Here is a 56,647-nt window from a genome sequence, read left to right as displayed (position 1 = left end):
TATTTCGTAAATCTCCTTGTAGACCAAGCGCTGCGCTTTTAATTCCTGCACAGTCCACGTGAGGTCAAAGGCGCTTAAGGAAACCACGACGGTGGTGCCGTCGAAGCGGTACGGGTGAAATGAGCCCGTGGCGGCTCCCGGGAGTTGAACAAACACTCGGCCATCGGCGGTAAATTCCTGCTGCTCGCTGCCGCTGGGGGCCACATATGTCCGTTCTCTTGTGGGACTGCCGTCTTGGTAATCGGTCAGGTAGTGGATGGATTCCAGATTCCACACGCCGACTAGGGTCGGTGGTGCCGGCGTACGTTTATCGCAGCTTGTCAACAGCAGGATGCCCAACGGGACAAGGACGTTATATTTCATACGCCTAAAGGTAGAATATGCGCAGGAACGAAAATACAGTATCTAAGAAAGGCTGATTTGCCTCAATTACCGTTTTCTTGAACTCATTAGTGCTTACTCAAGGGGGCGCACGGCCGTAATCATCCACCGTCCTTGTTCTACCGCCAAGCTAAAGGCTAGGTTGGGCCCCTCGCTCATCTGCTGCTCGGTGAAGCGGTATACCACTTGGGCCGTGTCGGCGCCAACCGTTACGCGGGTGGGCTGGCTTCGGAGGACGAGTTGGGTTTGGATGTCTCCGGCCTGGGTGTAGAGGATGTGGTCGTAATCCAGCCCAGTAACGAAGCCATCGGTCTGCGGGTGGGCGCGTAACGAATCCGCGCATTGCTGAAAATAACGCCGGTGCGCTTGCAGATAAACGGGCGATACGGTGCCGCTACTCTGCAACAGGCGCACGTAGTCCTCGACCGCGTGAAAGTCAACCGAATACACTTGGGTCGTGTCCTCGTCCATTCGGGCCGGAACCACCGGCAGGGAGTTGAGCGGGGATTGGTGCTGCAGGTACCACTTCAAAAAAGCTCGCACGGTCGCTGCGGGCGACCCACTGGGGCTAACAGCCGGCGGGATGGATGAGGATGGCGCCTGGGTGTCAGTTTTCGCCTCTTGCGGGCCGGAGCAGGCAGTGAGCAGCAAAACAGTTCCTAGAAAGCCCCCTTTCAATTGTTTCATGCGCCTAAAGTACTAGCAGCATCGTCCGACTACTGAATTAAACTTACCCTCGTTTCGCTTTCCGACCGTTTCGCTGAACGAGTGCTCATACTTTTACGAGCGGTACTTACTTCCTCCTTGCCACTGTGGCCGACATGAGCCGATACCCCGTTTCCGACCGCTCTCCGCTCGACTGGTTGCCGTTGACCGACGACGTGCCCGCCGTCTCAGGGTTGCCGCTGGGCTTCGCGGCGTACCTGAAGCTGTTGCCTCCCCTGGGCATTGACCGTTCCATTCCAGTGGCCACCTATTCGTTCCAGGCCCGCACGGTGGAGCAACTTAACACCCGCGTAGCGTTTTGGAACACGCATGGCATCCACCACGGCCAACCAGCTCCGGACCGCTTAACTCCGATAACCTACCGCCAAGTGGCGGCCGAACTGGACGTGGCCTTTACTCCTGCTTTTGGCAACGAGGCCATCTCCCGCGCCTATGGTGGCTGGCCCCCGCACTTGGGCAGCAGCTTGGCCCTGGAAGTGGCGTTCGCGCAGCAGTTGGTCGAGGTATTGGACCCGCAGACGGACACGTACTTTTTTGGGTCGGTGGCCGAAGGCGCGTACCACTGGGACGTGCAGGGTCTGCCTACCGATTGGCTGGAGCAAGGGCAAGCCGGGAACGTAGTTGACTTGTACCAGCAGGAGCGCCGTTGGCCCACTTACACGTTTGCTGCGAACCGAACGTGGTGCCTCTACCAGGGGGAGGACCAAGAGCTGGCGCTGGGCTGTTCGCTGGCAATCGCGCAGCAGCTGCACGTCCACCCCACCTTGGAAACCTGGCCCCTCATGTAAGCACTGCCAAAGTCATTATGACCCTCGTTTCGCCGAATTACCGTTTTCTTGAACGCATCACAATTACTCGTGTTCGCGGAATTACCTTGCCACGTCCGTAATCCATGAAAAGTCTTTACCACCGGAGCCAATCAAATGACTACCAAGCGTGTCTTATTACTCTTACCAGTCTGGTTGCTCGCGTGTAACCCGGATCCTGGCTCAGAAGTGGTACACCATTTGACCGGCGGCAACGAAAAATACTGGACGTTGGTCACCGACTACCCCATCCTAAAATACGTGGGCATTTGCTACCGGGCCAACGGCACTTACCATGGCTTTACCATTGACCGCAAGGGAATCCGCACCAGCGCGGGCGAGTTAGAGCGCCACACCTGGAGGCTCTTGCCCAACGGAGATTTAGAAAACGGAAAAGGGCGCTACACCGTGGAATACAGTTCCGAGGAGGTGCTGGTGTTAAACGACCAGCTCCAGCGGCGCGTCCGGACCTATTTGAAGGCCAAAGACCAGCAAACCCCAATACTACCCGACACCACGGATCACTCGTTGGATATGTAAGGCTCCTTCAACTGAACGGAGCGCGTTTACCTTGCCACCGTTTCGTTGTACTAGTGCTCTCCAGTGCGCCTGGGGCTCGTGGGCGCCGTTCCGCACGCGTTGTAGGCGCGCACGATGCGCTCCAAGTCACGCGGCTGGTAGCGCCCGGCCTGCAGGTCGGCCTGGAGGGCGGGGCAGCCGCGGAAGAACGCCGCGGCATCTGTTTCGAACTTCCACCAATACGTGTTGACCGGCGGCTGGTCGCCACGGCGCACGAGCCATTCGCGGCGGGTGATGGCCGTCCCCCGCTGCGCGGTATTGGCCGCGTAGCGTTCGTAGAGCTGCACGGGGCCGTCCACGACTTGTTTGAGAAACAGGCCATCGGTTCCTACGGGGCCTGAGGACAGGAAAAAGGCCACGTAGCGGACCGTGTCCGGGTCTAGCACGTAGCCATAGGCCCGGACGTGGGTCGGCCCCAGGTGCCGGCGGCTGGTGCCGGCCAAGGGTACGAACCGCACCAGCCGCTGCCGGTCCAGGGGCTGCCCACCCACATGGATTGCCCCGCGCAGGCTGTCGCCTGCCGTCGTGACGACGTACCCGGCCCGCAGTTGCTGGCCTGCGGCCGGGTCTCCCGCAGCGAGGAGCCAACAAAGGGCGAAAAAAGAGCGCAGGGTAACAGCCCTAAGACTTATGCTTAGCAAACCAGGGATTTTTTTCATGGGGCTAAAGTATCCGCGCGGGCAGGTAGATTAGGTGAACATTGTCTTATTTTTTGGCTCCTTCAACTAAACAGAGCACGTTCACAACAGTACCGTTTTTGTGAACAAAGTCAAAGCACCCCACGCCATATAAGGCTGGCCTTACTCGGGCCGGACCGTCGGCCACAGCGTTTCCTTCGCCCGTTGCAACGTCTCTTGTAGGGCTTCCAAAGGCAACGATAGGTCCTGCTTTTGCATGAAATATAGTTCGACCCGCTTGTCCCCCTGCGCGTCCTCGTAAACCTCGGCAATGTGGATGTTATTCAGCCACACCTCGGCGACAAAGCCTTCCCGGTAGTCAGCATAGGTCACCAGCAACTCGAATGGATTGTGCATGGGCCAAGATACCTTACACTGGAAGACGAGCGCTCCTTTGCCTTTCCGACCCTTTAGCTGGACAGCTTTTCAGACAACCAGAACAATGCAACGTTTGACCGATTCCTTTCTGATGCAGTGCCGGGAGAATTTTTTCCAAGGTATTACGCCCTCTGGCCCCGGCGCAGAAACCGCGAAACAAGCCCTTGTTGCCCTATTTCGCGGCCTCACTGCGGCCAACCAAATGGAAGCATTTGTCGGCTTTTTACAAGAAGGCCACTATAGCATCAATCTATGGGCTGCTCATCTACTTGTTGAGCACCATTGCCCTGATGGGCCAACCCGGCAGCTGTGCATGAAAATAATTGAGAGCCATGCTATGAGCACGATACATCCAAAGGTCGCACAAGAGGAGCTAGAGTGGTTGAAGGGTCAGGCCCAATCTTAAACGCTCCTTTGAGCGATTTGGACCATTTAGATGAACACAAGTCGTCCGCTACCTTGCTCGATGCTTGAACTGATTCTCCGGGGGCGGGTTGCGCCAAACGTTCTAAGGGCATTTCCCAATTTGACGCGGCCATTTCGAGAGGACCCGCACGTGGTCTTCGCCTTCGTGATGCGCCAGGAACACGACATTCCCCTCGGAACCACGTTCCGGACCATGGGCCTGGGGGCGAACGGGCAGGAAGTGACGGAACACTACCGCTTGGTGGCCATCAGCCAGCAGTACGACCACCCCATGGACGAAATCCCGCACGGCTGGAAGACCATCTGTGCTTTTCGGGGGCTGGAACCGGGTCCGCGTTTAATGATGGGTTTGCCCCCAGTCGGCGAGTGGTACGAGCAAAGCGTAACGGAACTCGTGCTCCGAGCAGAACCGTAACCGCACAAACGCTCGTTTCGCCGAATCACCGTTTTCTCAAACTAGCACGGCGCATGCGCGGCCCGTAGTTCCTTTGTTGCCTTTCCCTGCTCCCTGCCCGTGCCATGAACGACCCCGACACGAAAGAGCTGGTGTTTGCGTACACCTGGCTCTTGCCAGAAGTTACACTTCGCCCCGGGCTCCGCACGTCGGTGTGGGCCGAGGGGGACGTCCCCGCCTGCTGCATGCCGTGCGAGTTTCAACACGTCACGTACGGGCAAGCCCGTGTCGAGGTGCGCGTACTGGCCCTCGACCCGGCGGGGCGGGTGTCGAAAGACCTGGTGGGCCGCGCCTTTTCCTTTGGGCACCCCGGGCGCATCGTCGGGCACGGGCTGCTACTTGCCGTGCTGCCTAAGGCAGAATAATGCTCGTTTTGCTACTCGGACCGTTTGAATGAACTCCGTTCGTAGCTACCTGCGGCCGTAAATGTGGGTGGATTCCTCACCACCTTTGGGTATGACCACACCGGAACGATTAGCAGGCTGTGTCTTGGCCGGCGCCATTGGGGACGCTTGGGGCAGTGGTTTCGAAAACCTGCCCAAAGGGCCGGATCCGACGACCTTTTATCTGCAGCCCCCGCCTACCCGGCGACCCGTGTGGCAGTTGACGGACGATACCCAGTTGACTCTGGTTACGTTGGAAGCCCTGTGCCAGGGGCCGCGTCTGGCGCCGGCAACGCTCGCCAACCACTTGGTGGCGGCCTATGCCCAAGGCAGGCTAACCGGGTTGGGAGCAAGCACCTTAAAAGCCCTGCGGGAGTTGCAGGCCGGCGGGCACTGGAGCCGCGTGGGGCGCGAAGGCGAATACGGGGCGGGCAACGGCGCGGCGATGCGTATCGCCCCGTTTGCCTTCTGGCCGGAGTACGACCGCGCCGAGCTCCACGACTTCTGCCACATTACCCACCGCCACGTTGACGCGTACGTGGGCGCCTTGGCCGTAGTGTTAGCCCTGCGGGCGGTGCTTTCCAAACAGTGGACGGGCCCGGAATCGCTGCTTGACCTACTGGTGCCGCAACTCCCGGACACGCGGTTGCGGGACCGGCTCCTGGAAATACAAGCCTTGCCGGGCTCTCCTGCCATTGCCGACGTGGCTCAGCTGGGTACGAGTGGGTACGTGGTGGATTCAGTGCCATTTGCCTTGTTCTGCGCGGCGCAGGTGCCGCGTTTGGGGCTCAACCAGACGTTCGCAGCCATCATCGCAGCGGGGGGCGATACCGACACTAATGCTTCACTGGCGGGCCAAATCGCCGGCGCCTTGCTTGGCCCGCACCATCTCCCCCCGGAACTGCTCCAAAAGCTTGCTCGGGTAGACGGCTACGCATGGGTAAACAACGTGCTCCAGATTGCCCAGCAGCACGTTGTTTAATACCCTCCTTTGTCAGAATGGTCGGGATTTAGACCGTTTGCGTAAACACAGAAGCTAGCAGAAAGTCTTTCTTTAATTCCCTGTCTAGTGCTCCGCTGTAGGTTTCTGCAGCAACCGGTGGAGGACCATCCAGTTGGCTAGCGTACCCTACTTGCTTCCCAACACGTAGCCAGCATACAGTTGAAACGCGTTGTTCCACATGTTTTCCGTGGCCCTTATTTGGCCACCCGAAATAATTGGTTGATTGAGGCGAGTAAGGCCGCCATTGAAGCGAAAGCCGAGGAGTGGGCCACTGGCCAACTGATAGCCTAGGCCGGCGGCGTACCCCACATCAACTTTTTCGTAGCTGTCACGCACCTTATAGGAGTTATCCATAAAGGTGGAGGTAGCCCGGAACAAATAGCCAAACTGAGGACCGCCTTCGAGGAAAACCCCGGTTTCGCCCAGCCGCGCTTTGACCATAATAGGCAAATCCAGGTAGGAGAATACAGTATATATCTCGTTCACCAACTTATTCTTGGCCCCTTTCTGCGAATACAACAATTCCGGCTGCACGGAGAACTTATCGGTCACTTTCACCTCGGCCAGCACGCCGGCATGGAAACCCAAGCGGTAAGCATTGCTCGCGGAGCTAAGCTGTTCGGGGTCCACTCCCCTGAATTTGGTGTAGGAAGGGCCCGCTTTAACGCCAAAACGTACCGTTTGGGCTGCGGCTACGGAAGCAGTCGTTGTGAGGAGGATGGAGAGGGAAATACGGTGCATAAAAAACTGATTGGTGTTGGTTTGCGCGGCCTGAACGTCCGGTTCTGCGCTTCTATTGCCTGCTGTACTTCTGCACCTAAATACCAGTACCGCGTATCCGATAAGCCTCGTCTTGCCTTTCCGACCGTTTTCTTGAACTGAGGTGCGAGGGATTTCTCCCGGACTGCCCGCGACCTACCTTTGGCTGCGCGCGGCGTTGTTTGCCCGACGCGCTCGCCTTATTCTCTGCATATGACTCCTGCGTATTTGCAAGCGGTATACGCCGTCACCAACCGAGCCAAATCCTTTGGGCACCGCGTTTTGTCCAACGGCACGGAACTGGTGGGCCACGTGCCGCACGTCGCGCCCGAAGCATGGCTGCACCAGCTGTTTGCCCCGCTTAAGGATGCCGAACTAACCGCCTGGGAGCAGGCGCTGGGCGGGGCTTTGCCACCGGTACTGCGCACGTTTTACACCCACCACAACGGCCTGAACCTCTTCTCCACCAGCCTAGCCATTCACGGCCTACGCCACAGTTATGAGCGCACCGGCGACGCCGCGTGGCAACCGTTTCACGTGGATGACCTCAACCGTTACCGCCGTGGCGGGCCCACGCCTGGGCGCTTGTACCTGGCTGGGTATAACACGGGGCCCTGGTTGTCCATCGATTTGCACACCCACGCCGTGCAGCGCACGACGGCCGAGGGCACTGTGGTCCATGAGTGGGCGGGGTTCGACGTGATGCTCGTCGCCGAGGCCCACCGCTTGGCGGAGTGCTTCGACGAACAGGGCCGGCGCGTGGAAGTGTAATCCCTCATTTCACCATTCGGACCGTGGCTGTTGCAGAACTCGTTTCGTTACCCTCTTTTTCCTGCCAGCTGCTGTCCGAGGTCTCATCTGTGCGTCAAGGTCGGCCAGTTGGGCCCTGCGAGCGCCTAATAAGGGCTAATATCGGCTGTGGCAGGGCCATGGCCAGGCTCACTTGCCGGTTGACACGGTGCTTGAGCAGCTTTTTCAGGTTGTAGGCCACGGCTGTGAGCAGCATGGTTTTGTGGGCCCCGGCCTGGCCACGCACGTTCATCCGGCGCAGGCCGTAGTGCTGGATCAGATTGCCGAAGACGGGCTCGACGGTGCCTTGGCGCACCCGGCGCATGCGCTGTCCCTGTCGGCTTTGCTGGCGCTGCCAAGCCCGGCGGTAGGGTGCGTCGTAGAGCGTGCGGGTGAGCTGCTTGCGCTTGGCCCCGGGTATGCAGGTAGACTTGAGCGGGCACTGCTGGCAGTCCGAGCAGGTGGCCCAGTAGATTTTTAGCCCGGTGCCGTCGGCCGTCATATCGCACTTGCGAAACGGCAGCGCCTTGCCCGCCCGGCAGTGGTAAACGTCCTGCTCAGCATCGTAGGTAAAGCCTTCGATAGTGGCCTTGTATTGGCCAAAGACCGGAATCCAGGCCGTGACCTGCTGGGCTTCGAGCAGGGCGTAATTCAAGCCGTTGGCGTAGCCCGCGTCGGCCAGCAGCTCATGCATGCGCAGCTGCTGCGCTCGTAACCGCTGCTGCAGCCCAGTGAGCAGGCGGGGTAAGTGCAGGCTATCGCGGCTATCGGCGAAATCAGCCTGCACGTGGCTGATCACGCCGTGGGCCGTGTCCACGGCTAGGCTGCAGAGGTAATTGAGCGCCCGGGCTTTGCCGGGCTTAATGGAAATGCGCGCATCCGGGTCGGTGGGGCTATAATGGGTCTTGTTGCTCAGCAATCGGGCTTTGTCATGCTGTGCGCCCAAGGCGCCCGATTGCGTGCCCTGTCGCCGAGCCTGGGCCGTGGCCAGATTCCGCAGCTGGTGCGCCGGGGCCGTTACCAGGTGAGCCGCAGGCGCCGTGGCCACCAGCTCACCTGTGACCAGCAACGGGCCGCGGGCGCTCACCTGCCCCTTTTCCAGCACCGCTTCCAGCGAGGCATTGGCCTTGACCGGGGCGGAGTCGACGGCTTGCGTGTCGCCGGCCACTAGCCCCTGGGCTACGCACTGGGCAAAGACGTGGTCAAACAGGCGCTCAAATACGGCGGCTGGAAATAGCTGGCGGGTGCGGCTCACGGTCGAGTGCCAAGGCAACTCCTCATCCACTTCGTAGCCCAGGAAAAAGAGGATATCGAGCCGCAGGGCACAGTGCTCGACCAAGCGCCGGTCACTGATCAGGTTTTCCAGCCGGCCCACGAGCACGAGCTTGAAAAACACCACCGGGTCGAGCGAGGGCTGGCCCGTGTGACTGTAGAGCGCTTTGGTCTCTTCGTAAAGAAAACGCCAGTCGACCAGCTCGGCCAGCCGCCGGTACAGGTTATGAGTCGGAACCCGTTCGGAGAGCCGAAAACGAGTCACGACCTTGTCGGTGAAATCTTTCCTGCCTTGCATCCTCTTGCTACGAATTCAGCAACTTGCCGGCTAGCACTTCTGCAACAGCCACGACCGTTTTTGTAGACGATTAGGCTATAGTACAGTCAAGTCTATTAACGGCTCGTTCCCACCTTGGGCACGCAGCTGCTCGACCGCGGCGGCCGTTAGCGGGCGCTCTGTCGCCAAGGCCTGTGCTAAGGCGAGCTGCCGCGCGACTTCGCGTTGCATTTCTGGCGTGGCGTCAACGAAGGCATTCAATGCTTCCAAGGGCAGTTCCACGCCCGTTACGTCCTGCACGTACATATCCACTGTGTCCCGGGCCGCTGTGGCGCACTGCAAGGCATGTTCTGCCTCTCCATCCTGCACCAGCGCTAAGGCTTCGCCCAAGGCCACGCAGGCGTCAAAGGCATAGGAGGCAAACGGGTTGGTGCTCTCGTCCAAATCTGGCCAAAACACCTCCAACTGCGCCTGCAAGTGCGCCCATTGGTCCGGCGCAATGGCTTCCTGCACCCCAAACGCACACAGGGCCGCGATGACCGAGCGAAAGATGGGCGCTCCTTTCTCCGTTTCCGCTTGGTCAAACCGCTCTACCGACGGGAGCAAGCGCTCACAGGTCAAGGCAGCGAACACCGCCTGGTGCGTAAGGGGTAACGGCAAGAGTAAGGGGCGCAGGTCGTCCATTCAAATCATGTAAGGGGCCACAAAATAGGCTTGTTTCGCCGAATCACCGTTTCGTTAGACTTAAGCGATGCACCTCTAACTACAAGCCCAGTCGATGGAAAGTCGTCTCTCTCATTTCACTTGCTAAGAACCGGCCGACAATCGTACGAGGCGGATGCTGTAAACCGTCAAAGAAGCCCCATGCGCTCACTTCGTATGCTTCTCCGCCGTCCAGCACATTTACCACCTCGCAGACAAACCCTGCGGGAAGGCGGTGCGCTGGCCAAGCCACCATGAGCGTAACGGAAGTTCCAGGTTTAAACATGAAGATTCTGCGCTGCTGGAGCAATTTGCAATGAATGGTAGGTAGTCATGGAATAATGCTTCTTATTTCGAACAGCGCGCGTTCAAGCTAGGACCCTTTTCTTGAACTAGCCTTTACCCATCAATTAGGATATGGACCGCGTGCTCATCCTGGAAGGAAATAGTGATGTCATGATCTAGGTCATGGATGGTGCTGAAGGACAAATTCCATTCTACCGGAGCGGTATCAAGCTGTGGAATCGTGACGCACAACAGGGTGAACTCTTGCCCAAAATCCTGGATGGCAAAGTCCGGTCGTCAGTTGCGAAACTCGTCGATGATCAGGGGCTTGATCTGCGTAACATAAGTGTTGAACTCCATCTGAAGGTGGCGGTAGAATTCGCGTTGCGCCTCAGAGGGGCCATTCTCATCCGAGTCGATAAAATACTCAATGGTCTGGCCCGTGGGGGCAAACACTCCCGATCCCTCATAGTAGTAGTTGGCCGTGGTGCCTTTCATAAACCGCAGCGGGCCAAAGAAAGGGTCTTCCAAGAGCGGAGGGGATTTAAAGAAATCGAAAAAGCTCATTATTGATGTCAAATGGCCAGCATGATGGTCTACTTACTAGCCTCTTGTTCACGGCAGCACCGTTTCAGTGAACGGCATTGCGCTGTTTAAAGGAACAGAAAGCCACACGGGACCTAGTTAGATTTCCGGAGTCAACGCTACTTTTCCTACCAGCTCGGCAATGCGCTTCTTCGATACTGCGCGGCCTACGGCAGCACTTCTTCCCACAAGTCGAGCCACGCGCACCGCGGATCGTAGACGTACTTCGTTTTTGAGCCCGGCACGAGCGCTTCAGTATGCCGAGCCGGCGCCCGCACGTTGAAGCCTTCCGTGTGTATGCCCTTGGCGTCGCGTACGATCAGGTCCACGTTGTAAGCCGGCCCCTGCAGGGCCCCGTCCTTTGCCGGGGGCACTTGGTCCGAGAGCTGGGAAAGCCGGTGCTGCTGGTAGATCGCGAACAACGTGTCCAGCGGCAACCGCGGGGTAGGCTCGGCCCCCGCCTCCCCGGGGCGGAACACGCGGGCGTAGCACCGGCCCGCGGCTTTCCACACGACCGTGCCCACCTGGGCGTTTTCGTTGTAGTACCCGGTGTCGTGGTAGCGCACGACGTAAAACACGCTCGTGGCTTGCCGGCTTACCTGCCAGGCAAACCGGTTGACGGAGTCGCGCACCAGGTCGCGGGGGGTATTGGCCGGTTTCAGCAGCGCCCGTTGGGCCCAGGACCCGAAGGAAGGCCCGCCGAGCAAGCATAGCAGGCAGAAGAACCGACGCATACAAAACAGACCAAACATAGCTCCAGCTAAGGTGTCAACAAATTACGCTCGTTATAATAGAACCCCAGATCGACACCTCAAAAGATAAGTCGATTCGATCACGTGAGCCAATCGTGAGCCAATTCACCTATCGGAAAACACGCCTTTACAGCGTCCATTCAGCCAATTGCCGTTGAGCGCCATCTGGTGGTGAGCCAATCATGAGCCAATCAACCGGTACTCTGTTCCGGCTCCGCGGGTCCCGGTTTTCTGCAGGTAGCCGCTCTTTTCCAACTCGCCCAAGTAGCGCGTGGCCGTGGGCTTGCTCACGCCCAGTTGCTGCTGTACCAACGTATTGGTAATACTACCGTGTTGCCCCGTGTAGAGCAGTACCGGAATCAGTTCCGCGCGCACGCCTTGTTGCTGCCAGTAGGCCGAGGAGTACTCGGCGAAGGCCACCACGAAACCCGAGGCCTCGAAGTAGAAGCGCGGGGCCGGCAGGTGGACGGCGCGGCACTCGCTGAGGATCTTCAGGGTGCCGCGGCCCCATGATTCAATGTAGCCGGCGCGGAAGAGGGTGTTGGCCACGTCCGGATTGAAGGGTTTTGAGGGGTGCTTGCGCAACAGGTTCTCCACCGTCCAGCTGTCGGGCAGGTCGCCTTCGTTCCAGAACTGCAATCGGTGCTCGTAGACACTAATCTGCACGGGCGTGCCGCCGCTGTAGTCTTTGTGGGCCAACGCATTGAGCAGGGCCTCGCGCAGGGCAGCAGCGGGAAACGGAGGTTCTTCCAGGCGGCTGGCGCCTTCGTATCGCACTTGGGCCTTGGTGTACTTGGTCTGCAGCAAATCCAGCGTGCGCTCGACCTGCTGCAGCAGCGGCCCGTGCACTTCGTCTTGGTAGCGCAAATCGTCGTCGGTGGCAAAGAAGCCGATCTTGACGTAGGCCCCGGTGATGAACTTCTCAGGCCTCGGGTGAAACAGCAGCACCGCGGCCCGCTTCAGGTAGTTGCCTTCCACTAGGTTGAGATTGTCGAGCAGCGCCTCGTTGTGGTCGTGCAGGACCTGCTCGTCCACGCGCCCGCTTTTGGCCGCGCGTTGGCGGAAGAGGTCAAAGGCCTTCGCCGACAAATCGGCCGCCGTGACCCCCGGCACCGGCACGCCGTCCCAGCGTTTGCCTTGCTTTTGCAGCAGAAATGCGCTCAAGGCCGGGCCTTTGAGCTCCTGCTTCGTGCTGCCACTGCGGTAGTGGTACTGTCCCCGGTAGCTGATGGGGTAAGGATAGGGCTCGACGACGATTTCCAGGTACTCCAATCCGTCTTCCTCGTGCCGGTTGACCTACACGAGGATGCCCATCAAATCGCGCACCTGGTTGGGTAAATCTTCCAGCACCTTGCGGATGTTGGGCAAGCCCACCACTTGGCCGTCGTCGTTTTTGCCGACGTAAATCCGCCCGCCTTGGGCGTTGGCAAAACCACAAATCCACTTGAGGTATTCGTCCCGCCACGACTCTTTCCACTCCACGTTCTGCTGTTCCCGGGCGGTGCTCATGGCTGCGGGGAAGGGGCCGGCGCGGTCTGCGCGTACAACGCTTCCAAGCGTGCCAAGGGCACGGCCTGGTTCTCCAGCGCCATGGAGGCGTACACGGCGCGTAGCACGATGGCTTTGACCACGGCCGGGGCCTGCAGCTGGGGGTAACGGTCGCGGAGCTTCATGACAGCAAGGGAAACACGGGAGAACGCAAAGATACCTGGAAACTTCACCCGATGGATGCGTTGACCGGTAAGGTGCGGTGGCTGCCCAGGAACGCCTGGAGCTACTCTCCGCACGGTGCATCCCACTGGGTACGCCCTGCCCGGGCGTCAACCGGTAGGTGGTTGCTCACGAGACAGCCCCGGCAACCGGACTGGGCAGGGGCCGGGCGTGCAGGGACACGCCGCGGTGGTGTAGGTACTTGTAGAAGGTGGCCTTGCAGATGCGCAGGCTGCGGGCCATGTCGTCGACACTCAGTTCCTGGGCCTTGTAGAGCAACTCGGCCACGCGAGCCGTTCGCTGGGCCTCCTCAGACAATCCCGGCTTGCGCCCGCCGACGCGGCCCCGGGCGCGGGCGGCCGCCAGTCCAGCCAGGGTGCGCTCGCGGATGAGCTCGCGTTCAAACTCGGCCAGCGAGGCAAACAAGTTGAGCACGAGCCGGCCCTGGGCCGAGTGGGTGTTGATGGCATCGGTCAGGGAAATCAGGCCGATGTCCCGGCGCTGCAGCTCGGCCACCAGGTCGAGCAGATGCTTGAGCGAGCGGCCCAGCCGGTCGAGCTTGTAGATGTAGACCGTGTCGCCCGGGCGCACCTGCAGCAAGAGCTTGTCGAGTTCAACCCGGGCGGCGAGGGCGCCGGAGACTTTTTCCTGGTAGATGAGTTCGCAGCCGGCCTGGGTCAGAGCGTCGAGCTGCAGTTCTAAATTCTGGTCGCGGGTCGAGACGCGGGCGTAGCCAATTTTCATAATTCGGAGTTTACGAAACTCATTCGCTAACGCAGTTTCGTGAACTTTGATCGGTAGACGAGTTTCTTAAACTCGGTAAAGGCGAGGGATGGCCGTTCCAAGCGCTGGCGCAACCTGCAAGGCGATTAATTTAGCAGTTTAAGAAAGGGAGCAGTTTAAAAAACCAAGCACAAACTACTTTGCTTAAGCGAATTGGGTTACTTTTTAAACCGCATTTGATTAACAGTTGGGCAGCACCGTAGCCCGATGTCTACGCAATGTTCCTCAAATGGCCGGGCTCCTTTTCCCCTTCACGTGCTTGTTCTTTTTACTGGGTGCGGCCGGCTGTTACCGTCTTTTTAAACTCGGGCGTACTGGAACCAACACCCAGCGTGTGGTGAGTTGGGTGCTCATCATCCCGTGTATCTTATTTACGCTGTTCATGCTGATGACGACGATAGCCATTATGAATCCACCAGCTAACGTGCAGCCGGATTGAGTAACTGACTATTCAAAGTTGACCAGCAACCGCTGTGCTTGGTCGGAGAGGCCATTCAGCGCAATCAATGGAACCAACAAAACGACGAAACCGAGTAATTGGTCCTCACCAAGACCAGCCGATAGCATAGTTAGTTCATTCGCTGCTTTCGCTACGCTAGCCGACCGTCTTTCTCCTTCTGCATCACGTCACGCCTGCCAAGTCGTCGTGGAATTGTCCCGAATCCCGGGGTCTAGGCCCTACAAAGCATCTATTTCGCTCGCGACACGCGTTCAAGAAAAGGGTCGAGAAAGCAGAAGGAAGAGACTTTCGTTTTCCCAGTTACTCGCTCAGAATGCGATTCAACTCCAGATTCAGGTAGTAGTGATGACCGGAAATCACCTTCTTGCCGAGCACCCCCATGTCCACCAGCTGATTGAGGTACTTGCGGGCGGTGTTTTCCACGTACAGATGAGCGTCGGTCAGGTGCTTGACTTTGGTAAACGGTTGGGTAAAGAGGCTGTTGACCAGCTGCTCGGGGCGCTCGATCGCCGTGTCCGCGACGATGGCCTGCAGAATGGCCTCCTTGGCCGCCATCAGGTCGTTGATTTTATCGTAGGTCAGATTGGCGGTGCTTTCCACGGCCCGCAGCATGTACAGCAGCCACGACTTCCAGTCGCCCCGTTGCGACACCCCCGCCAGCAAGGCGTAGTAGTCGGCCTTGTGGTCCATGATGTAGCGACTCAGGAAGAGAATGGGGTAATCCAGCAGCCCCTTCTGGGTCAGGTAGTGGATGTTGAACACCCGGCCCGTGCGCCCGTTGCCGTCGCGAAACGGGTGAATGGCTTCGAATTGAAAATGGCCAATAGCCATCTTCAGCACCGGGTCCAGGGGATAGCGCGCGTCGTCGTTCATAAAGGCGAGCAGGTTGGCCAGCTTCGCCTCGAGAACGCCGGCCCCGCGGGGAGGCGTATAGATCGCCTTGCCGGCATTGGGACCGGAGCCGCCTTGTTTGATGTAAATCTGCGCAACGGGCGGGCGAATCCCGTCGGTTGCCTGCGTGATTTGCCGGTACATTTGCGGAAAGTACTCCAGGTCAAAGGCCGGACGGTCCTGCAGGTATTCGTGTCCGTGCCACAGGGCTTCGCGGTAGCGCAGCACTTCCTTGGGGGCACCCTCGCCCGACGCCGGGGCTTGCTCGCTGTAGGCTTTGTAGAGCTCGTCGTCGGTGGTGAAAATGTTCTCGATGGCGCTGGAGGCCTTGGCTTCCTGCAGGCTGATGCTGTTGATGAGCAAGCCTTGATTGGGAATCACCGCGCTCCGGCCTTGCAGGCGCCCCAATGCGGCCCGGGACTTTACCAACTGGCTCAGAATTTCGATGGTTTCCACTAGCTCCTGTGCCAAGGGCATCTCCGGCAGAGCATTCCAAGGCGTGTTGCGGTCGGGGTTTAGGGGGTAGCTCATCTACGGGTATGCGGGAATCAAGGGGCCTGGAGCGAGCGCAAATATAAGGCTTCCTGAGCAGACATCACGTAGCACCAGTATTTAATGTCTGCTTGTATTTAGACCTCATTAGTTGCCCATCCCAGCACACCAGACATTAAAACAACCTGCTATTTAATGTATATGCTTAGTTAGGCCTTATTTCGTTTACCAAAACGAGAGTGATGGTCAACCTATTTTAGGACAAGACATTTATCACCATAATCCAAGCTGGGGTCGCTACTCCACCAACAGGCGCTGGGCCGGGCCGGCGCCGCGCACCCAGTAGAGCCCGGCGGGCAGGCCCCGCAGGTCGAGCGTGGCCTCGGATCCAGCCGGGGCGGGGCAGTGGCGCACGGTCCGTCCCCGGGCATCGGTGAGGGTAAGGGGCGCGGGCGCGGCCCCGGCGGGCAAGCGCAGGGTGGCCGTGCGCCGAGCGGGGTTGGGAAAGAGTTGGGCGGGGGGCCGGTGGGGGCGGGCCGCGGTGGCCGTGAGGATGGCGTCGGTGAGGGCGGCCAGGTAGCCGAGGGGAGCGGGGGGATTGGGATTGGCGAGGGGGATAGTCCCGAAGCCCGCTGTGGGACTCTGCACATCCCCCGCCACGTACACGGCGAGGCCGTTCACGGCCAGCGCGGTGGCGTAATCGTTGCCGCTGCCGCCGGCGCCTTGCGCCCAGGCAAAGCCGCCCGAACTCCCCGCGTCCGCGAGCTTGGCCACGAACGCGTCGTAAGTGCCTGTCGTCGCGTCCGCATTGGTCAGCGTGGTAGAACCGAAGCCCGCCGTGGGGCTGCCAAAATGGCCCGCTACGTACATGGCGGGGCCACCTATGGCCAGCGCGCGGGCAATATCGTTGCCGCTGCCGCCGGCGCCTTGCGCCCAGGCAAAGCCGCCCGAGTTCCCCGCGTCCGCGAGCTTACCCACGAACGCGTCGGCGGTGCCGGTACCGGCGCCCGCATTGGTCAGGAAGGTGGCGCCAAAGCTGGCCGTGGGGCTGCCAAACTCCCCCGCCACGTACACGGCGGGGCCGCCTATGGCCAGCGCGCGGGCAATATCGTTGCCGCTGCCGCCGGCGCCTTGCGCCCAGGCAAAGCCGCCCGAGCTCCCCGCGTCCGCGAGCTTGGCCACGAACGCGTCGTACCCCCCCGCATTGGCCAAAGTAGTGGAACCGAAGCTCGCCGTGGGGCCGGCGAAGGCCCCGGCCACGTACACGCCGGAACCGTTCACGGCCAGCGCGCTGGCAAAATCATAGCCAGGCCCGCCGGCCCGCTGCGCCCAGGCAAAGTCGCCCGTAGGGCCCGCGTCCGTGAGCTTGGCCACGAACGCGTCGTAAGAAATGCTTGCGTTGGACAGGAGGGCAGACCCGAAGCCCGCCGTGGGACTGCCAAAGGCCCCGGCCACGTACACGGCGGGGCCGTTCACGGCCAGCGCGGTGGCAAAATCGGTGTCGGTGCCGCCGGCGCGTTGCGCCCAGGCAAAGCCGCCCGAGCTCCCTGCGTCCGCGAGCTTGGCCACGAACGCGTCGTAAGTGCCCGTCGTCGCGTCCGCATTGGTCAGCGTGGTAGAACCGAAGCCCACCGTGGGGCTGCCAAAATGGCCCGCTACGTACACGGCGGGGCCGTTCACGGCCAGCGCGGTGGCAATGTCATAGCCTGGCCCGCCGGCCCGCTGCGCCCACGCGAACTGGTTGGTGGCGGGGGTGAATTTGGCCACGAACACGTCGTAGCTGCCGAGGCTGGTAAGCGAGGTGCTGCCCAGCACCACCGTGTTCGCGAAATTCCCAGCCAGGTACACGTCTCCCGCCGCGTCGACGGCCGTGGCCGCCACGGTCGAGTTGCTGCCCGCCGCCGCGGTAGCCATGGCGACGCCCCGCGCCGACTGCCAGGCTGGGGCCTGGGCCACCGACGGCAGCCGCGTGGCCAGCACCAAGGCCAGCAGCAACACGGCCTGCAAGGTGCGGGTCACTACCGCGGGAAAGGACAAGAAGTAAAAGTTAAACATCCGAAAATAGTAGCATCAGGAGATCAAGGGATAAAGGTAGTCCTGGCATGGGCCCCAAGCAACTCCCCAAAGTTCCACACCACAGGGGCGGTCGCTTCAACATGCGCCGGTTTTTGGAGTGAGGATGCTTGTCGGGCAGCGATTGATTCTTCCCTGGAGAGAATGGGCATCCGCGACGCTGGATGGTAAAACATGCCACGCTCTGTGCCAGCGCTCCAAAGCGCAACGGGTTGTTCAAGTAAACGGTCCGAACAGCAAAAAGAGGGTCTCTGCGCCTGTTAGGCTAAAGCACCACTTCCACGGACGGATTGGCAAATCGGAGCAGCAGGTAGCGGTTGTCAATCGTGTTGACCAACGCCTCGGCCCCCTCGGCGGTCCACGCGAAGTGCAGCAGTAAGCTGACAATGCCCATCCGCTCTTCTAACCGGGCAAAGCGGGGGCTCACGACCTCCTCTTGGCAGCGGGCATCGGTCCACTGGTGTATCAGTAAATGGCAGGGCCCGTCGTGGTAGCGCCTGGTGGCTATTTCCCAGCAGCCGTTGAAATGAATTTCCAGGCGCTTGCCGTCCAGGTCGTAGCAAAACTTTGACGCCACTTCGTCGTCAAACGAATAAGCAAGGTCCGGTGGCATAGGCGTAGCAACAGTGGCAGGCAATTGAGTGGAGCCAAATTAGCGCATTAGCTGCTCGTTCAGTAAAAGGGTCTGAATAGCGAAACGAGGGATTAATCAGGTTGCACTTCTGGGCATGGCATCATTATATTACAAGAACTTCTAAAAGTCGGTACCCCACTTATGACACGAATTTTACTTGCCCTACTTTTCGCTTTGACCCTGTTAGCCTCGGGTTGTAAAAAAGAGAAGGAACCTGAGCCAGAGGGGCTACTACCGGGTCACTGGTACGTCAAAAACATCTATCCCGAGCTATGTGATGCAAATGATAAAGTGCTCTTCAGGTTTGCGCCCACTATATCTGCTCTAAACATTAGGCAGCTGATTTTTACTGATTCGACAGTAACTCAATTGTGGCAGAACGGCACTAGAGTAGAATTCCCCTACGTGCGGTCCGGCAATCAAATCATATGCCCTAAACAAACATTTTCGGAATCTTTTACTATTCTTAAGCTGACTAGCAAGGAATTACACTTGTATCTGCGAGGAGAATTCCCCGAAGATCCGACCGTCGCACGCGAGCGCTATGGCTATAAGATAGAGATGGCCCGCAATTAGGTGCTAGCAGGTCTTCCCCTAAGCAGCCTGTTTGAGTGAGCAGTCGGTCACATCTACCACGCCATTGATTTTGTCGTCGCTGAGAACGGACATGATGATGCTCGAAACGAGTGGCTCATCCTTCCCCTCACCAGGCACCGAGTTATACTTGGTGAGCTGCCAGATCTTCTCGACAAGTTTAGGGACGATGTTGTCGATGAATATCTCAGACTTAACCCGCTGTAGTAGGATGGCAAACTCGTTGTTGCCGTAGAAGCGTTTGAAGGCAGCCGTCATCTCGACAAGCTGTGGTAACTTCTCTTTCAAGAGCTTCTTTTTATCCGAAGGTGATTCAGCTCCTGAAAAGACACAGGCGAAGAAAACAGTCGAAATCATTCCCTAAACAACAACGGGGTGTTCGCTCAAACAGTCCGAACAGGAAAACGAGCTTAGTAGAAAACCTGCTATGTGAGGGGTTTATCGGGATAAGGATACCAGATGCGGTTTCGCCGTAACCGGTAGACCCACTTATTGAGTGGCCCCCAAGCTTGACCGGCCCACGGGGGTAAGCTGGCGGAAAAGGTGCCCCCTAAGCGTTGCAAAGCGACAATGGTCGTTACCAGCAGGTAGTCGGCTTCGACGACAAAGGTGGTGATGCAGTACTTGTTCCCTTCTTCCTCATACAGGGCTACTTCCCGTCGCAGGGCGGGACATACCAAGTGCATGCGTTCGGGCGTGTAGTGCACCGCCAGGCCCGAGAGGGCCTGCACTGCCCGCTCAACTGCCGCGAATGAAGGGCGCTCGTGAGCCGGGAAGGTGACAAGGTGGTGCGTAACCATGTGGGCGAAAGGTAGAGCAGGTATAGGCAAACGGTTATTCAGGTAACCAGTCTTCGGTGTGGCGGTGTTGGCGTAGACCTACCGCCTCAAAGGCGTCCTGGTGCCCCCGTGTGGTTACGGCGCCTAGTTGTGCGAGTAGGGCATTAATGGCGCCCTGGCTTGGCCCCCATACCTGCCGCTGCCCATTCTGCCAGCACAGCGCCGCTTGCTGGCCGTGGCCACCGAAATAGTCGGCTTCGACATAGCCGACGGCCGCGAGACCGATGTGCGAGCGCACCTGCTGCTCCAGCTGTGTAGGCATGAAGGAGAAGGGCGCGATGTGTGCCGAACTCACCCCGTTCACGATGCCATCGTAGAGCTCGCCCGTAAGCGGAATCAGGCAAAGACCCTGGGTGAGCGGCACGCGCACCGCTTCTGGGTAAGCAGCGGCCAACGGGAGTAAGGCATCGGTTGAACCAATGAAGGCGCGCAGACTATAGCCCATAGAATAGTATAAAAAAACGGTGGGTCGGTGAACACGTCCCGTTCAAAAACAGGAGCCAATGAATAGAATCAATTGGTTATGGCCAGGCTATGTAATTCTCAATGGTGAATATGCCTGTCAGCAAGACTGCCCAGATGCTGAAGAGGGAAACGGCAACCGATAGCCAACCACATGCTTTCACCTTTCGCTTGCTGAAACCATTGTTTACAATGCGTTCCGATACGTGGAGCTGGCGGAACTGCCACTTTTTTAACGCTCCCCACCCAATCGCCACCAGCACGACGAGCATTCCAAACAAGGCAACTTCCGGCACCTTGAACGCAGATAAAACATACAACAGCCTCAGAAAGATGAAGTAAAGGCAGGTCAGCAGTGACGTAATGAAAACGCTCACGATTCGATGTGCGCCATTGAGCGGGCGGTATTTATCAACCAGGCGGCCCCCGCAGTAGGCGTAATGAAAGAGCCGTTGAATCATTGGGCTTGCATTCCGTGCCGGCGGTATAAAAGGAAAGTTCAGAGAAACGGTATTTGAGGCAAATCAGAGTATTATTCCCCCGTGGGCATACCGGTGGCCTGTTTCACCGGAGAAACACCCGTCAGCCACCACATGAGCGTGGGAAAATTCGGCTTGGAAGTAGACCTGCAGATGGCAATCACGGTGTTGAAAACATCTGTAACATGCGCATGTCCGCCCGCCGGGGCAAACTTCAAGTGTGGCCGATAGTACGGATTGTAGAGGTCGTACCATTTGCGCACCGTGCAAGACAGGCCCCAGTGGGCCACGCAAAATTGGGCTGCAGCCAAGCCAAAGGCATAGGCCACGGGTTCGCGCGTTTTCCAGGGCACGGACGTCCGGCGGATATAGGGAAGTACCTGCGCAAAAGCGGTTTCGCACGCTGCCAGCGTGCGAAACGGGGCCGCTACCCCCAAGGCAGTTCGCAACGGGTCCGCGTACACGGCCGGGTGGGTTAGGAACCGCCGCACGTTCCGGGCGTGGGCTTCGGGCCACGTCACGTCAGCCGGGGGCACGGGAAAGTGGTCCGCACGGCAGCAGGCGGCAAAGCCCGCCTCGGTAGCGAAAATAAAGGCTGGGGCATCGGCGCGCCACCCGTTCTCCACGACCACTACTTCCCCGGTGGCCAGCGCGAACCCCTGGGCATACTTACTGGGGATGGTCACCCCTTCGGCCTCTTCCAAGCGCACGCCCTGTTGCTTCAGGTACGCGAGGGCCTCTTCTGTCAGCACGACGCGGCAGTCTTCGGAAGTGGCGGGTAGCTTTCTGACGGCGGACATTGGGGACGGAGGCGAAGAGGGGAAGACATCAGGCCGAAGTAAAGGGCTGAGTGATGTACGGTAGGCAAGTCTACAAAAAGGTCCAAAAAGCGAAACGAGGCATTTTACGAACTACCCCTCAAAAATCTGGGGAGATATTCATAACTCTGCCTCTTCTATCATACAGCCAGGGCCCTAGGGCTTGTCGCTGGCCATTCTTATAGCGATGCATCACTCTCGGCGAACCATTCTTTCGGAATTGCAGCACTAGGCGTAGCCCCTGATCGTCGTAACACGCCACTGAATCAACCCGATGTGCAGCCGAATAATGTACCCATATGCCGTCCTTGTTCTTCTCCGTATTCATGGAATTGAAGACCACATCGTTGCGGGTTAAATTTGTATGCAGATACAATTTTCGGGTATCTCTGTTGCCGGGCAGGATGGCAAATGTCTTTTCTTTGATAACGATCTCACACTCAATCCTGCTGCGCCCTAGCACGATTCCCCTTTTATGATTAAATCGGTTGTAGAAGGTCTCGTAGTGAATTGGCTTATTGTTTATAACCGTATCAACGGAGCTAATCTTCACAATACCTACTTTGGATTGACTGTGAGCAGTATGCGAGACTAAAGAAGATACCAAGACAGCAAGGATTTTAGAACTGGACACGTTATCGTATTCTTTGGAGAAGGGATGCTGGTAATTTCGCCATAAGCGGGCGGGTTCTTTCGCAAGAAAATGCTTTCGCCCCGTTTTTGAATAAGAGTTCAGTGAAAGGGTCGGATTCGCCAAAACGAGCCTTTATCGTACACGCGGAATCAATGCTTGCAATACTTGAATCGTGGCCAAAGCCTGCGCTCGGCCCGGGTCCTGCCTCGCATCCTCACAGTCTTGCAACTCTTGCGGGGCGTAAAAGCGGACGACCCGGATGGCGCGTTTGTCAAGCAGGTAAAACACGTGCTCGGGCCCGTCGTCGATGAAGCAGGACGCCGGTGTAGCGGGCCGCTCCCCGTCGCCGCGTACGGACCAGAACCGCGTAGGGTGCAGCTGCTGCCAGGCGCGCCGCAGCTCCGCTGGGTCCCCGGCGCGGGGCACCAGGTAGCGGTTGGTATCGGGCCGCGTCGCCCGAAATCGGGTGTCCTCCTTGCTAAAGTGGCGGACGAGCTGGCCGGGGTAGTAGTGGCCTAGTCCGTCCCGGTAGGGGTTGGCATAGGTGAAGGCGTCCACCCCGCCCCGGTGCTTGGCCAAGATGATATAGTTCGGCGCGTTGTACCACGAGGACCCGACGTGGTAGACGATGGTGCTGTCGTAGTGCTGCTGCAAGAAGGCATGCAAGGGCGTCGGGGCTTCTTGCGCCCAGCCGGGGAACTGGGCCCCCAGCAAGCCCAGCAGGCAGGTTAGCCGAAGCCCGCGAGGCGTTTGAGCAGTGGGCAGGGCAGGTTGGTGAAGCATAACGGGCGGGAAAGCTACCACTTTTCCTAGAGTGGACCCCTCCCCTTTACTGTTCAAGAAAAGGGTACTGCCGTGAACGCGCTCTGTTCAGTTGAAGGAGCGTAAGCCTACCTTTAGGTCAATCTTAGATAAAGCTATTCCCTAAGTAAACGGCATCCATGCAAAACGTTGTACCCGCTCTGGTGGCCCTCCTGCTGGCTTCCTGTAGTTATCTCCGGTTTGCGCAGGGCGTAAACGCAGACACTCAACAGCGCATCACGTCGCACAAGGAATTCTTTGCCGCACTTGCGTTTACGGGGGTGCTGCAGGAAAAGAAATATTGCGCCGCATGCCAGCTTAACAAGTACCAATTCGTGGTGGCGCTGGAAACAACAAAGCCCGATGAAATAGCGCTGGCCAACAGATCCTTCGAACCTTTTTTTGTTTTCAGCCCAGGCATACGCGTAACAAGCCTGGGAAAGCACCTAACGTTTAGCGTGACCCAGCATTTATACAGGGCCAGTACGACGGGCTCCTTGGTGGAAAAGAAGCCCGCAACAGACTACCTACTTGTTGGAAGCCAGCGATACGCGTTGCTCAATAAGGACAAATACACCTGGCTTCCAAAATGAGGAACAGGTTGGAACGAAGTGTCTCGTTCACGCAAACGGTGATTCGGCGAAACGAGCGTTATTGATTCGTGCTATCATTCATGCTTATTTGCAGTCTTTGCCTTGCTATGCGAACTCTATTTTTATTGGTGGGAGCGCTACTCACCCCTTTCCTCTCCTTCAGCCAATCCCTGAACATGGATTTAAACGCCATGGACGTGGTGATCCATGACACGCTAATCAGTAAATCTGATTTTATCGCCAACGTCAACACTTTGCCTGCATCACGTGCGAAGTACCTCGTCTTTGCACCTCCCACTGACGGACTCCGAACGATTTATTATCTCTCAGGAGGCCGTTACGCACAGGGAGTGCTCCAAAGCGGCAAGGAGACGGGCGAGTGGACTTACTGGCATCGTAATGGCCAAAAAGCGCGGGTGGGGCCTTACGTAAACGGGCAGCGCGAAGGCACGCACAGCTATTGGTATGAGAACGGCAACCTGCGGGGGGTAGGCGGCTTCCAGCATGACGAATACGAAGGCACGTGGACCATGTATGCAGAAGATGGAAAGCCGCAGAGTGTCCAGACATTTCGGAACGGGAAATCCATCAAGTAAAGCCTACCCTCGGAGGGATTCAAGAAAAGGGTATTGACGATGAAAAAACAGCCTGCGCAGATCACATCGCAGCAGCTGTACCGCGCCGGTAATTAGCGTTGAGGCAAGGAAACGCGCTTGGCGTAATCATCGCGTTACACCCACTGCTGCTGAAGCTTAGTATAGCTCAGCTCCAACGTTTCGATAGCGATGGTGCTGTCCTGGTTGTTGAAGTCGGACACGCTCCACTTGACTGGCCAAGCGTTCTCGAACGACCAGAAGACTAGCGGCTGACCCTCATTATTTAGCAGCTTGAGGTACACCTGCTTTGGCTTGATGGGCTCCGTTAAGTCCGAGCCCATCGTGTTGCGCACCCAAGCGGCGAGGGCCGAGCCTTCGATGAGCAGGCCGCGCTTCAGCACGAGGTTGCTGTACTTGGCTACGGTGGTTATCGAGGACTTGTACAGGTTCTGGCTGCCTTCGCTAATGGTTTCGGTTTCGCGCTCCGCCGACAGGCCCGAAACTTCCTGAAAGGTGGCATCGGCCATGGTTTTCACCTCGCTGAACCCAAGGGAGAAATAGAATCCGACGGGTGGGTAGCCTTGGTCTGGCATAGGTGGTGGGGTTGGAATTACCTAGGAAGTGAACGAGTGAAAAAGCAAGTCATTCCGAGCATTATCGAAAATTGAGCTTATGGTGGCCAAAAGCTAGGGCTCCATGTAGAACGCGCCGCGGCTGTCAACGACGACGTAGAGCCGCTGCTCAGCCGGTGCCTATACGTAGCGGTAGGCCCCGCCCGCACCGTCCGAGTAGGTGGCGTAGGCGTTGCCCGCGTACGCCAAGTACTTGCGGCGCGCGAACTGGCGGCTGCCGGGCCATCGGTCCAAAGCCGGGGACGTGGCCAAGCTGCGCGCCAGGGCGTGGACCGCCCCGCCGGTCAGCTCCCACCCCAGGCTGTCTTTTCCCAAAACCGACTGGGCTGGCCCGGGGCCGTGGAGGCATAGACCCAGAGCTCGTGGGTTTCCATCGGGTCAAAGCCCAGCACGTTGTGCGACTCGACCAGATGTAGGCGCAGGCCCGGTTGGCAAAAGAACGCCGCCACGGCGCGCTCGTCCAAGGGCCGGTTAAACGCCCAAGCCCCATCGAGCGCCACGACCACACTCCTACCCACGGCAAGGAGAAGCAGAAGGACAATACCTAAACGTCGGAACCAGAACATGAACGCAGAGGTGACAGAAGAAGCGAGGTGCTAAACTTACCTTCAGCCAAACGGTGGTTCAAGCAAGGGAGGATTATGTCAGCCGACTGGTCGCGCTAAGGCTAGCTTCGCGCTGGCCTCTACGGGGAGTCTAACAAGCTTTTTGCTGGTAATAAACGGGCCCTAGCGCCTCATTTTGGGGAGTTTATGAAAATAAATACCCGCCAAAAAGCCGCTACGGCCCGGCAGGTGCAGCGGCTTTTCGAGGGAGGTAATCCCTGGGGCTTATCTGGCGTCGCCGGACTCGGAAACGGTGGGCGCCGGGGCTTGACGGGCCCGGGCCAAAGCCCGCAGCCGGCAAGCGTCGCGGTGCAACGCCGTAGCCGCGCGGGCCACTTGCTCGCTTAGTTCCACGCCCGGCAGGGCCCCACCCAGCACGCTGATGAGCGCGAGGCAGGCCAGGGCGAGCCCCGCCGCGAGCAGCGCGGCCGCCCGGAACAACAGATGAGCATAGAACTGGAGCAGGGGCATAAGGCGGGGCAGCAAAAGCAGAAAGGGAGTCCTTCCGGCGGGCTAATATATAGAAGAAAAATAGGCCAGAACCGAGGTGCGGGTGGCCTTATCCACCTGGCTGGTCGGCGTAGCAGAACTTGCGTTCAGGAAAAGGGTGCCTCTGTGAACGCTCTGTTCATTTGAAGGAGCTTAATTTGACTGTTACTATTACTTCTCTGAAATGAGCGGGTTCCTGACGTTACGCTATGTATTAGGAGCTATGTGCACGTACTCACCTCCTCTGCTATCCCCTCACCAAATGCCTTCCTCAAGCCCTGAGGCAAGTCTTGTCCAGGTACAACCAAAATTGGTGGTGGGCGACACCTGCTACGTTAATGCTTCACTGCTCAACGTGCGCAGCACTCCCACGATCAAGGGTTATTGCCATGCCCAGTTTGAACGTAATAGGAAGCTCGTCTTGAAGGAACTTACCAGCAGTGACTGGGTACGGGTAGAATACTGGAATGGCGACGTGGGCATTAGTGGCTATGTGTTACAGCGGTACTTATCTAGAAAGCCAGTTGAGTAAGCACGCTAGTACTTTAAGGGTCGCGGCTGTTGCAGAACCCGATGAGCCATCTTGTACCGGGCACCCAAACGGCTGCGGGCCCTGGCAAAGGCCCATTGCGTGCTCGCTGTGGTGTGGTCAAGCCGATGGAAGCCCCACGAATTTGGGCGCATCAGGGTTCTGGACCAGCCACGATCCTACCGTAAACGCGTTAACCCGATTATCACGTTTTTTAAAGCTTCCCTTCCACTAACGTGACGGGCTCCGCTAGTCTTTTTAGTCTGAATTACAAGTTAAAAAAGGCCGCTACCCCCTTAGGCTGTCAGCCCTTCGGCAGCCAGATACTCCTGCGTGTTTTGAACCTTAGCGTAGAAACCGGACAGCGCGGCTAAAAATGCTGTCTGCACGTCAGCGGCTTTCACGTGCGCCCCATTTACTGCCAGGTCTCTTGTGGCGCAGGCATCTCCGATGACGGTGCAGGCAAAGCCCATGTCGCGGGCAGCACGGGTGGTGGCATCGATGCACATGTGCGTCATCATGCCCGTAACCACGATTTCCTTGACCGCAAGACCTTGCAGGTGCTCCAGCAGGTCCGTCTCACGAAAGCTGTTCGGGTAGTATTTCACCACCATTTTTTCGCCGGTTAACGGTTTCACATTCGCGTGAATCTCGGCCCCTTCAGTTCCGGGCAGGAAGAACGTCGCGTCGGGAGATACCCCCAGGTGGTGAACGTGGACGATGGGCTGGTTTTCTTCGCGGAATTTTGCCAAGACCAGTTTTACGTTTTCGCTGGCTTGCAAGGCGCCCACGAGTTCCATGGCACCATTGGCAAAATAATCGTTTTGGACGTCGACAATAATCAGGGCTTTGCTCATTTTAGGCAGTTTTGTTCGGGTGAAAGTACGGAATGAAATTAGGGGGAGGCGAAAGCTAGATGAGGTGGTCTAGCTAAGCTGGACACAATTGGGACGTTGTTTGAAGGTGGGTTTCGAAGTAGTTGGGTGAGCAGTAGCCGAGGGCGGAGTGGCGTCGTTCGGCATTGTAATAGGCGATGTGGTGGCTGATTTCGAGCTTGGCCTCGGCCAGCCCGGGGAAGGTGCCACCGTCGAGCAGCTCGGCTTTGAAGCGGCTCCAAAAGGATTCGGCGTGGGCATTGTCGTAGCAGTTGCCGCGCCGGCTCATGCTTTGCTGCGCGCCATGTTGGGCGACCAGATCTTTAAAGCGGGTGGCCGTGTACTGGCTGCCCTGATCGGAATGCACGATGAGCCCCGCCGGCGGCTGGCGCACGGCCAGGGCCCGGCGCAGTGCCTCGCTGACCAAATCCTCCGGTATGGTTTCGCGCACGTCCCAGCCCACGACTTTACGAGAGCAGGCATCCTGCCAACTGGCCAGATAGAGCCAACCGCCACCTTGTTTGGGCAGACAGGTGATGTCACCCACCCACACCTGGTTCGGGGCGGTGGGACTAGGCTGGCCCAGCAGCCGGTTCGGGGCCACGCGCCGGCCGTGTCCCGAGTCGGTCGTGCGCTCACGCAAAGCAGCGTGGCTGCTGGGCGCGCAGCCATGGGCGTTGAGCACGCGGCGGATGCGCCAGCGGCCCACGCGGTGGCCCTGGGCCTGCACCTCGGCCCGCAGGCGGCGCGTGCCGTAGCGTCGCCCGTGGTGGGCGAAGGCCCGCACAAGCGCCTGCTCCCACGCTGGGGTGGGCTGCTGGCGGCGCTGCCGCCAGACGTAGTAGCTGCTGGTGGCCACCTGCAGCACGGCGCACAGCTCCTGCACTGGCCCACGGTCTCGGTACCGGTCGATGCAGCGGTAGCGACTCACGGCGTTTCGCGGCTGAGCCTGCGCTTATAGCAGGCAACTGGCCGAGGCTTTTTTTAAGATGTCCCGCTCCCGCTGCACCCGCTGCAGCTCGGCGCGCAGGGCACGCACTTCCGGGTCGCGGGCCAGCTCGTTACTGCCCAGCTCGGCGGCGGCTTGCTGCTGCTGCCAGCGGTAGAGCAGCTTTTCGCTGATGCCTAATTGCCGCGCCGCAGCGCGGGTCGAGCGGCTTTCCTGGGGCAGGCGCAGCGCCTCGGCTTTGAAGGCATTGTCGTATTTGCGCCGTTTATCCGGCTTACTTACGGGCTCGGGTGTTATCATGACAGTAGGAAAGTACGTCCTAATTCTGTCCGCCTCTACTGGACCACCTCAGACCGACAGCCCCGGCGGGACTCACCCGGTCCCCCGTCACCCCCTCACAAGCTTTTCAGCCGCCCCATCAGGGTCGCTTCGTAGCTTTTGCCGACGGGCACTTCGTAGGCGCCGAGCTGCAGGTGGCTGTCGGCCAGGCTCTCGATTTGGTTTAGGTTGACCATGTAGGAGCGGTGCACGCGCAGGAAGTGGGCGAAGGGCAACCGCTCCTCCAGGGCCTTGAGGGTGCTGAGCACGATGTGCTTGCGGGTGGCCGTGACGACAACCGAGTAGGCCGACATGGCCTCGATATACAAGACGTCGGCGAAGTTGAGGCGCACGAGCTTGTTATTGGTTTTGATGAACAGGTGCTGGTCATCGCCGGGCGCGGGGATCTGCAGCTCGCCGGCGCCTTCGGGCGCGGCCTCCGGTTGGCGGCGGCGCTGCTCCCGCACCCGCGCCACGGCCTGCAGAAAGCGAGCGTAGTCGAGGGGCTTGAGCAGGTAGTCGGCCACGGGCAGGGCAAACGCATCGACGGCAAACTGCGGGTGCGAGGTCACCAACACCACGCTGGGGGCAGGCTGCGGCAGCAGACGCACCAGCTCCAGGCCCGAGAGGCGCGGCATTTCGATGTCGAGCAGCAGCAAATCGGGGCGGGGCTCCTGTTCCAACCGGGGCAGCAACTGCACGGCATCGGGCAGGGAGGCCAGCAGCTCCAGCCCCTCGGTGATGCGCACGAACTGCTCCAGGGTGAGGCGGTTGATGGCGTTGTCGTCAACGATGATGCAGCGCAGCGGAGCAGAAGCAGACATAACGGTAAGGGGAAATAACGTGAGGCAACGAACGGGCCGGCCCCGGCCCCACCCGTCAGGCAAGGTACGCCCCCCGGGGCAGCCCGCCCCACCCTTACGCCAGGCGGCCCCGCCGGAGAGTTCAACGGGCCCAACGGTACGTCCAACGCAGCGGCCGGCTACCACCCAGCAGGACAGTACCAGGCGGCCCTTCCCCGGCCAACCCGGGGGCGGCCGGGCGCCAAAACCGCGGCGGGCGCGGCAGCCCCGCGCAGCCAGGAGCCTGATTCAGTAAAGCAAACGCCCCGTTCGCGCAATTTCCCAGCGGACCGGGGTTGGGGCGGGCTATGTTTGACCCACTGACATGCTAACCCCTAAACGCTCCTTGTCATGGTAACTTCTTCGTCCCGTACCCGCTACTACCTCGCCCTTGCTCTGTTAGTTGACCTGCTGCTGCTCGGCCTGGTGCCCGCGGCCTGGGCACAGCTGCCCGCCTACTGTTCCACGAGCGGTGTATTTCAGGTCACGCAGTCGGGCGGCGGAAACGTGACGAACGGCTCCAGAGCCGTGGACTCCGACTTCAGCAACTTTGCCACCCTCACAACGGCTGTATTGGCGCTGAACAACCCCGTGGGGCTACGTATGCAGCTCACGAATGAGGTACCGGCCGGCTACCGCGCCGGGGTGGTGCTGGCTAACGCCAGCGGCCTGCTCAATATCAACGCGCTGGGCACCGTCACGCTGCGCACTTATTTGAGCACGGCCACGCCCCAGCTGCGCGAAGAAAAAGTGGTGCGTGCCGACTTGGTGCGGGCCGCGTTGCTGGCCATAGACCGCCCCACGCAACTGGAATTTTCGTCGTCCCAATCATTTGATGCCGTGGAGATTGAGATTCAGAGTCTGGTGGGCCTGCTATATACCACCAACATCTATTATGCTTACGGGGTGCGGCCGGGCGTGCAAACCTATGCAACGGGTTACCTATCGAAATTTGCTGCGCCTACCAGCGCTGAGTACAACACCCGTGACTACACGGGCTTGCTGTGCCTGTTCACCGACGTGGACAACCCAGAGCGTGTGGCGGACTTCGACCCTACCAACTTCGCCACCTTCCGTAGCGTGCTTACCGTGGGCTGCCAGCCCTCGCTCCGTACCAAGCTCGCGAACGTGCCGGCCGGTGGCGTACCGGCCGGCTCCCACGCCGGGTTTGTGGTGGGGCAGGCGGGGCTGCTCGATGTGGGCGTACTCAGCGGCTTGCGGCTGACCACCTACCTCAATGGCGTACAACAGCAAACCAAAACTGGCACCGGCCTCTTGGAATTGACTGTGCTGCCGGGCGGCCGGGCCCACGTGTCGTTTCCGACTACCCTGCCCTTCGATGAAGTCGGAATCCAACGGACGGGCCTGATTACCGCCGTTGATAATTTGAATATCTACTACGGCTTTGGCTTGCAGCCGCAATTCTTTGGGGGCTTAAATCCCGTGCTCACTACTTTCGCGGCGCCTACATCGCCCGAGCAGTACTTGGCCAGCCCTACACAAACCCTTACAGTTTTGTTGGATGTAATCACCCTTTCCAAAGTAGACAACCCGGAGCGGGCAGCTGACGTGGATGTTAATAACTTCGCGCTCCTCAATAGCACGGGAACGGCGCTCCTTACCTTCACTCCTAGCCTGCGGCTCAAACTCAACGGCGTTGGACGCGCGGGTAACCGCGTAGGCATGGTCATTCAATTTGGCGCTGGGCTGCTCAACGTTGCCGCGCTCGAGCGCCTTACCCTGCTCACCTACGACGCTAACAAGGACCTTGTCGAAACCAAAACAGGTTCCGCTTTACTTAACGTGAGTTTACTGGCCGGCTCGACGGACCGGTATAGGGTGTCGTTTCTGGCCTCGCGAGACTTTCAGTACATTGCGCTCGAAGCGACCGGCGTCCTATCCGCTTTCTCCAGCACACGGGTGTACTACGCCTTCGCCGAGGATGTGCCCTTGCTCTCGCAGCAATCCCCCTTGCCCGTCGAACTCACCAGCTTCGAGGCCAAATGGACCGGCAGCGCCACCGATTTGCGCTGGACCACCGCGTCGGAAAAAAACAGCAGTCACTTCGTAGTGGAGCGCTTGGCCAACGGCAGCACGCTCTACCAGCCCGTGGGTCGCCTGACTGCCGCCGGCAGTAGCAGCCGCCGCCGCAGCTACCAGCTGCGCGATACCGAAGCCGGCACGCTGGGCGTGAACCTGCTGTACTACCGCCTGCGGCAGGTGGATGTGGATGGCAGCGAAACATTTTCGCCCGTAGTAGCCGTGGCCGTGGGCAAGCTGGCCGGTGTGGCCCAGCTCGACGTGTACCCCACCCCCGCCGGCACCGCCCAGGAGGCGCGCCTCGATTTCCGCAACCTGCCCGGCGGCGGCCAGCTCACTACTTATGCCGAAAACGGCCAGCTAGTAAGCCAGTCGCAGTTGGCCGGAAATGCGGGCCGGGTGGCGTTGCCCGCGCTCGGGGCCGGCCTCTATTACGTGGTGCTGCGCGATGCGGCCGGCCGCAAGGTGGCCGCCGAGCGCCTCGTGGTGAGCGGCCGTTAGGGGTATAGTCCCAAGGAGTGATGGTGTATTTTCCGGGCTGGCATTTCGCACGAATCCATGGGACAAGTGCTCCACGGCAGCGCCCGCACAACGGCAGCAGTACGGCGCGCTATCCAACACAGCCAGGATAGCCTACAAGGCTTAGCCACGCGCTACCGCATCAACGGTAGTCCGGCCCGCGCCCGGTGCCCGGCCCGCCGGGGCGGCAACCAACATGGTTGACCTCGCCCCGCTCCGGCCTCGCCCCGGGCAGCGTGCTCCCCCTGTAGGGTGTTGTTGATTTACGCGAGCTTGCGCGCCTGTTGGCCGGCCGCCACGCCGACCCCAGGGCCGTGATTCAGGACGCGCGCACGCTGCAAAGCACGCCGGAAAGCGGGGCGCGGGCGGGCGACGAAGGGGCCAAACGAGGCAAGGGCCGCAAGGTGTATGTGGCCGTCGATACACTGGGCCATCTGCTGGCGGCCGTGGTCACGCCAGCCAATGAACCCGACCGCGAGCAGGTAGCCGCCCTGTGTGAGCAGGTGCAGCAGGTCACGGGCCAGCACGTCGAAGTGGCGTATGCCGACCAGGGCTACACGGGGGAAGAAGCCGAATACGCGGCCGCCGTCCACTTTATTGAGTGACTGTTGAACCAATACGACGGCGTACACCAGTTCCGCCGCCTGGCGTGAGGGACCCGGTTGCGAGGACTCGGCCAACAGCCGGTCGGCTTCCTGACGCAGCTGCATGGCCTTGTTTATGCCAACCCTGCTTTGTCACGGGCGGGGCATTTCTTAAAATGCCCGTATTCTGAGACGCCCCGCACCCGCCAGAATCCGCCGCCACGGACTTAACAGGGGTTTCTGTTTTTACGCATACAATTCCATAAGACAGGCACAGTAGGCAAGCAGGCAGGCCAGACTTCCGACACAGCCGGAAGCGGGAGTCAGCCAACAAACGAGGCGGTTCAGCAAGTGCGGGGTATCCTCGGGAATTGGTTTTGCAGTTTTGAGCTTCTCTTCTCACTGCTGGCCTTGCTGCTGCGCTACCGGACCCTCAGCGCGCAGGCTGCTGGCGGCCAGCCCTCGGCAACCGGCCTGCCCCTGTGCCGGCTGATTCGGTATCTTCCGGTTTCATTCTCCTCCCTGCCCATCCGCTGTGAAACGTGCTTCTTCGCCGCCCCCCGCCGGGGCAACCAGTCCCCGCGCGCAGCAGCGCATTGCCGAACTGGAGCGGGAGCTGCGCCAGGCCCGCACGGCCGAAGCCGAGGCCCGCACGGCCGAAGCCACCGCCACCCAGCGCCTGCACAGCCTAGCCGGCTACCAGCGCGAAGGCTTACTGCTGCTGGACGAGCACCTGCGCGTCTCGCTCATCAACGACCAATATTGCCACCTGCTGGAGCTGCCGCTGCCCGCCCGCCAGTGGCTGGGCGTGTCCATGGCCACGCTGGTAAATATGGTGGTGGAGCGCGTGGCCGACCCAGCCGGCTACTTTGCCGAGCTGGCCCAGGCCCGAGAGTTTCCGGTTCCCCAGCTCAATGGCTTGCTGCCCCTGCACAGCGGCCGGGTGCTGGAGCATGACATCGTGGCCGTGGAAACGGGCGCTGGTACGGGTTGGCTGCTGAGCTGCCGCGATGTGACGGCCCTGCGCCAGGGCGAAGAGCAGTTGCGCCGGGTGTCGCGTCTGCCCGAGGAAAACCCCACCCCCACCCCGCCCCCCCCTGCGCCCGCCCTCGACCCCTTGCTGGCCCAGGTGGCCGACCACCTGCCCGACGGCCTGCTGCTCGTGGACGCCGACGACCAGGTGCTGCTCCTCAATGCCCGCTACTGCGCCCTCTGGAACCTGCCACCGGACCAGGACCCGCAGTGGTGGCGGGGCCGCCCGGTGGCCGAGCTGCGGGCCGCCGCCTATCCCCTGCTGATGAACCCCGCCGAGCAGGGCCGGCAGCGCGAGCAGCTGCGGGCCGCCGGCCAGCCCTGTTACCGTAGCCTGATGCCTCTCACCGATGGCCGCGTCCTGGAAATCGACTACGTGCCCCTGCCGGCTGGCACCCTGATTTACGCCCGCGACGTAACGGCCCGCGAGCAGGCCCTGCGCGAGCTGCGCGACATCTCCAGCATACCCCAGCAGAACCCCAATCCCATCGTGCGCTTCGGGGCCGGCGGCGAGCGGCTGTTTGCCAACGAGGCCGCCGACACGCTCCGGACCGCGCTGCCCGCCGCCGAGGCCGCCGACCTGGCTGCCCGCCTGCACGCGCTGGCCGACGCCGCCCTGCGGGAGCAGCAGGTGCAAGAGCAGGAGCTGCCCGCCGGGGGGCGCCACTTCCAGGTGGTGGCCTGGCCCGTGCCCGCGCAGCAATATGTGAACCTGTACCTGGTGGACATCAGCATCCGCTACCGGGCCGAAGAGCAGCTGCAGGAGCAGCGCACCTTCTACGAAACCGTGCTCAACACCATGCCCAGCCAGATGGTCGTGCTCGACCCGCGGGGCCGCTACCTGTTCCTGAACGCCCAGACTGTGCCCGACGCGGCCGCCCGCCGGGCCCTACTGGGTTGCACCCCGGCCGAGCTGGCCGCCCACCTGCGCTGGCCTGCCGCCGTGGCCGAGCGCCGGGCCGGGTATTTCCGGCAGGTCACGCAGGAAGGCCGGCCGCAGATCTGGCAGGAAACCACCACGGATGTGGCCACCGACCAGCCCCGTCACTTTCTGCGCCAGTACCAGCCAGTGCTCGACGAGGCCGGGCAGCTGCGGTTCGTCATCGGCTACGGCACAGATATCACGGCCCGGGTGGCGGCCGAAGATGCGGTTCAGGCCAGCGAGGCCCGGTTGCGCGAGCAGCAGGCGTTTACGCAGCGGCTGCTCGACACGACGCAGAGCGTGGTATACGTGCGCGACCAGGAGGGCCGGTTTCACTTTACCAACCAGGCCATGCGCACCCTGCAGGCCCAGCTGGGCAGCATCGACGACCTGCCCCCGGCCGGGCAGCAGCTGCGCACCGACGAGCTGGCCAGCTACGCCGCCCTCGACGCGCGGGTGCTGGCTACCGGCCAGACCCTGCCTACCGAGGACCGCCTCACCCTGGCCGACGGAACCGTACGCTGGTTCTACACCGTCAAAAGCCCCCTGGCCTTTGGTCCCGACGCCGCGCCGCAGGTGCTGGGCGTGAGCACCGACATCACGGCCCTCAAGGCGGCCCAGGTCGCGGCCGAGGCTGCCACCACGGCCCGCGAAAACTTCCTGGCCAACATGAGCCACGAAATCCGCACGCCCATGAACGGGGTGCTGGGCATGGCCGCCCTGCTGGCCAAAACCCGCCTCACAGCCCAGCAGCAGGAGTTCGTGCAAACCATCAGCAGCTCGGGCACTCACCTGCTGGGGGTGCTGAACGACGTGCTCGACGTGGCCAAAATCAACTCCAGCAAGCTGGAGCTGGAACAGTTCGCCTTCAACCTTTGCGACTCGGTGGAGCAGGCCGTCATGCCGCTGGCCCTGCAGGCCCAGGCCCAGGGCCTCACCTTTCATGTTGAGCCGCTGACCGCCGACCGCCCCTGGGTGCTCAGCGACCCGTTCCGCCTCAACCAGGTGCTACTCAACCTGCTCACCAACGCCCTCAAGTTCACCCCGCACGGCAGCATCACGCTGCGCGGGGCCCTGCTGGCAGAAACCGACGAGGTGTTCACCATGCGCTTCGAGGTGCAGGACACGGGCATCGGCATCGGACCCGAGGCGCTGACGCGCATCTTTGAGAGCTTCACGCAGGCCAACGCCGACACCACCCGGCGCTTCGGGGGTACGGGGCTGGGGCTGACCATCAGCCGGGCGCTGGTGGCCCAGCTGGGCGGCGAGCTGACCGTGACCAGCACCCTCGGCGTGGGCAGCACCTTCGGCTTCACGCTGCCGCTGCGCAAGGCGCCCATCCCGGCCGGCCAGACGGCGGATGCCTTCGACACCGGCCAGCTGCGGGGCACCCGCGTGCTGCTGGCCGAGGATAACCCCACTAACCGGGCCGTGGCCCGCCTGCACCTGCTGCAGTGGGGCATGGTGGTGGACGAGGCCGTGGACGGCCCGGCCACGCTGCACCAGCTCGAAACCCAGGGGTACGACCTGGTGCTGATGGATATCCAGATGCCGGGCATGAACGGAGTGGACGTGACCCGGCGGCTGCGGCAGCTCCCGGACCCCGTACGGGCAAATACGCCCGTACTGGCCCTGACGGCCAATGCCTTCCGCGACGAAAACGAGAAATACCTGGCGGCCGGCCTCAACGACTACCTGGCCAAGCCCTTTGCTGAGGAAACGCTCTATGCCAAGCTGGTGGCGCTGCTGCCCCCGCCCGGCGTGCCGGTAGCCCCCCGCCCCTACGACCTGACCCGCCTGCGCGAAGAAGCCCACGGCCACCCGGCCTACGTGGCGGTCATGGTTAACTCCTTTCTGGAGCATATGCCCCCGCGCCTCCACGAGCTGCAGGCCGCCGGCCGCACCCGCGACTGGACGCGCGTAGCCGAGCTGCTTCACCACATCAAGCCCAACCTGCTCATGCTGGCCGTAGCCGGGGCCACCGGGCCCATGAACCTCCTCGAAACGGCGCTCGAGATGCCGGCCGACCCCGCTCAGGAAACGGCGCGCCTGGTGGCCCTGCAGCAGCTCGTGGCCGCCGTAGAGACGGCCCTGCGGGAGCTGCCCGCCGAATCCGGCCTGCTGGCGCCAAGCTGAGCCGCCGCCCGGTATACTTGCCGCCCGGCGTTCATTAAGCGCTTTACCACGCCGGCCGGCGGGTGTTTGTCCAATGCTACAAGAGCTGGAATCCAGCCTGGGCCGGGGGTACCTTACCAGTAAAGCAGACCTCGCAAACCGTTGAATATTCACGGATTGGCAGGGGTATCTGCTGCCGGATAACGTGCAGCAGGGGCCAGAGGCGTATACCAAAGCCCTGGCCCGGCCCGGCTTTTCGTGCGTGCTCAACAAACCAGCGCTCCGTGCGCGGCCCCTGGCACCATTCCATAGACTGGGTTATTTAACGGGTGGGCTCCGAACGCGGCCAACGCCGGCCTGGGCCACGTCGCCCTGATTACGACCCCAGCTACGCTGACCGAAGGCCCGGCCGCCAACCTCTACGCCCGGCGCACGGCCTTTCAGAGCGCGGTATTCGCTGCTATGGCTGATGGCCGCGCCCAGATTACCCAGCTTCAAACAGCTTATATACAGTTTGTAAATAACAGTTATACATCGACTTATTCTGGCCGCTCTTGTGGAGCCTCTGTTCACACAGCGTTTGCACCTATTCAGCAAGTAGCCCCCCACAGCAGCCTCCTGCGCGGTAATGTTGTGGCGTAGTACAAGTTAATCGTCTGTGCCGGCTGCCATCTTCACACTTTTTTCACCTACACCAACTACACATGTCATTAACTTCTCATCCATTCCACCCGGTCACGCAGGAGCTGCTGCCTGGCTACCGGGATGCCTATCTGCGCGGGGATTTGTCAGGTAAAAATAACGACCTGGTCAACACCTATTTCAAGGCCAACCCCGACAAAGGTGTGGAAGCGTTTCAGCGCTTCCACACCCTGAAAGAAAAAGGCCACGATGTGCGGCCAGTAGGCTGGCTCCAGCACCAGTTCGACCTGATTCGCACTGAGCCGGTACGTTTCCGGCAGCGCGCGGCCTCTATGCTGCTGGTGGCCGGGCTGGTAGGCGGCGCCGCCTTTGCCAGCAACAATCGCTCGGCTACCCCCGCTGTTTCCTTGCGCAGCAGCGTGCTCAAGCCGGTTACAGCTGAAGAAGTGACGGCGGCCACGGAAGCCGCCGAAGCCACGGCAGCCCTGGCCAGCATGTCGACCATAACGGGACGTATTCTGGACGAAAACGGCCACGCGTTGGTCGGCGCCACCGTGATTGATAAAGAAAGCGGCCGGGGCGTCAGCACCGACATTCAGGGCAACTACTCCCTGGCCGTACCTACCAACCGCACCTCGACCCTACAGGTCGGCTACGGCGGCTACAGCGAAGACGAGCTGCAGGTAAAGGGCCGGAGCGTGCAAAACGTGACGCTGCTGCCCCGGTTGGCGCTTGCCAAGCAGCGGAAAAGCCACTGGTGGCAGTTCTAACTGCTGTCATTCATTTCGGGACACCCTGTTTTAGCGGCAGTAAGCGCTGAATGAGGGTAGAGGGCGGCGCAGCGTTCTACCCACCTGCTCGCAGATGGCAAGCCCGCTGCAAAATCCATGCTTCCCAACGCTTTTTCAGTGGCCAGCCAGCCGATTTAACTCAAGCCTTGTACTGCCGTGTGTGCTTCCCGAATGACCTGCTTCCTCTTCTGATCCATGAGTCATAAGAGGAAGCAGCGAAGCGAGACCTCAGCATCAGCTTAAAAGAGCATAGCCACCGGTAGTCCTGCTATCGCTACTCGCTTCCTAGTCCAATGAATCTACCTTTTTTTAATCGTCTGCCATTAAAGAAGATAACTGTAGAGACAGACGATGAAATGGCCAAGTACTCCAAAACAATAATTGAAGGGCTGTTGCAAGACCTGCCGGACATGCTCATGGCCTGCGTGGTCAACAGGCAGTCGGGCCGCGTCGTGGCCTCCTACACCGTGAGTACTGCCTATAATCCCAATCAGATCAGCCTGCGCAATGTCAAGCTGCTGCGCATCATGGACGTGGCCCTGGCCGCCAAGGCCTGGATCGGCGGTCCGCTGACGGATATCTCGGTCATCCTCGAAGACCAGCTTCACCACATGCGCCCAATGAGCAACGGCAAATGGTACTGCTTTCTGGCCGTCCATACGTCCGACGCCAATCTGGGCATCGCCAAAGAAATCATGCGGCGGCATACTGCCTGACCGCCTTCCGCTTTTTCAGTTTTCTCCTTCATCATCTCCTAACCCCCCAACTGCTGTATGTCATCCGTTATCGCCACCCCCAAGCAAACCGTCAACGACATTCTGGCCGAGCTGCCTACCCTGCTGGCCGTCGCCGTAGTGGAAGTCGAAACCGGGATGCCGCTGGCCTCCCACACCAATATTGCCGACTTCGATATTGAAACCGCCGCTGCCTACAACACCGAAGTGGTAAAAGCCAAGCTCAAGGCCATCTCGGCGCTGAAGCTCAACCAGAAGGTGCAGGACATCCTGCTCACCCTCACCGACCAGCTGCACCTGCTGAAGCTTTCGCCCGAGGGCGATAAATTCATCTACCTGGCCGTCAACGCCCGCGATACCAACCTCGCGCAGGCCCGGCAGATTATGAAGCAGTACTCATCAACGCTGAACTAGGCTGCTGGCCTGACCCGTCCGGCTAACTGTTGACAGAAATAAGGCAAGGGCCCCGCTCGGATTTTCCGGCGGGGCCCTTGCCTTATTCCTGTCTGATGGGCTTTGTTGGGCGTCAGATAGTTTAGCGCCAGGTGGGGTCGTTGCTGGTTGTAGAGGTTGACAGCCTGGTCCACGAGTAGGCGGGCCTGGGCCAGGTCGTCGGGCAGCACGAAGAGGAATTCGTCTTTGAGGATGCCGTTGACGCGCTCCGCCAGCACGTTCTGGTAACAGTCGTAGCCGTCAATCATCGGGCAGCCCAGCTTGGCCTTGTTCAGGGCGGCCTGGTAGGCCTCGGAGGCGTACTGGCTGCCCCGGTCAGCGTGGCAACCAATAGGGCAGCTCTTGACGTGCTATATTTTCCGTTTTCTAACAGAATTCTAGCTGGCTGCCCGCCCATCGGGCAACGTGGGCCAGACTGCTCTGGCCGTCTCCGACCCTGGGCGGGTTACAGCCCTAGGTGCTATAGCCCGCGCAGGCGACGGTAAAAGTCGTCCTGGTACGACTTGGCTACCGGCACCTCGTGGCCGCCGGGCAGCTGCAGGTGGTTATCCTCAACCGAGGTGATGTAGCGGGTATTGACCATGTAGGAGCGGTGCACCCGCACGAAGTGGGCAAAGGGCAGCCGCTCCTCAAAGGTTTTGAGCGTGGCATACACGATGTGCTTCTGCTTGAGCGTGACCAGCACCGAGTAGGTGGAAAGGGCCTCCAAGTAGAGCACCTCATCGAAGTTGATGCGGGTGAGGCTTTTGTTGATTTTCAGAAACAGGGCGTTGCCTTCCCCAAACAGCTCGGCGTACCCGCCACGGGGCGAGGCGGGCGCCGGGGCCGGCCGCCTCGCCTCGTGGCGGGTACGTAGGCGGTCCACGGTCTGGCTGAAGCGGGCGTAGTCAAGGGGCTTGACCAGGTAGCCGGCCACGTGCAGCTCGAAGGCATCAAGGGCGTAGTCGCGATGCGTCGTCACGAGCACCACTTCGGGCGCGGGCTGCGGCAGCAGCCGCACCAGCTCAAGGCCCGTGAGCTCGGGCATGGCGATATCGAGAAAAAGCAGGTCGGCTTGGCCGCCGGCGCGGAAGTAGTTGAGGCAGCTTACACCGTCGGGAAAGGAGCCGGCCAGGGTCAGGCCCGCGGTGATGCCCACGTAGTGGGCCAGCGCGAGACGGTTCATTTCATTGTCGTCGGCTACCACGCAGGTGAGCGGGCGCAGGGCAGAAGCGGCGGGGGAAAGCGAGGACATAACAAGGATGGAAGAAGCGCGCCGCAACGGCACAGCCGGGTAATATAAGCAAGACAACTTGTCCCGCCACTACAAAGGTTGCCACGAAGCTAAAGGCGCCGCTGACAGAAACTTGCACTTTTCGTCCAACCCCCCTTGAATGGCCCTGAACCTAGCCCGCAGGGCCCCGGATAGCCTGGGCAGCGGGCGAAGTTTGCGGGGCCCATCATCCTTCACTCCGCCCTTCGCGCCCGCCATGTCCGACCACCTGCTTGCCCACACCCAGCATTATTTCCGCTTTTACCTGGCCTGGCGGCTGAGCGTGCTGCTGGGCTTGGCGCCCTGGCTGCCCGTCGCGGCTGCCAGCGGTGCGGCGACCAACCGGACAGCCAAACCGGCCACCGGCACGGCGCACGGCGCGACCGGCACAGTAGCCCGGTACCGCCCCGGCGCCTGAGCGAGATTTACCCCGTTGTTCCCAGCTTAGCCTCCCCCGCCCATGTACGCTTATAGGCAGTTTGTCTTTTTTTGAGAGCATCAAAAAGTGTGGGGCAGTGGGGAGGCAGCTGTCTTGCGGGTTGACTTGGGGCGCCCTCCTTATGCGTGAAAGCGATGCTCCCACCAGCCGCTGCTCCTGCTACCGTATCTGGTACCGACCGCCTGGCGGTGGGCTATCAATTCAAGATTCATCTGCTCGGCATCAACCCGTAAATCAGCCGGCGTGTGTTGGTCCGGGGCGACACTACCTTGGCCGAGCTGCACCACGTCTTCCAGGTGGTGATGGGCTGGGAGAACTGGCACCTGCACAGTTTTAAGCTCTGGGGCAAGGAGTACGGCATTCCGTATGCTGGCGGCATCTACGGCCTCGGTTAAAAGTTTGGTTTAAAAGTTAAGCGAGCTGCTTCCAGACAGGGTGCCCACACACTAAAACTCTGATTTCAATGGTTTTCAGGCCTGTTTGTATAGGGAAACCTCCCGCTAACTGTACCACTCACCTTGCCGCCCAGTACGGAGTAATCTGGGCGGCAAACAAGCCACTTTGGTTCATAAAACTTGTGTAACAGTCAAAGTAAACTTACCCCTGCCTGCGCGATGGAAAAACGGCACTTCAACTCCGCAAATGGCCACCTGAATGGGCTAAATACCAGTTTTCTGCTGTGAAAACGTATTGTCAGTACCTATTCTCATGTAAAGAGTGGCCGTTGACAAGCTCCCCAATTAGCTTTTGACCAACCTTTTAACCGAGGCCACTATTCAAAGGCCTTGGATGGTGGTGCACGACAGAATGGTTTTTCAAATCCATTGCCTTTGCTTATCCGGCTCTTTCCTCCTTGGATCTAGATGCTGGAGGCTGGCTCTAACAACTGGAATCCCAGGAATTTACTATTTGAATTAATAAATTGAACATCAATGGATTATGAACAGGTTGCCGGTTGGCACCTAATTGGTGGGCACTTTGGCGCAGCAGATGTGCCGGCAGGTGCCAAGCTTTTTATACATCGATAACGAAAGGCGCTGGCCTCTTCTGCTTTTTCAAGCCCAATGGCTCCAACTGCTACCCCTACTTTGCCGAAGAAGCCTACCCGCGCCACGCTAGAACGCCTACTCCAGGAGCGCGACGCCGAAATCCAGGCGATGTACGCCCAAATGGCCGTTCTCTACACGGCCTTTCCGCCCATGGCCGGTACGCAGCTCGACTTTTTGGGCCAATTGCAACACCTGTTTGCGGGCGTGATGGTGGGCGACTCGCAGGGCCGCATCACTTGGGCCAACGACCAATTTCTGGCGCGCTGGAACTGCACGCTCGCCGACCTAGTGGGCCGGCTCATCTCCGAGCTACCCTATAGCCGCCAGCCCGACCTGGATACGCAGGCGGCCATCCAGGCCAGCCTGACGCGGCAGGAATCGTTTCAGTTTGAGATGCCCGACCCCTCGCCCGAGCACGCCAAAGACTGGCTGCGCATCACAGTGCAGCCCATTCGCAATGCCGACCAAGTGGTGGAAGTATACGTGGGCCTGCTGGAGGATATTACGCCGGAAAAAAAGGCCCAGCTGGCCGTGGCGCGCAGCGAAAAGCGCTACCGCGAGCTGGCCGAAAACGTGCCCGGCGTGCTCTACCGCTGGCGCCAGCTGGCCGATGGCTCCATGAGAAGTGTGTATTGCAGCCCGCAGATTACGGAGATTTTCGGCTTGCAGGTAGAAGATTCCTCGGACTTCGGCAACTTCATTCATCCCGACGACCAAGCGCTGTGGTACTCCTCCGTAGCCACGGCAGCGGCCACGCTTGCGCCGTGGTCTTTTGAGGGGCGCGTGCTGGTGCCGGGCCAGCCGCTGCGCTGGTGCCAGGGCAATTCGGCGCTGTCGTACCGCGATGCGGAAAGCATTATTTACAGCGGCATCATTCAGGATATTTCGGCGCAGCGCAAGGCCGAGGAAACGGCCCGCCACAATGCCCTGCACAGCCTGCTGACCATGGAAGGCCTGGGCATTGGCGGCTGGGAATTCGATTTTCAGACCGGCCAGATAACCGTTTCGGTCGAGTGCCAGACCATGATGGGCTATTCCGAAGCCAACCCGCTGCCGGCCAGCAGCACCTGGACCCACTGCGCGCATCCCGATGACGTGCCCCAACTGGAGCAGGCCTGGGCCGCCTATCAGCGCGGCGACGCCCCCTACTTTAGCTGCGAACACCGCGTGCGCTGCCGAAACGGCACCTACATATGGGTATTGAACCGGGCCTTGGTAACCAAGCGCGACGCGCAGGGTGCGCCGCTGATTTTTACGGGTATTAAGGCGGACATCTCCGTACGCAAAAAAACCCAGGAAGCCCTGGACGTAACGGCCCTGCGCTTAGCCAAGACCATTGCCATGCTCCGGCGCGGCATTTTGCTAGTCGATGAACACCATAAAGTGGTGCTCACCAATGAGTCATTTTGCCAGTTGTTTGGCTTGGCCGAAACGCCCACCCAGCTCATTGGCACCGACTACGCGGTGGTAAAAGCCCAGATGCAGCGCAGCCTGCTGGCCCCCGACGGCGAAGACCTGCGCCTGAAATTGCGGCCGGGCCACGAGGTAATACACCAGGGTATGCTGGCCCTTCGCAACGGCCGCTTGCTGGACTACGATTTTGTGCCCGTGCGCCACAGCGACGCGGATATGGGCTACCTCTGGAAATTTAAGGACATCACCGAGAGCTACAACGCTGAAATGAGCCTGCGCCTGAGCGAGGAAAAGTACCGCACCATCATCGATAACATGCAGCTCGGCCTGGTAGAGATGGACCTGGGAAAGCGCGTGGTTTACACCAACCCCAGCTTCTGCCGCACCATTGGCTACGCCAGCGAAGAGCTACTGGGCTACAAGTTACCCACCAATCTGCTGGATTTTGACAGCCGGATTCAGCTGGAAGACCACATCAACTCGCGGTATCAGGGCACCAGCAGCTCCTACGAGCTGCCCATTATCACCCGAACCGGCGAAGCCAAATGGCTTTTCATTGGGGCTGGACCCCTCTACGATAAAAACCGCGCCGTAATGGGCAACATCGGCATCATCTTCGACATCACCAAGCAGAAGAAGATGGAGCAAAATCTGCGCGAAGCCAAGGAGCTGGCCGAACACTCGACCCGGGCCAAAGAGCAGTTTCTGGCCAACATGAGCCACGAAATCCGCACGCCCATGAACGCCATTATGGGCATGAGCCAGCTGCTGGCCAAAACCCCGCTGGCGCCCAAGCAAAGCAATTATCTGCACGCCATCAGCACCTCGGCCCAGAACCTGCTGGTCATCATCAACGACATTCTGGACCTGAGCAAGCTCGACGCGGGCAAGATGAGCCTCGAGCACGTGGGCTTCAACGTGAACCGCCTCTGCGCGCAGGTAGAAAAAACCTTGCTTTACAAGGCCGAGGAAAAGGGCCTGCGCCTGCGCATTCGTGTCAACCCGCACGTGCCCGCCGTGGTGCTCGGCGACCCCTACCGCCTCACCCAGATTCTGCTCAACCTGGCCGGCAACGCCGTCAAGTTCACTCCCAAAGGCGAGGTTTGCATCGAGTGCGACCTGGCCGGGTTCTACCAGGACGTGGCCACACTCACGTTCGTGGTGCGCGACACGGGCATTGGCATCGACACAGATTACCTGCAGCGTATTTTTCAGGAATTCAGCCAGGAAGACCCGTCCATCACCCGGCAGTTTGGCGGTACGGGCCTGGGCCTGAGCATCAGCCGCAGCCTGGTCCGGCTCATGCACAGCGAAATCATCATCGAAAGCAAAAAGAACCTGGGCACCACCATTCACTTCACGCTGGAGCTGCCCGTCGGCACCGTCGACGACCTGCCTCAGCGCCGGCCGGAGGCGCGGGCCAATATCGAGGAGCTACGCGGCAAGCACATTTTGCTGGTGGAAGACAATGAGTACAACCGCCTCATGGCCAAAACCTTCCTGACAAATGCCCAACTGAAGGTGATTGAGGCCGAAAACGGCGCCGTGGCCGTGGAGCTGGCTGCCGCGCAACCCTTCGACCTGATTTTGATGGACGTGCAGATGCCCGTGATGGACGGCTTCGAGGCCACCCGCTGCCTGCGCCACGACCTGGGCCTGACGCTGCCCATCATTGCCCTCACGGCCTCGGCCATCAACGGCGAAAGGGAAAAGTGTCTGGCCGCCGGCATGGACGACTACCTGGCCAAGCCCTTCTACGAGGACGAACTGCTGCAAATGCTCTGCGACTGGCTGCTGCCAAAGGCAACCAGCCAATTGCCTCCACCTTCTCTCACCAACCTTGCGCCCTCACCTTCCACGGGGCTCTACAACCTGGAGGAGTTGCAAAACATGGCGCGGGGCAACCAGAAGTTCGTGTCTTCCATGCTGGGGACTTTTATGACGAGTACCGAACGCACCAGCCAGGACCTGACTGCCGCCCTGGCCGTCGGTAATCTGGTCGGCATACAGGCCGCCGCCCATAATCTGCTGCCCAGCTTACGCCACCTCCAGATTCATGCTGCCGTGAACCTAATGGAACTGCTTGAACAGTGGGACGGCCCGTTCTCCTACGACGACCTGCAACCGCCAGTTGAAGCAGCTGACCACATTCTGCGCCAGGTGTTGACGGAGATGGCTGCAGAGCAGGAAAAGCGCCGCCTCGCCGGCCAATGAGGTGCCAAAGCTTGGCCTGCCCTGTGCCCCCCCGGCGGGCAGAGCGCCACGCTCCTCGGGCGGCACGAGCTACGCCTACCCCTCGAATCAGCCCTCATATGTGCGCAGCGGCACCAGCGGGCGCCGGTAGAGCCTGCCCCAAACCGTGGGGATGCACAGTATTGAGCAGGTTTAGATAAGTAAGACAGTTCATGAGGCGGTCGAGGCAAGCCGGACAGAAGTAGGACGTGTGTTTCTTCTGTTATGGCAGCAAAACCCAACGGGGGAGCATGATTCGACGCGGCAACTGTTACGATAACACTCATGCGGAATCGTGTGGAGCCGCTTCATGGCCGAACTGCTCAACGGCGGATGCTTCCCCAACCTGGCTGAGGCCAAGCTGGAAATCAGCCACCACATTGCCTACTACAATGCCGAGCGCCGCCACTCAGCGCTGAGCTACGGCGCCCCCAACCATTTCGAAACCCATCTTCAAACAACGTTCCAATACTGTCCGTTTTAGCTAGACCACCTCAAATCCTGAGCTGGTAGACCACCGCCAAGCTGTCATCACCAGGGGCAAAGGCAACACAGGTGCGGGCATGGCGTTCAACGACAGCGTTGAGCGTTCAGGTTGAGCCCAGAGGTCGTTGGCCTCTACTCCCCCACCCTTTTCGGTGCTCACCGTATACCGGTCAAAGCACTACCAGGGCCAGTGAGTGGCCACTTTCCCACCCACAGCATCACCTGCTCAAGCCGCATTGGTACCTTCGCCTGCCATTTCGTTACCTGCTATAGTTATGCCGCCCCTACTGCCCGCCGACGTTCCCGTTTCCGAAGAGCTGCTGGGCGTGCTGCTCAACGTATCGCTGACCGGGGTAATCATCTTCCGTCCCGTCTACATGGCCGACGGCGTCACCATCACCGATCTGGCCTACGTGCGCCTCAACCCGGCGGCCCAGCAGCTGCTACACCTGCCCGAATGCCCGCCGGAGTCGTTTCTCACGCTGTATCCGCAGGCGCAGGCCACGGGCGTCTTTGGCTTCTACTGCGACGCCTTTTCCTCAGGGCAGGTTGAGCGTCACCAAGTTAATTACCAGGACGATGGGTTGGATGGCTACTTCCACCTGGTGGCCCAGCGCTACGGTCCCGTGCTGGTCGTCAGCTTCACCGACACCAACGACCAGCCCCGTACGGCTGTGGAGGAAGCGCTGCGCCTCAGCCAGGCCCGCGAGCAGGCTGCCCGCGCCGAGGCTGAGCGTGAGCGCAACCTGCTGCAAGTCCTGCTGGCCCAGGCCCCGGTGGCCATCGGTCTGTTTCAGGGTCCCGAGCTGCGTATCACCACCGTGAATGCCCAGATGGCCACCCTCTGGGGGCGCACGCCCGCCCAGGTGCTGGGTCAGCCCCTGCTGGAAGCGCTGCCCGAATTGCGCGGCCAGGGCTTCGATACGCAGTTGGCCCAGGTGCTCGCGACCCAGGTGCCCGTGGTGGGCACCGAAACCCCGGCCCGCATGCTGCGCGACGGCCAGCTGCAAACCACCTACTACAACTTTGTCTACCAGCCCTTGTATGATGTCCAGGGGCAGATGCTGGGCGTGGTCAATGTCGCCGTGGAAGTCACGGAGCAGGTGCGAGCCCGCCAGCACGTGCAGGACCTCAACGAAGAGCTGGCCGCCCTCAACGAGGAATTGCGGGCCAGCAACGAGGAATACCTGGGGGCCAATACGGCCCTGGCCCACTCAGAGCAGGCCTTGCAGCACCTCAACGAGGAGCTGGAAGCGCGCGTGGCGGCCCGCACCGCCGAGGTAGAGCGCCAGCGCCGCCGGCTGGCGGGCTTCCTGGCCCAGGCCCCGGCCGCCATCTGCGTCTACAACGGCCCCGAGTTCGTGTACGAGCTGGTAAACGAGACGTACCAGAACCTGTTTGGCGACCGGCCGCTGCTGGGCCGCCGGCTGCTCGACGCCCTGCCCGAGCTGGCCGACCAACCCGCCTGGCAGTCCCTGCGCGGGGTGTACGATACAGGAGTTCCGTTTCAGGTGGAAGCCCAGTTAGTACCGGTGGCCCGCCACGCCGGCGGGCCGCTGGAAGATCGGTACTTCACCTTCCATTACCAGGCCCGCACCGATGAGCAGGGCCGCACCGACGGGGTGCTGGTCTTTGCCTTCGAAGTCACCGCCCAGGTGAAGGCCCGGCAGGTGAGTGAGGCGGCTACCCGGCAGCTGCGTGTGCTCACCGATGCACTGCCGGTGCTCATCGGCTACCTTGACCAGGAGCAGAAATACCGCTTTGCCAACCGCGCCTACGAGAACTGGTTTCAGCAACGACCCGAAGCGCTGCTGGGCCGGCCCGTGCACACGGTGGTGGGGGATACTGCCTATCAGGCAGTGCGCCCCTACATCGCGCGGGCCCTGGCGGGGGAGCGGCTGGAATTCACGGCCCGGATGCCCTACCGCCCCGACTTCGTCCGGCACATCCACACCGACTACATCCCGGACGTGCAGGCCGACGGCACGGTGGCCGGCTTTTACACCCTGGTGACCGACATCACGGAGCAGGTGCTGGCCCGCGAGCAGGTGCAGCGCCTGAACGAAGAGCTGACGGTTACCAACGAGGAGCTGCACGCGTCGAATACCCAGCTCACGCGCACCAACGTGGACCTGGACACGTTCATTTACACGGCGTCGCATGATTTGAAGCAGCCCATTACCAACATCGAAGGCCTGCTGCTGGCCCTGCACGAGCACCTGCCTACCCAACAGCAGGCCGACCCGGTGGTGGGCCAGCTGCTGGGCCTGATGGGCGGGGCCGTGGAGCGCTTCCGCGTCACCATCGACCAGCTCACCGACATCTCGCGCCTACAACACGCCCAGAACCAGCCGGCCGAGCACGTGCCCCTGGCCCCGATGGTGGAGGACGTACGCCTGGATTTGCTGCCTCAGCTCACCGCCGCCGGCGCGCAGCTCACCGTCGCCGTCGAGCCGGCGCTGACGGTGCTGCTGGCCCCCCGCAACCTGCGCTCGGTGGTGTTCAACCTGCTCAGCAACGCCATCAAGTACCGTCAGCCCGACCAACCGGCCGCCGTCGTGCTTCGTGCCAGCCGCCACGGGGGGCGCGTGGTGCTGGCCGTGCAGGACAACGGCCTGGGCCTGAGCGAGGCCCAGCAAGCGCAGGTGTTCGGGCTGTTCCAGCGCCTGCACACCCACGTGGAGGGCACCGGCGTGGGCCTCTACATGGTAAAACGGGTGGTTGAGAATGCCGGCGGTACCATTGTAGTGCAAAGTGCGCCTGGCCGGGGGACAACCTTTACCGTCACCTTTCCCGTTTAAGTTGGTCGGCTCCTGATGAGCCGGCCGGTTTCTCTACGCGTATGCCTCCCCTGCCGATACCGAGCGTGCTGCTCGTGGATGACGACAGCACCGCCAACTTCCTCCATGCCTTACTGCTGCGCACGATGGGGGTAGCCCGGCAGGTGCTCGTGGCCGAAAACGGCGAACAGGCCCTGCACACCGTGGTGCAGGCCAGTGTTAGTACGCCGGCGGCCTGCCCGGCCCTGATTCTGCTCGACCTGAACATGCCGGTGATGAACGGGCTGGCCTTCCTGGAGGCTTATGCCCAGTTGCCCGCGCCCCAGCAGCAGGCCACGATTATCCTGCTCACCACTTCGCTGCACGAACGTGACCTGGCCCGTGCCCGGGAGCTGCCCATCGCGGGCTTTCTGGAAAAGCCCCTGACGCGGGAGAAAGTCACGGCGCTGTTGCAACAGCACTTCGCGGCGTAAGCATCTCGTTGGCTGGGCTAGTAGCGCCCCTCTATCGAGGTAGCGTGCGGGTTATTTAACATCCCCTGCTGTTCGGGGCGCACTAACTGTGCGGCAGACAAATTCCAGCATCTGCCCTGCCGAAATCATAGCGTGCGGTATGTTCCGTTTTCTGAGCGGAACCCTAATTCCGGTTACTGCTCTTGGCTTGCCGGATGGCTTGCCCGTCTTTCAGGTTGAAACGGTAGGCGAAGCTGAGCCGGTAGCGGGCGGCATTGGGGCTGCTGACCTGGTTGAACACGTAGTTCTCGCCGGTGGTTTGGGTGCGGCGCTTGTCGGAGTTCAGCACGTTGGTGGCGTCCAGCACCAGGGTGGCTTTGTCGCGCAGCAGGTTCTTGCTCAAACCCAGAGTCAGGGTGTGAATGGCCAGGGTCCGGGTCTGGGCATTGCGCTGGGCTCCGGTGAAATTGTAGCGGCCCTGCACCCCAAATTTTGCCGGCAGCTTCACCTGCGCACTGAACCGACCGGTCAGCAACTGGCCCGAAAAATCAAGGTTGCGCTCCTGGTAGCGGCCCTGCTGGGTGAAGGTGTAGCCGTTGAGCTCGGCATTCAGCGGGAGCCATTTCACGGGCGTGTACTGCACCGCCAGCTCCAGGCCCCGGCGGATTTCCCGGCTCAGATTGATGGGCGAGCTGATGAAAGTACCCGCCGCGTCGCGGTAGACATACGTTTGGATAAAGCCCGTATTGCGCTGATAATAAACCGACGGACTAAACGTCAGCGTGCTCCAGTTTCGCAAAAAGCCCAGCTCCACCACGTCGCCGTAAGACGGGTTCAGATCGGGGTTGCCGACGTACTGCGCGTTGAGGTCGGTAAGCTCGTTGAAGGGGTAGAGCATCCACAGCGAGGGCCGGTTGATGCGCTTGCTGTAGTTGAGTTGGGCCGTGGTACTCTCGCCGAACCGGTAGCTCAGGTTAAGGGTCGGGAACAGGCGGTCGTAGCGTTTCTGGCTGTTATAAGTGCCTTCGCGGTCCTGGATAGTGATGCGGGTAAGCTCGGTGCGCAAACCCAGCAAATAGGAAAAGGTCTTGGTTTTGCTGCCAAACTGGGTATACGCGCTGCTGATGAGCTCCTGGTATTGCAGCTGGTTATTGATGCCCTGGAAGATCCTCCAGTCTGCGCCCAGCTGCTCTTCGGCCCGAAAGTCGCTGCTCACCCGGCGGCTTTCGAGCTTGAGGCCGGCTTCCAGCGTGTACCGCTCGCGCAAGGGCTGTACGAGGTCGGTCTGCACCACCAGATCCTGGCTGGCCCCCACCGAGCTGGTCCGGATACCCGGCAAAGCCCGCAGCACGGGAGCGGTGCTGCTCGTGGCCAGCACCCAGTCTTTGTCGCTGTTCCAGAAATCGTATTGCAGGTCGGCGGTGAGCTTGCGGCCGGCCTGGGCGAAGAGGCGGGTGTAATTGAAATCCAGCTGGTTGTAGCTGCGCCGTTCCCACGATTCGCCGGTGCGCACCAAGCTGCTGTCGGGGACACGGCCGGGCAGGGTGTAGTCGTATTGCAGCGTGGTTTTGTCGTGGTCATAGGTCGCGTTTTTCAGGAACGAGGCCGTGAGTGTGTTACGCTCGTTGAGGTAGTAGTCGAACCCGAAGTAGAGCAGGCGGCCGTCGTCGTGGCGGTTCTCGCGTTGCAGCTGGCGCAGGCGGGTCTGGTCGGTGGCCGGGCCGGTCACTTGGTCGGTGCGGTAGCGGCCCACGTAGTCGGTCAGGCGCAGGGCCGCCGTGGCAAACACGTTGAATTGTTTGGACTTATAGCTCAGGCTCGGATTGGCCCGGGTATCGTTCGGCAGACCGCTCACCAACCGGATTTGCCCGCTCAAACCGCCCTTTTTGTTCTTCTTCAGAATCACGTTGATGATGCCGGCGCTGCCGGCCGCGTCATAGCGGGCCGATGGATTGGTGATGACTTCCACCCGCTCGATCTGGTCGGCCGGAATCTGGTCCAGCGCGTTGCTCTGCGTCAGGCCCGAGCGGCGGCCGTTCACCAGCACCGTCACGTTGGGGTTGCCGCGCAGACTCACGCCGCCCGCCGGCGTTACCGCCACCGACGGCACCCCGTTCAGCACATCATTGGCCGAGCCATTCTGCGATAAAATATCCTTCCCCACCTCAAACACCTTCTTGTCGAGCTCCAGGCTGATGGCCGGCCGCTCGCCCGTCACCGTCACCTCACCCAGCTGGGTGGCGTCGGGCGTCAGCCGCACCGTACCCAAATCCAGCCGGCCCGTGCCCGCCGGCAGGGCCTGGCTGAGCGCCTGGTACCCAATGAACCGGAACTCCACCGTCGCGGCCTGCGCGGGAATGCCATCCAGCCGAAATGCCCCGTTCTCGTCGCTGATGCCGCCGGTCAGTAGCTTGTCGGCCGCGTCCTTCACGTTGATGGTGGCATAGGGCACGGGCGCGCCGGAGCCGTGTTCCTGCACCTTGCCGGCCAGGGTGCGGCCGGGGCCGGCGGTGGGCTGGGCCTGGGCCGCCCCGGTCAGGAGCAGCCATAAACAGAGGTAGAGCCATGTTTTCATGCCCCAAGGTTAGGCGACCTTCGAACGGCTTTGAAGCAAATTCATGCCAACGGCTCTATGGCCTTGCCAATAGCAGCAAAGTGCCGTCTGGAGCCTTATACCTTTACATCATGGCCCGATTCCTCTGCTTTTGTCTGCTGCTGCTTGCCCTTGCGTCCTGCCAGTCGGAGGTGCGCTACGCGCCGGCCGACGTCGTGTACCGCCTCGGCGACGACCCGCGCTGGGCCGCCCGGTCGTACGACGACTCCCGCTGGCAACCAGCCCGCGGAGCCACCGGCACCCGCGTGTTCTGGACGCGCACCTGGGTCACACTGCACCAGCGCAACCCCCGCACGCCGCTGGGCACGCAGGTCCATGCATTCGGGGCGTTTGAGGTGTACTGGGACGGCGTCCGCATCGGCCAGAACGGCGAGCTGGCTACCAGCGGGCGGGCCGAGGTGCCCGGCACCGAAGCCAGCTACTACCCGGTACCGGATTCGCTGGCGCAGCCCGGCCGCCACCTCGTGGCCCTGCGCAGCACCCAGGCATACCTCACTGAGGACGAGCGCGGCACCTACGTCCACCTCGACAGCTACCTGCGGCTGCTGCAGGGCCCGCTCATCGTTATGTCGTTCATGAACCTGATGGCCGGCGCCTTCCTCATTGCGGCCATTTATTATCTGTTTCTGCTGCTGAACAGCCGCCGGAAGGAGCCCGCCATTCTGGTGTTCAGCGTCATCTGCTTCCTGTTTTTCGCGCTGCTGATTCTGGAGTACGTCAAGTTCTACCTCGTCATTCCCTACCCGCAGTTTTACCTGCGGCTGGAAGCCATTGGCTGGCTCACGTTTGCCATTTCCCTGCTGGTGCCGCTGTATTTCACCCTCCAGTTTAACCTCCCGCGAAAAGGGCTGCTGGCCGTGGGCATGACGGCGGTGCTCCTGAGCATCTATAGCCTTCATCTGCATCAGTACGACCTCACGGCCATGTATTTTAGCTACGCCATGTGGCTGGCCTCGGTAGCGGTGGTGGCGGCGGCCATGGTCCGGAAGGCCCGGGGGGCGGGCGTGGTGCTGGCCGGGCTGCTGGCCAGCGCGGTGGTCAATTACTTCCTGTTCTATGATTCCGGGCTGTTTATCGGCTACATGCTGCTCGTGCTGTGCATGCTCTACCTGCACACCATCCGGGTGCGGGCCATGGAAACCGAGCACCAGGCCGCCCAGCTGCTGTCGGCACGCCTGAAGCTGGAGCTGCTGAAGAAAAACATCCAGCCCCATTTCATCAAAAACACGCTCACCTCCATGCTCGACTGGGTGGAGGAGTCGCCCCAGGAAGGCGCGGTGTTCATCCACGCCCTGGCCCGGGAGTTCGACATTCTCAACGACATTGCCGAGGCGACGCTCATCCCCGTGAGTCAGGAAATTGAGCTTTGCCGCCACCATTTGCGGGTGATGCAGTTCCGCAAGGAAATCCGCTACGAGCTGGAAACGGCCGGCATCGAGCCCGCCGACCTCATCCCGCCGGCCATCTTCCACACCGTGCTCGAAAACGGCATCACCCACAGCTTGCCCCTGGCCGATGGCAGCATCCGGTTCCGGCTTAGCTTTGAGCGTCTCGGCCGGCATCGGCACTACTCGCTGCTCACCTGCGCCCGCAACCGGCCCGAAACCGGCGACGGCCAGCCCAGCACCGGCTTTCACTACATCGAGGCCCGTCTGCGGGAAAGCTTCGGGAGCCGCTGGGAGTTCAGCTCGCACGCCGTGCCGGAAGGCTGGCTTACGTCCATCAAAATCGGCCCGCTCGCATGAAGATTCTGCTTGTTGAAGACGAAGCCCGCATCGCCCGGCGGCTGGAGCGCATGACCCGCGACTTCTTCGGTTCCCGACTCGAAGCCATGACCATCTGCGATGGGCTACCCCCGGCCCTGCACGCCCTCGAAACCGCCCCGCCCGACCTGCTCCTGCTCGACCTGAACCTGAACGGCCAGGACGGCTTCGACCTGCTGAAAAGCGTCGCGGCCGGCGCCTTTCACACCATCATCATCTCGGCCTACACCGAGAAAGCCATCACCGCCTTCGCCCACGGCGTGCTCGATTTCGTGCCCAAGCCGTTCACCGAAGAGCGCCTCGCGCAGGCTTTTGCCCGCCTGACCAAGACCACGACGGCCAGCAAGCCCAGCAACAGCCTCCAATTTCTCGCCGTGAAGAAGCAGGGTAGCCTGGTCTTGCTTGACATCAAAGACCTGCTCTACATCAAAGGGGCCGGCATCTACACCGAGCTGCACCTGCAAAACGGCAAAAAAGAGCTGCACGACAAGTCCCTCGAAAAGCTGGCGCAGCTACTGCCCGCTTCCTTCGAGCGCATCCACAAGTCCTACATCGTCTGCCTCGCGCAGGCCGAAAGAATCATTGTGCACGAAGGCAGCAGCTACCAGCTGCTCCTCAAAAACGGGGAACTGCTGCCCATTGGCCGCTCCCGCTATAAGGAGCTACGCAGCAAAATGGGCTGACATTTGACTCTGCTCAAATTCCTGCAGAATGCCCATATCCTACGGCGACTATACAACTAGCCAGCCGCAATCTGCCGCGGCGTTCCTGCCGGAAATTTCGGTTTTCCCTCTCTCGCTACCCGGTTTTCCATACCGCACCCGCTGCCTGATCGGGCGGGCGGCATGAGCTGGTCGCTGGTAGTTGGTGCTTCCGAATCCTTTAGGGGCTACTGTCAGCTTTGAAAGTCCCGGGCGACTCGCCGGCAACGACCACAGGCATGCCTGACACCCTCTACTTTGCGCCACGTTGCTGCTGGGAAGCCTGGGGGCGGCAAGCTCCTTAGCAGCCTGACTCGCCCAAGGCTACAGCACCGCCGGCGCTTCAGGCCAGAATTACCCGGGTCGAGCGTGCCCTCTCCGCGCCCGTCGTGATACAACCCGATCAGAGGATGGCCCTGGCAGCGCGCATGGCATCTTACAAGGCTCCCGCCGTGGGCATTGCCCTGATCAAGAACGGCCGGGTCTGAATGGGCCCGGGCGTACGGCGCGGGCGTACGGCGTAGCCGACAGCGCCAGCCAGCAGCCGGCCACCGGGCAGATGCTGTTCTAGGCGGGTTCGGTCAGCAAGTCGGTCAGCGCCATCGGGGCCCTGGGTACTACCTCCTGTCGCTCATCATTTCAGTGCCCTCCTCCCCTACCCTGTTACTGAGCTTGTGGCTTCCGTTGCTTTCGCCTACCAGCATACTGCCGAACTCATAGGGCTGCTGGTGCTGCGCCAACACAACTGCCGCAACCTGCAGCTACGACTGGCAGCATTGGGTTTCTCGTCGCTGGTATGGGTCGAGCCTCACTCCCTGGCTACCGTCGAATCGGTGCGGGCTGTGCTGCACGCCTTATTGATACCCGACTCAAGGGAACCCGACCCAAACCCGAAAGTTGACCCGGGTCACCGAACTCTCCACCAATTCAGGCAGAACCCTTACCGATGGGCAATTAACACGACTGCTCCTCCCTCTTTGAGGCTATCGGCTCTTCGCCGACAAAGAGAATACGCGACACCGCTGTTTCCCAAAGTTGCTCGCTACCCTGAAAGCAGGTTAGCAGCTCCTGAATATGGTCTTGCATAAGGCCAGTATTGAGGAGGCAACTATCAACTTATTTCAGGACCAGACATTTTAGCGACTTCAGTTTCACCCTAGCTGCCGGCCGCTTATTTTCCATTAAGCTGGCCGAAAATCCGGCAAATTATCAATCGTTTATGAGAAGCAAGTAGTCGCAACAGACCCTACTCCTACTTAGGAATAAATCTTCAAATAACAGTTCTTACCCGTATACATTATTGCTATTACAAACTGATAACAAAGCTATTGAATCAATAATTTACACCTCTTTCCAAACCTGTTTGTAGGTGCAGTTTTCCGTGTTAAACACAGAGTTTTTTTAAGAATTAATGCGTGTGTATTTGCACCTTATTTTAGGTGTAAATACACACGCATTAACAGGTGCGCTTATACACCCTTTTCGTACTTCTTTTGCTCCCGCTGGATCTTCTCCAGGATGGCCTCTAACAGCCAGTCCTGGGTCGAGATTCCCAGCTTCGGGCTGGTTGGCTTACGAGGACGTTTCGCGCGCAGCTCATCAATAAAGGCAAGTGTTGAGGCCGGCAGCTTGATATTGAAGTTCTTGAGTCTGACACTGGTTGCTTCGAGGGGCAGCGACGTACTGCCACGATTGATGACGGCCTCAATCTTCTTCTCATCCAGGGTCGGCGCTGGGGGTACCGCCGCGGGGAGTTTGCGAACGGGGGGCTTGGAAATGGCCATACTATTGCGTGACGTGACGAAATAAAACATTGAGCTCCGCGACGGCCTTCTCGTCTACAGGCGTGTACTCGAAGACGGACAGGCCTTTGCTGGCGGCCGTAGCAAAAGCCTTGCGGTTAACGACCGGGAAATCCACGAAATTGAGTTCTTCATTTTCCCGCAGCACTTCCATGGCTTCGGCGTTATCCACTCCCCGCGTATCCGCCTTATTAAGAAAAGAGAAGGTCTGCAGAGGGCTGGTCCGCACGTCCTGCACTTCGGACAGCAGGGATAATACTTTCGAGAGCGTCCAGATTTCGTACGATCTAGGCGCAAACGGCAGCAGGTACCGATCAGACACGAACAAGGCGGCCCGCTGACTGGAGGTATCACGCCCGCCAGTGTCAATGATGATGTGGGTGTATTTGGGTCTGAGTAGTTCTACCTGGCGCCGTACCAGCGCTCCGGTTAACTGCACCAGGGTGTAGCCCAGCTCCCCATTGCGGGTTTCGCCCCGCCACGCGGTGAAGTCTGATGAG

General features: G+C 60.4%; 53 protein-coding genes and 4 pseudogenes (2 of these 57 cut by a window edge). 24 read left to right on the top strand and 33 right to left on the bottom strand.

The features are described 5' to 3' along the window. Together O3303_RS20745 and O3303_RS20740 are read right to left on the bottom strand one after the other, a co-directional pair. Window positions 1–363, bottom strand: the 5' portion of a protein-coding gene (locus tag O3303_RS20745) for a hypothetical protein (protein ID WP_269562030.1). 48 nt of this gene lie to the left of the window's left edge; only the first 363 of its 411 coding nucleotides appear in the window; it begins with the start codon at window positions 361–363; its stop codon lies off the left edge, out of view. Window positions 364–456: 93 nt separating this feature from the next. After that, on the bottom strand, window positions 457–912 hold the full coding sequence (locus O3303_RS20740) for a hypothetical protein (RefSeq protein WP_269562029.1): 456 nt from the start codon (window positions 910–912) through the stop codon (window positions 457–459). A 290-nt stretch (window positions 913–1,202) separates the two neighbouring features. Here O3303_RS20740 and O3303_RS20735 point away from each other — a divergent pair, with 290 nt between their 5' ends. Together O3303_RS20735 and O3303_RS20730 are read left to right on the top strand one after the other, a co-directional pair. Then, on the top strand, window positions 1,203–1,895 hold the full coding sequence (locus O3303_RS20735; protein WP_269562028.1) for a hypothetical protein: 693 nt from the start codon (window positions 1,203–1,205) through the stop codon (window positions 1,893–1,895). Between the two features lie 135 nt (window positions 1,896–2,030). Continuing rightward, on the top strand, window positions 2,031–2,453 hold the full coding sequence (locus O3303_RS20730) for a hypothetical protein (RefSeq protein ID WP_269562027.1): 423 nt from the start codon (window positions 2,031–2,033) through the stop codon (window positions 2,451–2,453). A 50-nt stretch (window positions 2,454–2,503) separates the two neighbouring features. Here O3303_RS20730 and O3303_RS20725 read toward each other — a convergent pair whose 3' ends face one another. Further along, the gene (locus O3303_RS20725; RefSeq protein ID WP_269562026.1) at window positions 2,504–2,983 is read right to left on the bottom strand and encodes a hypothetical protein; all 480 of its coding nucleotides are present in this window, start codon (window positions 2,981–2,983) and stop codon (window positions 2,504–2,506) included. 309 nt (window positions 2,984–3,292) lie between these two features. Then, window positions 3,293–3,526, bottom strand: coding sequence for a hypothetical protein (locus O3303_RS20720; protein WP_269562025.1), 234 nt, complete (start codon window positions 3,524–3,526; stop codon window positions 3,293–3,295). 85 nt (window positions 3,527–3,611) lie between these two features. Between O3303_RS20720 and O3303_RS20715 the strand changes: the two genes are divergently transcribed. From O3303_RS20715 to O3303_RS20700, 4 genes are all read left to right on the top strand, one after another. Next, window positions 3,612–3,953, top strand: coding sequence for a hypothetical protein (locus tag O3303_RS20715; protein WP_269562024.1), 342 nt, complete (start codon window positions 3,612–3,614; stop codon window positions 3,951–3,953). A gap of 60 nt (window positions 3,954–4,013) precedes the next feature. Continuing rightward, on the top strand, window positions 4,014–4,388 hold the full coding sequence (locus O3303_RS20710) for a hypothetical protein (RefSeq protein ID WP_269562023.1): 375 nt from the start codon (window positions 4,014–4,016) through the stop codon (window positions 4,386–4,388). A 224-nt stretch (window positions 4,389–4,612) separates the two neighbouring features. Next, a complete protein-coding gene (locus O3303_RS20705; RefSeq protein WP_269562022.1) occupies window positions 4,613–4,792 on the top strand; it encodes a hypothetical protein in 180 nt (59 codons plus the stop codon). 91 nt (window positions 4,793–4,883) lie between these two features. After that, window positions 4,884–5,792 (top strand): ADP-ribosylglycohydrolase family protein, encoded by a 909-nt coding sequence (locus tag O3303_RS20700; protein WP_269562021.1) that lies wholly within the window; start codon window positions 4,884–4,886, stop codon window positions 5,790–5,792. A 147-nt stretch (window positions 5,793–5,939) separates the two neighbouring features. Here O3303_RS20700 and O3303_RS20695 read toward each other — a convergent pair whose 3' ends face one another. After that, the gene (locus tag O3303_RS20695; RefSeq protein ID WP_269562020.1) at window positions 5,940–6,554 is read right to left on the bottom strand and encodes a porin family protein; all 615 of its coding nucleotides are present in this window, start codon (window positions 6,552–6,554) and stop codon (window positions 5,940–5,942) included. Between the two features lie 231 nt (window positions 6,555–6,785). Between O3303_RS20695 and O3303_RS20690 the strand changes: the two genes are divergently transcribed. Further along, window positions 6,786–7,343, top strand: coding sequence for an SMI1/KNR4 family protein (locus tag O3303_RS20690; protein WP_269562019.1), 558 nt, complete (start codon window positions 6,786–6,788; stop codon window positions 7,341–7,343). A gap of 94 nt (window positions 7,344–7,437) precedes the next feature. On the opposite strand, the gene O3303_RS20685 is transcribed toward O3303_RS20690, so the two are convergent. From O3303_RS20685 to O3303_RS20610, 16 genes and pseudogenes are all read right to left on the bottom strand, one after another. Then, window positions 7,438–8,898, bottom strand: coding sequence for an IS1182 family transposase (locus O3303_RS20685; RefSeq protein ID WP_269562018.1), 1,461 nt, complete (start codon window positions 8,896–8,898; stop codon window positions 7,438–7,440). A gap of 108 nt (window positions 8,899–9,006) precedes the next feature. Continuing rightward, window positions 9,007–9,594, bottom strand: a complete 588-nt coding sequence (locus tag O3303_RS20680; RefSeq protein ID WP_269562017.1) for a DUF416 family protein — start codon at window positions 9,592–9,594, stop codon at window positions 9,007–9,009. A 600-nt stretch (window positions 9,595–10,194) separates the two neighbouring features. Next, entirely contained in the window at window positions 10,195–10,428 is a 234-nt protein-coding gene (locus tag O3303_RS20675) for a hypothetical protein (protein ID WP_269562016.1), read from the bottom strand. A gap of 221 nt (window positions 10,429–10,649) precedes the next feature. Next, entirely contained in the window at window positions 10,650–11,216 is a 567-nt protein-coding gene (locus tag O3303_RS20670; RefSeq protein ID WP_269562015.1) for a hypothetical protein, read from the bottom strand. Window positions 11,217–11,414: 198 nt separating this feature from the next. After that, window positions 11,415–12,743, bottom strand: a pseudogene (locus tag O3303_RS20665) (ATP-binding protein). After that, window positions 12,740–12,907 (bottom strand): hypothetical protein, encoded by a 168-nt coding sequence (locus O3303_RS20660; RefSeq protein ID WP_269562014.1) that lies wholly within the window; start codon window positions 12,905–12,907, stop codon window positions 12,740–12,742. The pseudogene O3303_RS20665 and the gene O3303_RS20660 overlap by 4 nt, the downstream one beginning before the upstream one ends. 205 nt (window positions 12,908–13,112) lie before the next feature. Further along, window positions 13,113–13,688 (bottom strand): annotated as a pseudogene (locus tag O3303_RS20655) (recombinase family protein); the annotation flags it as partial. A 799-nt stretch (window positions 13,689–14,487) separates the two neighbouring features. Beyond that, window positions 14,488–15,609, bottom strand: a complete 1,122-nt coding sequence (locus O3303_RS20650) for a Fic family protein (protein WP_269562012.1) — start codon at window positions 15,607–15,609, stop codon at window positions 14,488–14,490. Window positions 15,610–15,867: 258 nt separating this feature from the next. Beyond that, a complete protein-coding gene (locus O3303_RS20645; RefSeq protein WP_269562011.1) occupies window positions 15,868–17,589 on the bottom strand; it encodes a T9SS type A sorting domain-containing protein in 1,722 nt (573 codons plus the stop codon). A gap of 319 nt (window positions 17,590–17,908) precedes the next feature. Next, window positions 17,909–18,256, bottom strand: a complete 348-nt coding sequence (locus O3303_RS20640) for a hypothetical protein (RefSeq protein ID WP_269562010.1) — start codon at window positions 18,254–18,256, stop codon at window positions 17,909–17,911. 615 nt (window positions 18,257–18,871) lie between these two features. Further along, window positions 18,872–19,228 (bottom strand): hypothetical protein, encoded by a 357-nt coding sequence (locus O3303_RS20635; protein WP_269562009.1) that lies wholly within the window; start codon window positions 19,226–19,228, stop codon window positions 18,872–18,874. Between the two features lie 68 nt (window positions 19,229–19,296). Next, complete coding sequence (locus tag O3303_RS20630; RefSeq protein ID WP_269562008.1) at window positions 19,297–19,671, bottom strand: hypothetical protein; 375 nt, start codon at window positions 19,669–19,671, stop codon at window positions 19,297–19,299. 34 nt (window positions 19,672–19,705) lie between these two features. Continuing rightward, window positions 19,706–20,155 (bottom strand): hypothetical protein, encoded by a 450-nt coding sequence (locus O3303_RS20625; RefSeq protein ID WP_269562007.1) that lies wholly within the window; start codon window positions 20,153–20,155, stop codon window positions 19,706–19,708. 76 nt (window positions 20,156–20,231) lie between these two features. Next, entirely contained in the window at window positions 20,232–20,633 is a 402-nt protein-coding gene (locus O3303_RS20620) for a hypothetical protein (RefSeq protein WP_269562006.1), read from the bottom strand. A gap of 71 nt (window positions 20,634–20,704) precedes the next feature. Then, entirely contained in the window at window positions 20,705–21,451 is a 747-nt protein-coding gene (locus O3303_RS20615) for a hypothetical protein (RefSeq protein ID WP_269562005.1), read from the bottom strand. 784 nt (window positions 21,452–22,235) lie between these two features. Next, a complete protein-coding gene (locus O3303_RS20610; RefSeq protein ID WP_269562004.1) occupies window positions 22,236–22,886 on the bottom strand; it encodes a hypothetical protein in 651 nt (216 codons plus the stop codon). 158 nt (window positions 22,887–23,044) lie between these two features. On the opposite strand from O3303_RS20610, the gene O3303_RS20605 reads away from it, so the two are divergent. Both O3303_RS20605 and O3303_RS20600 read left to right on the top strand, forming a co-directional pair. Continuing rightward, complete coding sequence (locus tag O3303_RS20605) at window positions 23,045–23,497, top strand: hypothetical protein (RefSeq protein WP_269562003.1); 453 nt, start codon at window positions 23,045–23,047, stop codon at window positions 23,495–23,497. Between the two features lie 107 nt (window positions 23,498–23,604). Continuing rightward, window positions 23,605–24,093, top strand: coding sequence for a toxin-antitoxin system YwqK family antitoxin (locus tag O3303_RS20600; protein WP_269562002.1), 489 nt, complete (start codon window positions 23,605–23,607; stop codon window positions 24,091–24,093). 134 nt (window positions 24,094–24,227) lie between these two features. Here O3303_RS20600 and O3303_RS20595 read toward each other — a convergent pair whose 3' ends face one another. From O3303_RS20595 to O3303_RS20565, 7 genes are all read right to left on the bottom strand, one after another. Beyond that, window positions 24,228–24,686, bottom strand: coding sequence for a phage tail protein (locus tag O3303_RS20595; RefSeq protein ID WP_269562001.1), 459 nt, complete (start codon window positions 24,684–24,686; stop codon window positions 24,228–24,230). A gap of 159 nt (window positions 24,687–24,845) precedes the next feature. Continuing rightward, window positions 24,846–25,040 carry a hypothetical protein gene (locus O3303_RS20590; protein ID WP_269562000.1) on the bottom strand — a complete coding sequence of 65 codons (195 nt, stop codon included), beginning with the start codon at window positions 25,038–25,040 and terminating at the stop codon, window positions 24,846–24,848. A gap of 515 nt (window positions 25,041–25,555) precedes the next feature. Then, entirely contained in the window at window positions 25,556–25,801 is a 246-nt protein-coding gene (locus O3303_RS20585) for a hypothetical protein (protein WP_269561999.1), read from the bottom strand. 843 nt (window positions 25,802–26,644) lie between these two features. After that, window positions 26,645–27,205 carry a cysteine hydrolase family protein gene (locus O3303_RS20580; RefSeq protein ID WP_269561998.1) on the bottom strand — a complete coding sequence of 187 codons (561 nt, stop codon included), beginning with the start codon at window positions 27,203–27,205 and terminating at the stop codon, window positions 26,645–26,647. A gap of 73 nt (window positions 27,206–27,278) precedes the next feature. Continuing rightward, window positions 27,279–28,154: an IS3 family transposase gene (locus tag O3303_RS20575; RefSeq protein WP_269561997.1), complete on the bottom strand. Its 876-nt coding sequence runs from the start codon at window positions 28,152–28,154 to the stop codon at window positions 27,279–27,281. A gap of 24 nt (window positions 28,155–28,178) precedes the next feature. Beyond that, window positions 28,179–28,472 (bottom strand): transposase, encoded by a 294-nt coding sequence (locus O3303_RS20570; RefSeq protein ID WP_269561996.1) that lies wholly within the window; start codon window positions 28,470–28,472, stop codon window positions 28,179–28,181. Between the two features lie 95 nt (window positions 28,473–28,567). Beyond that, complete coding sequence (locus O3303_RS20565) at window positions 28,568–29,314, bottom strand: LytR/AlgR family response regulator transcription factor (protein ID WP_269561995.1); 747 nt, start codon at window positions 29,312–29,314, stop codon at window positions 28,568–28,570. Between the two features lie 369 nt (window positions 29,315–29,683). On the opposite strand from O3303_RS20565, the gene O3303_RS20560 reads away from it, so the two are divergent. The 7 genes and pseudogenes from O3303_RS20560 to O3303_RS20530 all read left to right on the top strand — a co-directional run bounded on the left by O3303_RS20560 (window position 29,684) and on the right by O3303_RS20530 (window position 39,125). Further along, entirely contained in the window at window positions 29,684–31,873 is a 2,190-nt protein-coding gene (locus O3303_RS20560) for a hypothetical protein (RefSeq protein WP_269561994.1), read from the top strand. 57 nt (window positions 31,874–31,930) lie between these two features. Then, window positions 31,931–32,038: pseudogene (locus O3303_RS20555) on the top strand (IS481 family transposase); the annotation flags it as partial. A 107-nt stretch (window positions 32,039–32,145) separates the two neighbouring features. Continuing rightward, window positions 32,146–32,490 (top strand): annotated as a pseudogene (locus O3303_RS20550) (transposase); the annotation flags it as partial. 520 nt (window positions 32,491–33,010) lie between these two features. Next, on the top strand, window positions 33,011–36,565 hold the full coding sequence (locus O3303_RS20545) for a PAS domain-containing protein (protein ID WP_269561993.1): 3,555 nt from the start codon (window positions 33,011–33,013) through the stop codon (window positions 36,563–36,565). Between the two features lie 683 nt (window positions 36,566–37,248). After that, window positions 37,249–37,956, top strand: coding sequence for a carboxypeptidase-like regulatory domain-containing protein (locus O3303_RS20540; RefSeq protein ID WP_269561992.1), 708 nt, complete (start codon window positions 37,249–37,251; stop codon window positions 37,954–37,956). A 314-nt stretch (window positions 37,957–38,270) separates the two neighbouring features. Next, window positions 38,271–38,693 carry a hypothetical protein gene (locus tag O3303_RS20535; protein ID WP_269561991.1) on the top strand — a complete coding sequence of 141 codons (423 nt, stop codon included), beginning with the start codon at window positions 38,271–38,273 and terminating at the stop codon, window positions 38,691–38,693. 57 nt (window positions 38,694–38,750) lie between these two features. Continuing rightward, entirely contained in the window at window positions 38,751–39,125 is a 375-nt protein-coding gene (locus O3303_RS20530; RefSeq protein WP_269561990.1) for a hypothetical protein, read from the top strand. Here O3303_RS20530 and O3303_RS20525 read toward each other — a convergent pair. Continuing rightward, window positions 39,122–39,412 carry an integrase core domain-containing protein gene (locus O3303_RS20525; RefSeq protein WP_269561989.1) on the bottom strand — a complete coding sequence of 97 codons (291 nt, stop codon included), beginning with the start codon at window positions 39,410–39,412 and terminating at the stop codon, window positions 39,122–39,124. The genes O3303_RS20530 and O3303_RS20525 overlap by 4 nt on opposite strands. 212 nt (window positions 39,413–39,624) lie before the next feature. Next, complete coding sequence (locus O3303_RS20520; RefSeq protein WP_269561988.1) at window positions 39,625–40,398, bottom strand: LytR/AlgR family response regulator transcription factor; 774 nt, start codon at window positions 40,396–40,398, stop codon at window positions 39,625–39,627. Window positions 40,399–40,633: 235 nt separating this feature from the next. Between O3303_RS20520 and O3303_RS20515 the strand changes: the two genes are divergently transcribed. The 6 genes from O3303_RS20515 to O3303_RS20490 all read left to right on the top strand — a co-directional run bounded on the left by O3303_RS20515 (window position 40,634) and on the right by O3303_RS20490 (window position 49,288). Next, on the top strand, window positions 40,634–40,834 hold the full coding sequence (locus O3303_RS20515; RefSeq protein ID WP_269561987.1) for a hypothetical protein: 201 nt from the start codon (window positions 40,634–40,636) through the stop codon (window positions 40,832–40,834). A 266-nt stretch (window positions 40,835–41,100) separates the two neighbouring features. Further along, window positions 41,101–41,250: an IS1096 element passenger TnpR family protein gene (locus tag O3303_RS20510; protein WP_269561986.1), complete on the top strand. Its 150-nt coding sequence runs from the start codon at window positions 41,101–41,103 to the stop codon at window positions 41,248–41,250. A 669-nt stretch (window positions 41,251–41,919) separates the two neighbouring features. Next, window positions 41,920–45,531 carry a PAS domain S-box protein gene (locus tag O3303_RS20505; protein WP_269561985.1) on the top strand — a complete coding sequence of 1,204 codons (3,612 nt, stop codon included), beginning with the start codon at window positions 41,920–41,922 and terminating at the stop codon, window positions 45,529–45,531. A gap of 328 nt (window positions 45,532–45,859) precedes the next feature. Continuing rightward, a complete protein-coding gene (locus tag O3303_RS20500; RefSeq protein WP_269561984.1) occupies window positions 45,860–46,033 on the top strand; it encodes an integrase core domain-containing protein in 174 nt (57 codons plus the stop codon). 277 nt (window positions 46,034–46,310) lie between these two features. Continuing rightward, a complete protein-coding gene (locus O3303_RS20495) occupies window positions 46,311–48,836 on the top strand; it encodes a PAS domain-containing protein (RefSeq protein ID WP_269561983.1) in 2,526 nt (841 codons plus the stop codon). 41 nt (window positions 48,837–48,877) lie between these two features. Further along, window positions 48,878–49,288 carry a response regulator gene (locus tag O3303_RS20490; protein WP_269561982.1) on the top strand — a complete coding sequence of 137 codons (411 nt, stop codon included), beginning with the start codon at window positions 48,878–48,880 and terminating at the stop codon, window positions 49,286–49,288. A 163-nt stretch (window positions 49,289–49,451) separates the two neighbouring features. Here the strand turns inward: O3303_RS20490 and O3303_RS20485 are convergent, their stop codons facing one another. Beyond that, window positions 49,452–51,842: a TonB-dependent receptor gene (locus O3303_RS20485; RefSeq protein ID WP_269561981.1), complete on the bottom strand. Its 2,391-nt coding sequence runs from the start codon at window positions 51,840–51,842 to the stop codon at window positions 49,452–49,454. Window positions 51,843–51,952: 110 nt separating this feature from the next. Here O3303_RS20485 and O3303_RS20480 point away from each other — a divergent pair, with 110 nt between their 5' ends. Beyond that, complete coding sequence (locus O3303_RS20480; protein WP_269561980.1) at window positions 51,953–53,626, top strand: histidine kinase; 1,674 nt, start codon at window positions 51,953–51,955, stop codon at window positions 53,624–53,626. Next, window positions 53,623–54,327 carry a LytR/AlgR family response regulator transcription factor gene (locus O3303_RS20475; protein ID WP_269561979.1) on the top strand — a complete coding sequence of 235 codons (705 nt, stop codon included), beginning with the start codon at window positions 53,623–53,625 and terminating at the stop codon, window positions 54,325–54,327. Before O3303_RS20480 ends, O3303_RS20475 begins: the two co-directional genes overlap by 4 nt. Before the next feature lie 1,487 nt (window positions 54,328–55,814). On the opposite strand, the gene O3303_RS20470 is transcribed toward O3303_RS20475, so the two are convergent. Together O3303_RS20470 and O3303_RS20465 are read right to left on the bottom strand one after the other, a co-directional pair. Further along, the gene (locus O3303_RS20470; protein WP_269561978.1) at window positions 55,815–56,129 is read right to left on the bottom strand and encodes a hypothetical protein; all 315 of its coding nucleotides are present in this window, start codon (window positions 56,127–56,129) and stop codon (window positions 55,815–55,817) included. Between the two features lies 1 nt (window position 56,130). Then, window positions 56,131–56,647, bottom strand: the 3' portion of a protein-coding gene (locus O3303_RS20465) for a nucleotide-binding protein (RefSeq protein ID WP_269561977.1). Its footprint extends 125 nt past the window's final position; the window shows 517 of its 642 coding nt (coding positions 126–642); its start codon lies beyond the right edge, outside the window; it ends in the stop codon at window positions 56,131–56,133.

It is taken from the genome of Hymenobacter canadensis, from assembly GCF_027359925.1.
GTDB classification, from domain to species: domain Bacteria; phylum Bacteroidota; class Bacteroidia; order Cytophagales; family Hymenobacteraceae; genus Hymenobacter; species Hymenobacter canadensis.
The sequence above is the reverse complement of the archived record's forward strand: the minus strand, read 5'-3'. Positions and strand labels throughout refer to the sequence as shown.

What these genes read in the sequence shown, in the direction of transcription:
- O3303_RS20490 (WP_269561982.1), top strand. Translation starts at nt 48,878, where the DNA reads ATGCCTCCCCTGCCGATACCGAGCGTGCTGCTCGTGGATGACGACAGC.
- O3303_RS20615 (WP_269562005.1), bottom strand. Translation starts at nt 21,451, where the DNA reads ATGTCCGCCGTCAGAAAGCTACCCGCCACTTCCGAAGACTGCCGCGTC.
- O3303_RS20480 (WP_269561980.1), top strand. Translation starts at nt 51,953, where the DNA reads ATGGCCCGATTCCTCTGCTTTTGTCTGCTGCTGCTTGCCCTTGCGTCC.
- O3303_RS20600 (WP_269562002.1), top strand. Translation starts at nt 23,605, where the DNA reads ATGCGAACTCTATTTTTATTGGTGGGAGCGCTACTCACCCCTTTCCTC.
- O3303_RS20585 (WP_269561999.1), bottom strand. Translation starts at nt 25,801, where the DNA reads ATGCCCCTGCTCCAGTTCTATGCTCATCTGTTGTTCCGGGCGGCCGCG.
- O3303_RS20715 (WP_269562024.1), top strand. Translation starts at nt 3,612, where the DNA reads ATGCAACGTTTGACCGATTCCTTTCTGATGCAGTGCCGGGAGAATTTT.
- O3303_RS20515 (WP_269561987.1), top strand. Translation starts at nt 40,634, where the DNA reads ATGTCCGACCACCTGCTTGCCCACACCCAGCATTATTTCCGCTTTTAC.
- O3303_RS20570 (WP_269561996.1), bottom strand. Translation starts at nt 28,472, where the DNA reads ATGATAACACCCGAGCCCGTAAGTAAGCCGGATAAACGGCGCAAATAC.
- O3303_RS20640 (WP_269562010.1), bottom strand. Translation starts at nt 18,256, where the DNA reads ATGCCACCGGACCTTGCTTATTCGTTTGACGACGAAGTGGCGTCAAAG.
- O3303_RS20605 (WP_269562003.1), top strand. Translation starts at nt 23,045, where the DNA reads ATGCAAAACGTTGTACCCGCTCTGGTGGCCCTCCTGCTGGCTTCCTGT.
- O3303_RS20625 (WP_269562007.1), bottom strand. Translation starts at nt 20,155, where the DNA reads ATGGGCTATAGTCTGCGCGCCTTCATTGGTTCAACCGATGCCTTACTC.
- O3303_RS20670 (WP_269562015.1), bottom strand. Translation starts at nt 11,216, where the DNA reads ATGCGTCGGTTCTTCTGCCTGCTATGCTTGCTCGGCGGGCCTTCCTTC.
- O3303_RS20735 (WP_269562028.1), top strand. Translation starts at nt 1,203, where the DNA reads ATGAGCCGATACCCCGTTTCCGACCGCTCTCCGCTCGACTGGTTGCCG.
- O3303_RS20610 (WP_269562004.1), bottom strand. Translation starts at nt 22,886, where the DNA reads ATGCTTCACCAACCTGCCCTGCCCACTGCTCAAACGCCTCGCGGGCTT.
- O3303_RS20650 (WP_269562012.1), bottom strand. Translation starts at nt 15,609, where the DNA reads ATGAGCTACCCCCTAAACCCCGACCGCAACACGCCTTGGAATGCTCTG.
- O3303_RS20730 (WP_269562027.1), top strand. Translation starts at nt 2,031, where the DNA reads ATGACTACCAAGCGTGTCTTATTACTCTTACCAGTCTGGTTGCTCGCG.
- O3303_RS20660 (WP_269562014.1), bottom strand. Translation starts at nt 12,907, where the DNA reads ATGAAGCTCCGCGACCGTTACCCCCAGCTGCAGGCCCCGGCCGTGGTC.
- O3303_RS20595 (WP_269562001.1), bottom strand. Translation starts at nt 24,686, where the DNA reads ATGCCAGACCAAGGCTACCCACCCGTCGGATTCTATTTCTCCCTTGGG.
- O3303_RS20530 (WP_269561990.1), top strand. Translation starts at nt 38,751, where the DNA reads ATGTCATCCGTTATCGCCACCCCCAAGCAAACCGTCAACGACATTCTG.
- O3303_RS20500 (WP_269561984.1), top strand. Translation starts at nt 45,860, where the DNA reads ATGGCCGAACTGCTCAACGGCGGATGCTTCCCCAACCTGGCTGAGGCC.
- O3303_RS20705 (WP_269562022.1), top strand. Translation starts at nt 4,613, where the DNA reads ATGCCGTGCGAGTTTCAACACGTCACGTACGGGCAAGCCCGTGTCGAG.
- O3303_RS20635 (WP_269562009.1), bottom strand. Translation starts at nt 19,228, where the DNA reads ATGATTTCGACTGTTTTCTTCGCCTGTGTCTTTTCAGGAGCTGAATCA.
- O3303_RS20535 (WP_269561991.1), top strand. Translation starts at nt 38,271, where the DNA reads ATGAATCTACCTTTTTTTAATCGTCTGCCATTAAAGAAGATAACTGTA.
- O3303_RS20485 (WP_269561981.1), bottom strand. Translation starts at nt 51,842, where the DNA reads ATGAAAACATGGCTCTACCTCTGTTTATGGCTGCTCCTGACCGGGGCG.
- O3303_RS20540 (WP_269561992.1), top strand. Translation starts at nt 37,249, where the DNA reads ATGTCATTAACTTCTCATCCATTCCACCCGGTCACGCAGGAGCTGCTG.
- O3303_RS20695 (WP_269562020.1), bottom strand. Translation starts at nt 6,554, where the DNA reads ATGCACCGTATTTCCCTCTCCATCCTCCTCACAACGACTGCTTCCGTA.
- O3303_RS20565 (WP_269561995.1), bottom strand. Translation starts at nt 29,314, where the DNA reads ATGTCTGCTTCTGCTCCGCTGCGCTGCATCATCGTTGACGACAACGCC.
- O3303_RS20560 (WP_269561994.1), top strand. Translation starts at nt 29,684, where the DNA reads ATGGTAACTTCTTCGTCCCGTACCCGCTACTACCTCGCCCTTGCTCTG.
- O3303_RS20710 (WP_269562023.1), top strand. Translation starts at nt 4,014, where the DNA reads ATGCTTGAACTGATTCTCCGGGGGCGGGTTGCGCCAAACGTTCTAAGG.
- O3303_RS20495 (WP_269561983.1), top strand. Translation starts at nt 46,311, where the DNA reads ATGCCGCCCCTACTGCCCGCCGACGTTCCCGTTTCCGAAGAGCTGCTG.
- O3303_RS20520 (WP_269561988.1), bottom strand. Translation starts at nt 40,398, where the DNA reads ATGTCCTCGCTTTCCCCCGCCGCTTCTGCCCTGCGCCCGCTCACCTGC.
- O3303_RS20690 (WP_269562019.1), top strand. Translation starts at nt 6,786, where the DNA reads ATGACTCCTGCGTATTTGCAAGCGGTATACGCCGTCACCAACCGAGCC.
- O3303_RS20475 (WP_269561979.1), top strand. Translation starts at nt 53,623, where the DNA reads ATGAAGATTCTGCTTGTTGAAGACGAAGCCCGCATCGCCCGGCGGCTG.
- O3303_RS20580 (WP_269561998.1), bottom strand. Translation starts at nt 27,205, where the DNA reads ATGAGCAAAGCCCTGATTATTGTCGACGTCCAAAACGATTATTTTGCC.
- O3303_RS20620 (WP_269562006.1), bottom strand. Translation starts at nt 20,633, where the DNA reads ATGATTCAACGGCTCTTTCATTACGCCTACTGCGGGGGCCGCCTGGTT.
- O3303_RS20700 (WP_269562021.1), top strand. Translation starts at nt 4,884, where the DNA reads ATGACCACACCGGAACGATTAGCAGGCTGTGTCTTGGCCGGCGCCATT.
- O3303_RS20525 (WP_269561989.1), bottom strand. Translation starts at nt 39,412, where the DNA reads ATGATTGACGGCTACGACTGTTACCAGAACGTGCTGGCGGAGCGCGTC.
- O3303_RS20680 (WP_269562017.1), bottom strand. Translation starts at nt 9,594, where the DNA reads ATGGACGACCTGCGCCCCTTACTCTTGCCGTTACCCCTTACGCACCAG.
- O3303_RS20470 (WP_269561978.1), bottom strand. Translation starts at nt 56,129, where the DNA reads ATGGCCATTTCCAAGCCCCCCGTTCGCAAACTCCCCGCGGCGGTACCC.
- O3303_RS20630 (WP_269562008.1), bottom strand. Translation starts at nt 19,671, where the DNA reads ATGGTTACGCACCACCTTGTCACCTTCCCGGCTCACGAGCGCCCTTCA.
- O3303_RS20720 (WP_269562025.1), bottom strand. Translation starts at nt 3,526, where the DNA reads ATGCACAATCCATTCGAGTTGCTGGTGACCTATGCTGACTACCGGGAA.
- O3303_RS20505 (WP_269561985.1), top strand. Translation starts at nt 41,920, where the DNA reads ATGGCTCCAACTGCTACCCCTACTTTGCCGAAGAAGCCTACCCGCGCC.